This window comes from Pseudomonas sp. UMAB-08, from assembly GCF_900095225.1.
In the GTDB taxonomy this organism is placed as follows: domain Bacteria; phylum Pseudomonadota; class Gammaproteobacteria; order Pseudomonadales; family Pseudomonadaceae; genus Aquipseudomonas.
In genome coordinates, this window is record NZ_LT607418.1 from 369,913 (window position 1) to 427,102 (window position 57,190).

A 57,190-nucleotide genomic window follows, 5' to 3' on the forward strand; every position below is an offset into this window, starting at 1 on the left:
GCTTTTAGATTTGCTCGCCAATCAGAATTGTCCATGCCCCCATAATTAAATGCACCAGCCGGAAAATCAATTGCATCAACCCAGTCCATGCTTCTGAAAATTGTAATAGGCCCCAGTGTAAAAGGGCTATTACTTTCAAGACCTGTGCTTGCGCTAGGTAAGTGACATGTAAAGTCTTTGGCTATAGTGGATGCCAATTCCTTAACTGATGGCTTTGTTATGCCTTTTAAATAGGCTGGTAAAAAATACCTGATTGCACATGGGCTTGTGCCGGAGTCAATAAATTCTGCATACGCGGCCCCTATAACCTGCTTGGTTAAATCATGATGCTCCTTTATGTCTAGCCCTATACAGTCGGGCAAGCCAATTTTCAACAATGCTGACGAAACGAGCTTGATTTTCTTCTCGGTAGCTCCACTGATACTCAACTGCCATCCATTTTTTGTCGTAATGAAGCCGAATGATATCTCCACCTCACCCGTATGAGCCTTACTAAATGACACGAAAGCATCGTAAATTAATACTTCTAGTTTCATAGAATTTCCTTATATGTGTGGGGCAATAGCCAATTTCACGGGATTCAGCACGAAGATACAAGCTCAAATTCATGCTAGCGACTTGAGTTCCTGTCCTTCATGTCGGGTACCCAGGGTCTGGCTGAAAGGTTCCGGCTCTAGTGATAGGGAGAGCTTGCAGGTATTCTAGAGGCTTCGTACGCTTGAAGCCCATTATCGAGGTTGCCTGAAATGGAACGCTATCAGTCGTTGCAGGTAGGGCGCGCTGCCTACGAGGAGTTAATTCGGCTGTGGGCCCATGGGAGCTTCGAAAAAAATCGATTGAGCCAAATATTTTAAAACCACATCAACCTGCACAAACTTGTTGATCAAGCTTCATTGCACGGCCTCTAAGAGGCAGACGGTGAGAAAGCCTCGTGCTTGATCTTGAGGCTTTTCCATCTCCACTTAGCGACAGCTATTGACCGACTCTGTTGAAAAAGTCGGACGCGGTTCTTACGGCAGAAAAGTAAGCGCATGAGATTGAAATCTTGAATTGCAGCACAGGTATTTGGACACAGATTTCACGTAGCAACCGGCAAAACAGGCCGCTTCAGCGATCAGGTTTCTGGCAATTTGAGAAATCGACTTTTTCAACAGTATCGACCCATAGCGGACCTTGAGCAGATAGCAGCGTCGGGCAATGAAATAATTGCTTCGTCTGCTCCCCGAGCCCCGCCTGGTGGCCTGCCCTGCCGGTCCTTCATGGGATGCGCGCCTCTGCAGCTCACCCTGCCGACCGGACGAAGCTCCGAATTGCTCAACGCGTATCTAGTTCGTGAGCGTGGAGCTTTTCCGTAAGCGTATACGTGCTTATTCTCCTAAAAACGGTTGGTCTAGGCGACTCGATCAATTCGCCCTCAGCACCTCTCAATACCAGCACACCACGCTAAGGCGCTAAGGATGTGCCCGAGCAGATTAAGCTCTACCGCGCAGACATCGCCAAATTATTGATACGCTCGCGCGGGCGTAATTGCGGGCGTACTTGGGAGTCGGAGCGGCCTTTACCAGAGCATGAACAAGGGCTCCTCTCGTGGAGGGTCACAGGCACATTTGGCGTCTAAAAATGATAGCCTATTGCCAGGGCAACCGGTCATGAGGAAGCGGACATCCCTGCAAAAGGGACTTATCGCACGCCTTTAACATCCAGGCATAGGAAAGCACGATGTATATTTCGAGCATCACAATAAAAAATTACGGCCCCATCGAAAATATAAATATAAGTTTACCTTTTGAAGGTGAACGCCCTAAACCTTTAGTTTTAGTGGGACAGAACGGCACGGGGAAGAGTCTGATGTTAGCCAACATCGTAAATTCTTTAGTAAGTGGCAGGCAAATTGTATTTGATGATAATGAAGTTGAAGCAGGTCGAGTCTACAAATATCGAATGCCAAGCTATATCACGTCAGGGAAGAACTTCAGCTACTCATGCATTACTTTCCAGTCTGGTGCAAAGGTGGAAGAGCTACAACTAAGTGGTACCAAGGAGCAATTGAATGGTGTGCATGGTGAGCACCTCACAATACCTGCCTACCAGACAATGTAAGCTGATCAGACGTCAACTTACCTAACTACCTTAGACGGCTCTCCCGAAACAACTAACTCGTTATTCAAGCATCAATGCTGCCTCTTCTTTCCAGTTCATCGTTTCGAGGAGCCCGCCTGGTTAAACATCGAAAACGCCACCAAGCGCGCTAGTCACCTCAAATTAAAAGCCATACTTAGAACATCGAATAGACACTTAGTAGCAAATTCGCCGCTTGAAGAAAATAGAAATTGGTTGTTAGACTTGATATTGGATCGTCAGCTCTATGAAATAAATACGAAAAAGCTAAATCTACCATCTGGACTGCCTGGCCAACATGTAGAAATGGAACTTTTCTTAGGCTACCAAGGCCCAAGCGAAAATGTGTTCCAAGCGATCCAGCAGTTACTGAGAATAGTGCTTCGACAGGGAGACAACGTCAGAATTGGCGTTGGAAGGAGAAAAGACCGGCAGATATCTATCATGAAAGATGAACAGCTTTGGATACCCAACTTATTTCAGCTTTCAACGGGAGAAGTCCAGCTCCTTAATCTATTCCTTTCAATTTTACGAGACTATGACTTATCTGAATCAACATTTAATAACCTGTCCGAGCTCAAAGGCATAGTGATCATTGATGAAATCGACACCCATCTCCACACATCCCATCAAGTAAACGTCTTGCCAGATTTGATAGCGTCGTTTCCAAATGTGCAGTTTATTATCACGTCCCATTCCCCTCTATTTTTGATAGGCTTGGAAAAAAAGCTTGGCGCAGAGAAATTTTGCACCTTACAAATGCCTACCGCTGCACCGGTTTCTGTCGCGGAGTTCTCGGAATTCGGAGCTGCGTACGAGGCATTCGCTCAAACTGAACGACACAAAGATGAAATCCAAAAAACCATTAAAAACAATCAGAAGCCTATTGTTTTCGTGGAAGGGGATTATGATATACGCTACATCAAACGAGCAGCGGAGCTATTGGGTCAGACAGAGCTATTAAGCCTCTTCAGCCTTCAGGACGGCGGCGGTAGTGGGAGCCTAGATAAAATATGGCGCGGCTTCGATAATCCTACCAATACAGTCTTGCCTCAAAAGCTAATTCTTCTCTATGACTGCGACACGGGAAAGCCAAATTCATCGAAAGGCCAAATATTCAAGCGAGTGATTCCTAGCGTGGAACAAAACCCAATCGTGATAGGTATAGAGAATCTTTTCCCTAAAGCCACGATAACAGTGATCGAAGAAGTACACCCTCAATACATTGATCTACAAGAAGAAACTATCAAGCGCACTCGAAACATTTTCATTAAATCCGAATCTATCCGCAGCGTGAACAAGGATGAGAAGGGAAACATGTGTAACTGGCTATGCCAAAACGGTTCAGTCGAAGATTTTGAAAATTTTACAAAAATATTTGAAATCATAAGCGAAATAATTAACGGGGATGTGTGACATCCTCTTTATAGCCACGAGACGGCAGGTAACCTGCCGCAGGCCCTTTGTCTTGTGGCATCTATCCCCGAGCAGACTATTTCTCTTCATAAACTTAGACGTAGGAACTCTACGAAATCCCTCTAAAATTCAAAACGACCTCTCGGACGACGAACTTCAGTAGAGTTCTTAATACCTTTCGTGGTGGGCGGTAAGACCCATTCAAGGTCATGAGCAATTTCTGTCTTCAGGACCGATTAGCCTCCCCCAGAAACACATGTTTATGTGACAGCGAGCTTAAGTGCCTTCTCTGGGTGTGTATGCAATATCCAAGGACCGGGCGAATCTGAGAATGGCCTCGCACGCATCGAGATGAGTGACCGCTTTTGGCCGATTCTGTTGAAAAAGTAGCTCCCCTGTCTGGCCTGCGGCAAAATATCTGCATTGGCCAGCAGGGAAGCACGCAGCATGATGGGACAGTTATCGAGTGGGCAGGAGCGGTTGTTTTACTCGTTCAACCTTGAAGATCACATTCCAGCCACTCACCTTCTGCGCAGCATTGATCGGTGTCTCGATCTGAGCGACCTGCGCCATTACCTCGCCAATTTCTATAGCCCGATTGGGCGTCCGTCGATTGATCCCGAACTGATGATCCGTATGCTGATCGTCGGCTATTGCTACGGCATTCGCTCAGAGCGGCGGTTGTGCGAAGAGGCCCATTTGAACCTGGCGTATCGCTGGTTCTGCCGGTTGAGCCTTGAAGACGAAATCCCCAACCACTCGACCTTTTCCAAAAATCGACACGGCCGTTTTCGGGACAGTGATCTGTTTCGCTGGTTGTTCAATGAAGTGCTGCGTCGCTGCATGGACGCCGGTCTGGTCAAGGGCGAAGGCTTTGCCGTGGACGCCAGCATCATCAAAGCGGATGCGAGTCGGCAGCGCGGCGTACCGGGAGATGAACCGGTCAACTGGAGCGATCCATCCCTGAGCACCCGCGCCGTGCGTGAGTATCTTGAGGGACTCGATGAAGAGGCTCTGGCCGAAACGCTACCGAAGCGCCTGTCGCTGACGGATCCTCAGGCCCGCTGGACCGCTGCTCCAGGCGGCCCAGCTTTTTACGCTTACTCCACGAATTATCTGATCGATACCGAGCACGGCGTGATCATGGATGTGGAACCCACACCGGCTCATCGAACCGCAGAAGTCGAGAGCACCAAGACCATGATCGAACGGGTCGAAGCGCAGTTCGACATCAAGCCGGAGCGCCTCATTGGCGATACCGCTTACGGTACAGCTCCGATGCTGGCCTGGATGGTGGAGGAAAAAGACATCGAGCCGCATGTGCCGGTGTGGGACAAAACCGAGCGCAAGAACGACAGTTTTTCGAGCAACGATTTCCACTGGAATGAAGAGGCTGAGGAATACCGCTGCCCGGCCGGCAACCCATTGCGCAGCGAATGGCGAGCCTTCAAGAATGAGCGTTCACACGTCACCAAAGCCAACACCAACACCATCATCTTCCGATCCCGGCAGACCGACTGCGCTACGTGTCCGATGAAAGCCAAGTGCTGCCCGAACACTGCGTTCCGAAAGATCGCTCGCAGCGTCCATGAAGCCGCTCGCGGTGTGGCTCGGCGCATTGCAGCAACGCCGGCATATCAGCGCTCTCGCCACGAACGTAAAAAGGTCGAAATGTTGTTTGCCCACCTCAAGCGCATCCTGAAATTGGATCGCCTGCGGCTACGTGGCATGAGTGGCGCGACGGATGAATTCACGCTGGCCGCCGCGGTGCAGAACCTGCGACGGCTGGCCAAATTTTCATCTCAAGGGCCACCCGTCACGGGATAGGTGCGCCTGCACCAAGCAAAAAACCTCAAATTAACCCAATAACAGAGCAGCAAAGGTCACCGAAGGGCCGAAAAACCACTCAATGTGGTGAGTAGGTTCTCTAGTGGTGGTCGTGCCTGAGTTCAGGCGATCTGAAAATCCGACTTTTTCAACAGAATCGGCCGAGTTCAGCCCTTCGGGAGGTCAGCAGTCGACCCAAAACGGACGTTCGCTATAGCTCCATTGCTGCCTTCAGTCCGAGCTGATTCTGGTACATCCTTTCCAGCACATACGACAACGAATATTCATCCGACATGGGCGTCGGCTCCGTTCAACAAAGGCCATGCATAGCAGTGCTTTCAACAAGGTGAATTGCTAAAAGAGATGGCCCGAAGGGCGTACAAGTACGCAGAGCCGGGTTCGGGGACAGCGATGTCAATTCATAAAGGGGGGCGGCAGAGTAGTGACGGGGATGTGGAGTTGGCTGTAGCGAGGTGCGAGGGACCTCAATAAGAAAGCCGAAAAGGCGCAGTATCTAGGGGGAAAGGGCGACTCTTGGCAAGTCGCTACGGCTATCCTCTTAAGTCTAGGACTAATGCGAACGAGGTTGGACGTCGTAATCTCATCCCGTATTTTGGCTGTTAGTGGCTAGGTATCGTAGTACGACCTCATTTTTTTATCGGATTGCTGGCTTTATGATATCGTATGCGTTTTTAAAATGAGATAATGTAATGGTAAAGGAAAAATACTTTTATTTGGTTTGTGTGGTTGTAGTTGTATGCCTGGCTTTTGGGTTGGATTTGATTTCGTCTAACGTAGCGGTGGAAATTAGTAATAAAGTTATATTGAATGCTACGGGTGACAAGGTCACTTCTTTAGAGGCTACATTTCCTTTGTGGTACCAGGTAGTCGGTCTTTTAAAGAATTTTTTATACGGGTTAGGTGCCGCGATATTTATCACGGTTTTCATTGCTAATAGGCTGCAAAAAACATTGCACGAGGAAAAGCAGGAAGAACTTAACAAGCTGAATGATGCTATTAGCGTTAATGTGTTTGATAGTCTTTTCAAAGCAATTATTCCTGAAGAAATTTTTAAGATTATCAAGCGAGAGATTATTCAGAACAAAGTACTTAGAAAAGAGGCTAAATGGATTTATGATTTTACTCTGCGTGGCGATGTCATAATCTGCAGGCAGACAACTCGTTATGAGCTTCATAATTTAAGTAATGAAGAAGTGTCCAACCCGATAAAGTTGAATTTGGATGCGCTTGGAGGAAGCATTTACAATTTAATATCTGCTGAGTGTCATAGCCAGTTCGGCGAGGTGCTAGTAAAGTATTATCCTGACGACACTTCGAAAAACATTAATATTGACGTTGAACGTGATGGGAACAAGCTGACTGTTTCCTATTCGGTGAAAATTCCAGCAAAAAGCTATGCTGAGTATAATACCGTATTTGAGAAATCCTACAGAGGGGATATTACAGACGCGCAAGCTACCAAGGTTCCTGTGGTCGGCGCAGATATTATTGTAAACTTTCCTGAGGGGTACCATTTCGACATTAGCCCTTTAATGTCTACGGCTCCTCGATTGATCTCTGAGAGTTCAATTCAGAAAATATTTAGAGTCGAGGGTGGAGTGCTTCCTAATCAGGGATTTATATTTTACTTGGTTAAGAAAGAGATGGATATTGTTGTTGACGATCGTGAAGCAGTAGTTTCACTCGAAATGCCTGAGGTTTAATGAGCGTCTAGGACGTTTCAGGGATTGACTTGACACGTCCACATTCTCAAAGCGGAATGAATCCCCGAGTTTTCTAGAAACATCCGACCGACTGCTTTTGGCCGATTGTGTTGAAAAAGTCGACCCGGCCTGGCTACCCATGCATTGAGCGGTGAAAGCGCCATTTTTGCACGTTGCTACGTCAAATCTGAGCCCTGAACCTTCTGCGCAAAACACAGATTTCAATCTCAGACACGTACTTTTCTGCAGTGGAAACCGAAGCCGACTTTTTCAACACAATCGGCCGTTTTCAGCCTGTCGCGACCGACTGAAAACGACCGAGGTTGTGTAAAAACGTTTTAGCGCAGGGTTGAGGTACAAACCAGAACAAAAATCGCGTTCCTACGCAAATTTCAGGTCTGCTGATTAACCCAAGGACTGGCAGATTTTACGTAGCAACGCAGACTTTAAAACGGTGCTTGCGTTTTTACACAGCCTGGACCCATAGCAGTCGTACATGCCCCGTCTCCGCTGGGTGCCTGAGTGTCCTTCTAACCCAAACTAGTCAGGCATTTCGCCTACCTCTGTGGCTGTCGATGATAAATTTGATGCTCTGCTGGGATCGGTGCGAGCCTGCCCCCTTTTAGCTCACAAGCATTACGGGCGGCCAAGATTGCCCGGATGCGAGATCGGGGTGACGCGGTTCGCCCGTCGGCCTGCCATACTCCAAGCGCCATTCTTCAATTTGGCCGAGAAGCATGAAGGCAGACTTCCGTCGCTTCTCGTCCCCAACCGCCATTCTGAACAGCAGGACGCGCAGTTCATTTGAAGCGCGTGCATGCTGCGTGAAGACGTTGGAATTATGCCCATAGGGTCGTCGCTCGACGAAAGCACTTTCGAGTTGGTCCCAAATGCCATGCGGAACGCGTGAGGGCTTAGCGTCGTCGATCAGGTTCATATTTGCGGCAAGTGCTTCGGTTGTTCCGAGCCAACTCATTACCTTCGAGAGGACGTACCGATTGAGTTTCGGCAAATCGCGTTCGCACAAACTCCGCAGCCGCACCGCTACCTGGGGATTACGCTGGGCCAGATCTGCAAGCCGCGCAACCAGTGCCTCTTCATGGTGAGGACTGCGCGTCAGCACGATGCCGCGAATATCCGGATCGACAAATCCCAGAAGCAGCTCGCGCGCACGCGGCGTGTCGAGTACCGCAAAAGCATTGATGAAATTGTCCTCGCACTGCTCGAACGTCGATGAATCAGACGCGAGCTCATACAGAAGATCAACGACGACATCCGATCGGCTCTCGCCGAGAGCGGTGATAAGTTCTCGCAGCTCATAACCCCGGAATTTCCGCTTACCGAGCACATCTCGCATCTTGGCGATCCCGGCAGCTGGGTCGTCGACGAAAGGGCAAAGCGCAAGGACGCGGCGCAGAAGGTCTTTATCTGAATCCTGCATCCATTTCTCTGTACGCTCGACCATGGAATCGAGGAGGGCGAACGCGGTGGTAGCGGGTAAGACGACACCCGCCATCAACAGGCGCTCGGCGACGTCGAGACAGGTGTATTGGTCCCATTGGCCCGGTATAGCAATCACTTCGAGCACCTCTGACGCAGAACCGCGGCCGTCAATTGCGGCAAGCGCCTTTGCAAGATCTTTCAGCCCTGCAATGGGTTTTCCGTCTTGACTCTGCTCTCGCAGGCGCTTGATTTCGGTATCAAGTGCGGCGGCGAATCGTGTGCGCCGCTGGTCGTCGCCGGACGGCGCATTGCGACCTTCGCGTGCGGCCCACATCAAGTCGTAGCGGAACGTCCGGTCGAAGAAAGGCTTCGATTTTGGCACGAATTCGCGTGCCATCGCAGCGGCGGCTTCGGAGCGGTATTCCGGCTCGGCAAGCAGGTCAATGAGCACCTGCTCGGCACCGACCGCGTCGAGATGCATGATGGCGGTGATGTGCCATCCTGCGTAGCTCATAGTTGCACCATTGCCGAGAGAGCCGCTGTCGCCGCCTGCACTCACGGTCCGGCCGCGGCGTACACGCCCAATGTCGGCGCGAATGAGCCTCACCAGATCCGCCATGTCTTCGGGCTTGCCGGTTTGGGCAATCGACGAGGCCAGGTTGGCTTTCTCCTCACCGTTGAAATCGTCCTGGCGCAGGACGACATCAACGCTGTGTTTCAAGTAGGTGCAAAGGTGTGCCTTCAGGTCGTCGTCCGTGATGCGGAGCGGTTCCTCGTTCGATCTTGCGACCCTGCTCAGCAGGCCAGCGGCGACTTTGATGTCGAGCGGATCGACGCTTGTGACGGACGAGAGAATGCCTGCCGCGGCGATGTCGTCGGGGAGGTGGCGAAACACGGTTTCCAGTTGGCGCATTATCTGCCACTCGAGTTCGTGCCGCACGCTGGACTCTCCATCCACCTTGCGCCGCAGTTCGCGCAGTTTCGTAAACACGCGCGCCGCAAGGGCCGCATCTGCACCTGCGGCAATGATGGAAGTCATACCGCCGAAGCGCCCGTTCTTAAGGTCTTCGGATTCGAGGCGTTGCAGGTATTTCTCGACGAGGCTGTCGGGAATGACAGTTGCAAACGGCAACCAATTTTCGTGCTCGTAGAGGACGCCTTCGGCGATCTGGACGGCCACCCACTCACTCACCCAGGCGGGATCGGTTTTGCGCAGATGTTCGAGCGCCGGCTGGATGTAGTGCGGACCCAGATTGCGCATATCGCCGCCGGACAACGCCGCCAGTGCATCCTTGATGACGCCATCCATGTCTGTCTCGCCAAAATTGATCAATTCAAGCGCGGTTCGCAGGCGGGCGGGATGGTCCGTGGTGCTCGCGATGAATTTCCTCATCGCCACTATAGTTTTGGGCCTGAGAGCCGCGGGTATGCGATCGGCATTTTGGCGCGAGACGTCCTCGAATGTCTGCTCATCCATCGACTCGAGGATGCGCGTCAGCGCGTCGTCAGACGCGGTCCACATGAGGCCTGAGACCGCGGCCGTCTTCACCGCGACGCTTTTATCCTCGGTAGCGAAGGCGACGATCTCGTCGTCAGTACGATGATGTAGCAGCTCGGAGACGAAATCCGCGCGTACCTCGTCGCTCCAGCCGCGCAACTGTTTCTGCCAGTTCGCTCCTAACGAGGAGACATGGATGTCGGGCCAGAGCCGGTACGTACTGAGCCGCGTCTGTTGGTCTTGTTCAGATAGAAGCGGCACGATGAGGTCGCTGAAGTCGTCCGCGCCGGTAGCGAGCATGGCGGCGGTGGCATACTGCTTAAAGCTGCCGTCGCCGATCGTGTAGAGGGCGCGAAGACGCTCGCCGACGGATGAGCGAACTTCACTCCAGACGGCCGTGCCGCAAAGCTGCGCAAGCTCGGCGGCGAATACGGGGTCGACGGCGAGTGCCATCGCCACCAGCTGCCCGCCGACGCAAATTTTTTTCCTGTCAGCTTCGCTGTCGCCGGTCTGTTCTGCAAACGTCTCGGCGATCATGCGCAGGGGTTCGTCCCATCCCGGATCGTTCACGTAGTCGGCCATAAAGCAGCGGATCGCCTCTTGATCATCGCACCGCAGGTCGAGAAGCAGCGCAGTCACGTCGAGCGCAGCGTAGTACTCCTGAAGCTGCTGATGCTCGAATTGAAACGCCGTTTGTGGGTAGTCAACGCGCTCAAGGACGTGGTGTGCTGTGAGCATCGCGAGGATCGTCGGTGCTCCCACCGGATCGATCTGGCCACCGTGTGCAAGCTCTCGTACAACGGTAGCAACGACAGCGCGGGCATCAGCCTCGGGCAATGCCACCGCGCCGCGACGGGTCATCTCGGTTGCGATGGCCTTCAGGTAGTCCTTTTGCAGGCCGAAAATTGGTGCTGTCTGTAGCGCGTTTCTATGTTCGTCGCGTCGTTCTTGCAAACGGAGAACTTGGTCTAGAATTCCGATTTTCGTAGAGGGAATTTCGGCGCCAACTTCAAACAGCGAAGCGACTTCCGAGAGGATGAATGGCGTGCGGGTCAGCTCGTCGAGCGACGGGTCGGCATCGATGCGGTCGCGAAGCTCGGCGTCTTTCGCGCCAAGGCGGGCTGCTAGATAAGCGCCGCGCTGCGTAGGCTGCAGGCGCAGCAACCGCAACCGTATAGCGCCGGGCAGTGGCGGTGTTAAATGGTACGTGCGGGTTGCGACAATGATGCCCGCGCTTGGAAAATCCCGTTCGAGTTCCCGGAGTGCGTGGTTCGCCTGCGAGGAATTCGAATCTGCAATTTCGTTCCAGCCGTTCAACAAAAACAGGAAAGGTTCCGTTTGCTGCACGCGCGCGAGGTCGGCGGCCGTGAGACCTTCTGCCTGGAACGCAGGCATGCCAGCAATGTATTCGAGAATTCCCTGGTGCGAGGACGTCCACGCTGGAAGTTCCACGATAAGCGGGGTGCCGGCAGTACGTACGCGCTGCGCGAGCTGGATTAGTGTCGTGGTTTTTCCGCGGCCGGCTGGCCCTTCGACGACAATACGGCTGCTTTGCAATAGCGCCAGGTCGATTTGCTCCAGCGACATCACGTCGGCAGAATCCGCGCCGTTCGGGTCAAGCCGCACTGCTGTCAAATCGATGAGCGGATGCCCTTTTGTCTTAGCTGCCCAGGTCCGTGTGACAGCATTGGCTGCGCGCCTTGCTCTTTCAATGAGCTCAGCGAGCAGCGGTTCAACATTGGTTTCAAGGTGGAGGAAGCTCGCACGGAGCGAGGCGTTCTCCGGCATCATCATCTGCGTGATGATCTCCTCGCGCTCTATGATGTGAAGTTCGACGCCGTGGTCTTTCTGAACTGCCTCTTCCCACCGCTTTCGGTCGGCGTTGCCAACTTTGGCGGACGTCACGAAGAGGAGCTTGCCGAGGTCATGGAAGTTCTTCTTGGCGGTTTCAGCGTCGTCAGAAATCTTCTTCAGTGTTGGCGTGATCGAGGCGGCGAGCCCCTTGCCAATGCTATCCGGCGTCAGACTTGCAGGCGCGTAGGCATCAAGGCCGAAATCCTTCTTCCGCTGGCGGGCGATGAGTTCAGGCCAGCGTTTCTTGCCCAGCACAATTGCCAGCCCCTGAAAACGCATCCCCTCCTCTTGGGAGGCGAACTCATCGAGTGCCCTTTCGATGTCGGTTCTCAGGATAGCCATTCGTAGACCGCGCTGCGTACTGAAGGAATATGGGGGAATATGCCACGGCTTACTCGGCCATTCTACGTGTCCGGCATGCCTCTACCATCCCCAGTGAGCTTTCTGCAGACTGTGAAGCCTACTCATGGGACCGACCGCTTCTGGCTGTGGATTCAACCGATCGATGCGACAGATTAGCAAAATCGGTCAGTAGACTTGTTCCTCAGATACCGTTTGACGACCGCGCTGTTCAAACACGACTACCACACCTGGATAATATTTTTCGCTCAGCGAATAGTGCTGATTGCCCAACTGCGGAAAGACGAAGGCGAAGTCGGTACGTTTCATGGATATTCCCAAAAAACTAGGCTGATCGGCAACCAGGCCTTGATCGCCTGCTCAACCTTTATCGCACACACTGTTGCCTCGCCAGCTTCTTTGATCACAACTTCGTTCATTGGAATAGAGGGAACGATAAAGGTGCCAGCGAATCGACGATCCGCCTCTCAGTTACTCCAGTCCCCAGAGTCCTCCCAGGCCTTTCGCATTGCACGATCAGAAAAGGTGTACCCATCGGAACGAGCTCCGATCGACTGCACCGTCTGCTTCGCCTCAATCGCAAAGCTCGTGTCCGGGGACTGCACATAGAGATCACAACGACCGTTGCGCAGCGAGCCACTATCGACACCTGGCTCAAGGGTGCGATGACGTTTCATTGTCGAAAACTCTTCCAAGACATGCCAATTTTTGAGGGTCCATGCCGCACCAGCCAATACACTCAGGGATGCCCGTTCGTTGTACCATCAAGGGTTATCACGCTCATTAGCAGAGGTGTAACGTACGACTGCTTTGACCCACGCGCTAAGGAGGATTTCGAGCTCCTCATCACCTCCCCCAAACCTCTATTCCTTTAATGGTTTTCGCTTTGCTCACCGCCTTGCCCCCAGAAGAAAAGGCACAAACAAAACGGCAATCGCACAATCACAAGCAGCGGGGATTAAGCGAAAGTACGCGACCTAGTGAATCCGTTATCAGTGCTGACATTGACTCATTTGGCGGCTCTGCGTGGCCAACCGAAAACTGGCGTCGGAGAAACTGGAGATCAACAAAGCCGTGCATCACGCCGACTTGTAGGTCTATTGGTTCGCTGAAAATGATTTTTTAGCGTTGTATAATTTATTTCTATTTGAAGGTAGCCATATGACCACCTTCAGCCGAATGAGTGTCCCGGCGGGCCTCTGCCAAGGATGCCAGATGAAATCTCAAATCAGAAAACTTTCAACTATGGCCGACCGTTCGATGCAAGAATCTAACTTCACTACACATAGCGACCCCCAGTCTAATAGAAATTTCCTGACACTTAGACATGTCGGAAGTGCTTTTTTATTGTTAATTGGAGCAGGCTTTACCTTCCTTCAAATTCACGATTCCGGTTATAACAAGGGGAAAAGTGAAACTCAAACTCTAGTCGAAACATACAAAGTACGACAGGAAGATGCTGAGAAAGCGACAAAGGTCGCGCAACAAGAAATCACCTCATTAAAACTCGAACTGCAACGTGCCGTAGAGAAATTCGCCCCAAGAGAAAAATCAGTTCCAGACGTAGCTTTTATTGAGAAAAAGTTAGCTGAACACTCCAAGCAAGGCATAAGCCTTTCCCTTGAGACGGGTCAGACGAAATCTCCTTTTGATGATGGCCTCTACATTTCTCTAGAGAGCATAACTTATATTGGGTCGCCACCCACTCATGTTGCGACCTTAACATTGGGGCATTCAGGCAAGCAGAACCTTCGCATTGAGAATGCAGCTGTGGGTTCGGTTACGAATTACGAGGGCTATGAAATTAGAATCATGACCACGAGCACTTTTTCCATTGGTGTGCAGGTCGAGAAAAAGTAAACTTTAGTCGAATGTCTGACGTAGATACTTTTCGAGTTCATGTGCCGCTTTGACCGATCTCGGCACCCTCTTCAATGCTGGAATCATTACGTCCCAACGGAATGAGCAGGCATTGGAAACGAATGCGGCCCTCCACGAAGGGCATATTGGGTCGGTTGTTGCCCTTCGTGACGGACAGCAATCGGCCGATTCTGTTGAAAAAGTCGGATTTTCAGCTCGCCTGAACTCAGGCACGACCACCACCGGAGAACCTACTCACCACATTGAGTGGTTTCTCGGCCCTTCGTTGACCTTTGCTGCTCTGTTATTGGGTTAATTTGAGGTTTTTTGCTTCGTGCAGGCGCACCTATCCCGTAGCAGGTGGCCCTTGAGATGTAAGTTTGGCCAGACACCGGAGGTTCAAGCACATCGAGCCACCGACCATTTTCCCATGGCGTTAAGTTAACCAATGTCTGCAATGGGTTGTGGATTCAACCGGCTACGCTGTCTGAACCAAAACCCGAACGAGGTATTTATGGACCTGTATGTAGCAATTTCAATTGATGAAAGCAGTTATGCGGGCGACCTGTCAAAATTGGACTTGCCTGCGCTGTTGGCTAAAGCACTCACCGAAAAGCTGGCTGGCGAAATTGATATTCCGTCTGCCGGAGTGCTCAAGGTGCAGGCGGTGACGGCGGTCTACAACAACTGGCCGCCAAAGCCAGGCTCACAGCAGAGTCAAATTCCCCAGGGCGGCTTTCAGACGTCCGTGCGCAGCTGACTGCGCTCACCTCCTACACCATGGTTGCGCTCAAACGAGCACGACCATACGCCAATTGTGCTGGAGTATTTCGGACATTGCGCCCCAACCCCGTGTGTTTACGGGGTTTCACCTTATATTTCGAACGCATGCATAAACGCATGATTGGCATTGAATGGCATCGTTTGGCGTACGGTTTGCCCCATTTTCGCCCCCCCCCAATCTCCGCTTCCGCTAGCTCAAGCTCAAGCTCAAGCCAGGCAGGCCTAACGATGGCCAAATAAATACAATCTATAGGTAGCGTTCGGGCAAGGCAGCCATCCAGATATTCCTATTAAGTCAAAGGTTGATTCAAACACCACTCACTGCCAAAGCTTATTCGCATCAAATTCCAACTTCGCGGCTTTGAGCTCTCGGACCAATTTTGTTTGCCAGCCTTCTCCCGAGTCCATATCGGTATAGATAACACCGTATAGGTCTGAAGGAATTTCCACATGCCCTTTTCGAAGTAGACAAACACGCCCTCTGCCGAGCTTTCCGGCAAAGAATCCGAGCTCAAAAATTACATTTTGTCGAGCCCTAGCATCCGGAGTGTCCGACTTCGCAGATCCACCCAGATCGTCAGGAGTTAACAATACGACTGCAAAGCCTACATCGGCCGCCGAAGCCTCAAACTTCTCGATGATAGTTCGGCCCTGATCCGGTTGCTCTTTGAGAATTATGGCCTCTAAGCCAAGCTTTTCTAGAAAACGAGCCAGGCCTTGCAGGGCTGCATCATCGTGACCATGCACCACGAAAACACGACGCGATAATGCTGAGGTGTCGGTACTAGCTAAAGACTCAGGTTCCGTGGCTTCCTGAAGGTATGCAAGGTCTTCCGTCAATGCGCCTTTTGCGGCTCTCATCAGTGCGATTGATCGAGTAATGTTCGCCTTGGTGGGGCCTTGGTAGTCAACTTGGCGAGAGTAACCATCCATCGCTATTGTCATTGCCACGTACTGCAGTTTTGTAGCCGCAGCATAGCGTTGGTAAGCGGACGTATTTTCGCCAAAGGCACGTTCTAAGGTGGCGGCGATAGAAGTCGATAGTGCAGCCAGCTCAGGGGTTGAGCGGATCACTATTTTGATATCGAAATTTTCCAGCTCGCTGATTCTGTCATCGATGCGTTTGATGGCCCACTCGATCTCACGAGCAGAAAGCTCCAGCTTGGGTGCAACAGTGGCGGGCGGTTTCGCTCGGGCCATGGGGGTCGTCCTTATATGCTTGGAGGGACATTATCACTGATAGAAAAGCGGACGCATAAGTTGTGCATTTGATTCTGGTTAGCGCCAGTTAGGATGTAACTCATTCGCCCGCTTCGGGTCCAGGCTGTGTGAAAACGCATGCACAGTTTTGAAGTCTGCTTTGCTACGTAAAATCTGCCAGCGTTTGGTTAGTCAGCAGACCTGAAATTTGCGTAGGAACACGACTTTCGTTCTGATTCTGACTGCCAAACGTGCTCTAAAACGTTTTCACACAGCCTAGGCCGAACGCGGTCATCGGCGTGACTTGCACTGAATTTCACGCGCGCCCGTGGACCGCCCCAACCCATTAAAAGCGGCATTTCCGTATCACGGCCAAGGCGGATTGCGGCCTACGGCGGCCCTAATTTTGCCCTAAAACTTTCCCGCCCCTATTCGCCCAGGCTAGTCATCTTCATCCTCTAGAGCTTCCTTTGATTTTCGTTGACGTGCTATGGCAACGCGCGCGCCCTTGAGTAGTTCGTCGTACAGCTCAAATGCGGGCTCGGCGCGGCTGAGTGATGCGAGCATCTTTACGCAGTGCTGCTCTTGCCGGACATCCTCCAGAAACGGCTCACCGGGTACTCCTCCTCGCATACCAGAGTGTACTGAGGCCTCGATTGATGAGCGAATATCAGCTAGCGCGTCTTCGCCAATGAGTTCTGCCGCGTTGAGGATGTCCCGGATGAACTTTGGATGATCATAAATGAGGGTTGGCTGGCTATCGAGCAGTACTCTGGCTACGAGCCTGGCATGAGTTTGCGAACCCGACGACATCCACGCAAGGAGTAGGTCAAGCAGTAGTTCGTCGTAGTCGCCGCAGAGGCCGGAAATTGCCTCGCCAAAACGCTGCACCCCCCGAGTATCTGCCGGTTCGTTGAGCGCCCAGTCAAGAAGCTCTCTTATCAGACGTGGCCCAGCCTCAAGACTCATGAGTCTAAGGCTGTTTTCGTTACGCTCTTTGCTCAGGGGCTCATAAGACCAGTCGTTTCGACGCGTCGCCTCGATGAGACGCGCTTTAACCAGCGCGACGACAGCGGCGGGGTCTTCTTTGATTGACGATGCGAGGAAGGCCTGGACCCAGTAGTCATCAAGCTTCTTCAATACTTCAAGCTTCTCCAAGAGCTCGCTTCGTCTGCCGACGACATCACACTTCGGAATGGTTTTTCCGCCAGCGATCCACATGAACATGTCGTGAGTTGCCGCAGCGTTAACTTCGAAATCTGCCAAGCAAATGAGTTCGACTGCCAGAGCTGGGCTTCTATCAGCTACCTGGCGCGTAAGGTTCGACGCGACGAACAGCACACTCGAGTCCTTAGACTCAAAGATGCGCCTGAATAGGGTAACTTCTTGGGGAGTGTAGGGGCGTGATGGTTCAAATCTCGCGTATGCCTCAGCGAGTTGGGCCAATACCTCGGCGGAACCCTCTGAGCGAGTGACGTAGTCCATTACCAAACCCGAGTTTCCGGTCTCAACAGCCACGCTCAGAGCTTTGCCTACATACGGGGCGAGTTGACCGACTTGGCACTCGTTGTTTCTACGGAGCAATTCGATAGCAAGACCTGGCACGAAACTGAGCAGATGATTTACGAGCAGGAAGGGAGAGCCATATCCCCCGGGAACTACGTTCACAATGTCTTGCAAACAGTCGTGCAACTCATCGAATAAGCTCCCTGCATCAGGAAACTCAGCCACTAACTCAGTCGTCAGGAGTTCACGGTCGCTCTCATGCCCCTCGCGTTCAAGCGACTCGCTGAGTTTCCATGTTTCCGTTCCCCAGCCGTCGATAAGCGCCCGGACGAATCGGGTCCTCAAGTCTCGGTGCAACAAAGCCATGATGGCGCGAGCCTCGTCAGATGTCTCCGGCCAGCCGCGAAACGCATGCCAGGAAATGGACTGTGCTAGTCGAACCAGTACTACGGGCGATACGTGTACTTCTTGCAACACGACCTGAAGCTCCCGCAAGAGGTTCTGGTGTTCTCGTTTCCATTCTTGATCGGACGTGTCGCCATGCATTGGGCCACGCAAGGCTTGAGCCATCGTCTGTGCTGCGAGAAACGCTTTTCGGGGCGGCCCTTCCCGCAGGTACTTGAGCAGTGCTCCGGTTACCTCATCCCTAACGATTTTTGCCGCTTTCAAGGAAAGCTGGTACCGGGTGATAGTGAAGGTCGAGCGTGAATAACTCGTCGCCTCAATCTCAGTGCCCAGTGCTCCCTCAAGGATGGTGAAGGGCGTGTAAACCGAGTTGAGCGAGGCAGGCCTTTCCAGAAGCGCGAATGCGAAGCGAATAACCTCGCGCACGTATTCGACCGGCTTGTTCAACTGAAACGTAGCCAGTTCCTTGAGGATGCGAATGCCATGGCCTGGCTGCTGATTTAGCGCGCGGGCATCGCTGCGGCCTGCGGTCCATAGGAGGTGACATGCTTCTTGGACGTGGTCGTACGTATATGCTGCATTGCGCACCATGTTGCACACAGCCGAGCTGTCTCCATGCTTTTCGGCGATGAGCCGCTTCGCGAAGTCCAGCGCAAACCTGGGCTGGTAGTAGGCAACGGCCTCCACTGCTTCTACGTGCGGATTGTTGTACCTGCCGCCCCAATACAGCTTGGGGCTGAGACTGGTCAAAAGCGCGCTGTCGTCTGTTTTTCCTTCGCGTAGGCGCCAGTCCAATCGTCCGAGATTGACGAATAGATGCTTCAGCTGGTCTGCACCCGCGAGGTCGAAGACTTCTGTAACGAGCTCGTTAGCTCTGCCATCCGCATTGAGAAAGTTCGAACGAATGATTTCATCCGCCAGCAGGTCTGGAGCAAGCCTCGAACGAACCCCGCGTTTGAATAGAACTCCAGCTTCTCCTAACAAACGCATCAACCGACTGGCATCTGGCGCCTCAATCTTTTCGACCTTATACAAGATGTTGAGCAGACCCGGATCGTCCGGAATGATGGGTTGAAGTAGCGCGATGACCCGTAGGACGGCCCTCAGCTTCGCAACATCCTGCCCCGAGACTAGGGTGACAGCAATGACGTCCTGAAGGCGCGACAACACATAGGTTTGAAACTCCCCCGAATTGCCCAGTAGCGTCAACGGCACATCATCGCGTGCGACCAACTGCGCCGCCAAGACAGTGACCAGCGGCGTCGTGTACGTTGCGCGGGCAATTTCGGCAGCGGCTGCCAGAGGGCGATTGCACTCGGCGAGAACCGATTCAGCCAGAGCTTGCGCTTCATCTCGCGTCTGCTGATGCATATCGACAAATTGGACCAGCGACCCCAACAGGCTTACGTCAGCCGCTTGAAGACGCAGCGCTTCCTTTCCGTAGGGACGAAGCGATAGAAGCAACCGCGTTCTATTGTCCGGCACTGCCGCGTGTCGAAGGAGGATGCCGAGGTCTTCACGCTCGTGAGCATCATCGACAACAAGCAGCGTCACACCGCCGAGGCTGTCGCGCAGTTTGTCCAGGTGGTGAGCCTTGACGTCTTCGGTCGGCGACACAAATCGAATTTGCAGGATGGTGCTATCCGCTAGTTGCTGAGTGACTTCGCGAAGAACACGACTCTTTCCGAACCCAGGCGCCCCGACGAGGCAGGTTAGGAGTACCGACTCGTCTCGGACGTAGTCCACAACCTGTGAAACCTCTGCGTCGCGACCAACAAGAGCCCAGGAATGGTTGAAGAAGCGGTCAGGTACTAGGAACGGTTTGAAGAAGGCCTCTAGAGTCTGAATGGGTCCGGGCTCATCAACTCCTAGTAGGTCTAGGCGCTGACCGCTGAAGTAGCGATCGACCAGGTCCAGGCGGTCGGACATCGCGAGATCATGAAGCTTTCGGGTGATGTCCTCTCGGTCCCACAACTCCCAGTCAGTATGCACAGCTAATGCATCGCGTGCCCTTGGGCTCGCGACGCTGGACAGCAAGAGTACCTTTAGGTCCGCGATGAAAGTCTGCTCAGCCACCGCGGTATGGACCTTTTGGGCGCCAAATTCATTGACACGCTTGCACTGAAACGAGTGGGTCCCGAATGAACCGGTGGCGACGATGTCGATGCCATGTTGCTTATGGCCTGTGCCCCCATAACGATGAACTTTGCCTCCACTAGGCCGGTACAGGCGGTCCAAAAGGGCAGCACAGAAGCTTTCGAATGTATCTGGGTACAGCGCAGAAAGGGGCAGCGCGCGGTCATGAGAGGTGGCCGTTTCAATGCGAAGGTCTGCTGGCGCCGCTTTATATCCGGCGACCACAAGGAGTTCGTTTTCCTTGGCTCCAACCAGCTTCTCCAACGAGGGAATGTCATTAGAACGTGGGCGGGCAACCCCTTTCTCCCATCGACTCACCGACTGCTGGGTTTTTCCGAGAGCTGTCGCCAGATCTTGCTGCTTTGGGAATCCCGCCGCAACGCGGAGTCGAACCAACAGTTCGCCAAATGCTGCATAGGGTACCGACTTGGGGGTTGCTTTCATTTTTTTGTACCAGTTCATGCACACATAAAAAAGTGTACCACAAATAGATGTTTGCACCACGCCACCAAAAACCTTCACACAGTCCTCAGCTCGTCGCCTCAGCCTCGCCTCATGAGCGCCTCTCAACTACTGTACATTCATCCAGCATCCGTACAGAGAATCCTATACATGAATTTCGACCAGGCTAAAGCGCTGAGACTTCAGCAGTGGCGCTCGACCCTCGACGACCACGACTTTCGAATGCAGAACCCCGAGGCCCACCGACAGACCCTTCACTTAATGAGCGCTACCCTTCTCACCGAGGGCTTGATCGATGAGCTACAGCAGTACGACATGAACGAAATGGCGAATGCCGCTTACTGGCATGCAGTGGAAGAACTTCATACCTCGCCGGACCGCTACTGCGGCGCTTCTGCATACGACGTTTTGCAGCGCGGCAATGGCAAGCTAATCGGCCGTATTGGACAGTCAATTTTCTATTTCGCAAGCACGCTTGCCGATAGCGCACGATCCTCATACGACGGGAAGATTTACCGCGATGCAGCTGGGGCGAACCTTGTTTTCAACCCATCCGGAGTTACCGCGAGAATTGCCGGGCTTATATTGACGCTGCCTGATGGGCAGCAATACGACCTTGTCGAAACCGGGCGAACACTCGAGGGGATGACCCGCGAGCCGATAGAAGATCCGGACATCTACCGCGCGCTGGTGGACGCCGCCCAAATTGCCCACGAGCGCAGTGATATACGTGCTTTCGAAAGAGTGCGGCCGCGTCTCCACCTGGCCAGGTTCCGCACCTGCCCCGCTTGCCTTGATCGTTTTGACCTCTCTGAAGACTGCCCGACCTGCGCTGGCCGAGGGTTTGTAACGAAGCCGACGACCACTGGTCTACCCTGAATACATAGCCGGAGGGTGTAATCATGTGCGGACGCCTTTCCCAGTACCGGGGCATTCACGACTTCGTCGCGGCGCTCAGCATTCCCAACGCACTGATCAACTATGCCGGCGACCAGCCTTTCGAGCGCTATAACGCCGCGCCGACCACTCAGCTCGCCCTCTTTCACCGAGATGGAGAATTCCTGCGCGCTGACATGGTTCGTTGGGGCTGGCGCCCGCACTGGGCCAAAGACCGCGCCGCGCCGATCAATGCTCGCGTTGAGAAGGTCGCCCATGGCCCATTCTTCAAAGCGATCTGGCCGCACCGGGCAATCATCGCGATCGACAATTGGTTTGAGTGGGTTTACGAAGGCGGGCCGAAGAAGCAGCCCTACCTGATCCGCCATCATGACCAGTCGCCGATCCTCTGTGCTGCGATCGGTCAGTATCCCATCGGCGAACATGAGCCCGGCGAGCATGACGGCTTCGTGATCATCACCGCCGACAGCGCCGGGGGCATGGTGGACATCCATGACCGGCGGCCAGTAACGTTATCGCCGGAACTGGCCCGGGAATGGCTGGACCCAGCCACACCCAAGGAGTGCGCCGAGCAGATGGTGCTACTCCAGGGTGAGCCGACAGAGGCGTTCGAATGGTTCAAAGTCGACCGAGCCGTGGGCAATGTGCGAAATCATGGACCGGAATTGATCAAACCGATCACCGACTCGCTTGCTTGAGGTATACCCAGCATGCCACCGGAGCAATCAGTTTTGACCGCCGTCTCTGGCTGATCGGCTGACTTCCCCAAGCATGATTCAGAGGAGTTTCAAATTTTCCTACCTCTGTAGTTTTCAAGCTCACTTCCTAAGCCAGGTTTTCAACTTACCTTTTCACGGTGGTTTTTAAGCTCACTTCCTAAGCTAGGTTTTCAACTTACCTTTTCACGGTAGTTTTTAAGCTCACCTCCTAAGCTAGGTTTTCAACTTACGTTTTTACGGTAGTTTTTAATCTCACTTCCCAAGCTAGGTTTTTAACTTTCGTTTCCACGCTGCCTTTCAAACTCACTTCCCAAGTTAGGATTTAAACTTTCGCCTCTATCTGGCCTTTAAAATTTGTCGAGAAGCGGATTCCATTAGCACATCACGCCCCCCTCACAGCTAGCTAGAAACGCTACAACCCTTATATTACGCGGCTCACACACACAACCAAGAGAACAAAAAAACAGAACAAACTGGGGACACTCAAAATTATTAATTTTTTCCGCCCCCCATCTTATTGACGTCCTCATTCATCAAGCAGTATCGTTTCTTACAGCAACACACACCCAACGAGCGCACCACCGCATTTATCGCGGCGCTGCCCCCGCGCGAGAAAAAATCATGAGTATCTTGATGCTGCTAACGGCGACAGTTGAGTTTCTAATCAAACTCACAGAATTCCTGCACCTATGGGGTATCGGCTGCCCTGGCTTTATACCTTGTTGATTAAAACAGTCCGCCGAACGCATCCGGCAGCCAATTCATAATCACCAGCTCGCCACTGACCTCGGCTTTCCCTTGGCGTTGATTGGTATTGCTATAGCGGATATCCAAGGTCTCGAAATGAAAACCCTCAAACACCCGCCGTATGTCCGGGTGATCGTTGATGCTGACCATCACCTTACCTTTGCAACGCCGCATGAAGTCGGCCATCCGCTCGTAGTTTTCGAACGGAAAATCGACGCCATAGCCGGCGGTCTGCCAGTAAGGTGGGTCCATGTAGTGGAAGGTGTGGGCACGGTCATAGCGTTCAGCGCATTCAAGCCAGGGAAGATTTTCGACGTAGGTGCCGGACAGGCGCTGCCAAGCGGCCGCGAGGCTATCCTCGATCCGCACCAGGTTGATGGCCGGACCAGTAGTCGCGGTGCGCCGAATCTGCCCGGTGACCGTGCCGCCGATGGGATGGTGCTGCAGGTAGAAGGATCGGGCGGCGCGCTAGATGTCGATGAGGGTTTCGGGGCCGGTCATCTTCTTACATGCGCCACATCGCGCGAATCAGTGCCCAAGCTATCGCTAGCTCACACGAAGCTAGCAAGATCCAGAATATCCGCGGGAGTAAATGTGGGAGTATCTTTTCGGCATGAAAAAGCCCAACCTTTTCAGATCGGGCTAAGTCATTGAAAGATATGGTCGGGACGGAGTGATTCGAACACTCGACCCCTAGCACCCCATGCTAGTGCGCTACCGGACTGCGCTACGCCCCGACTAGGCGTGAATCTGTTATCGCAACCTGCGAAAAACGATTAGAAATATACCCTAAGCGTTTGAATTATGGAAGTATCTGGACAGCCGATTCACTTGCGCAATACCACCAATACATCTTCCAGTTCTGAAATCATCTGGTGGATCATTTGCTTGTATTGCGTGGTGTCGTCCTTCGCCTCATCACTGGACATGCGCAAACGCGCACCGCCGATGGTGAAACCCTGCTCATAGAGCAAGGCGCGGATCTGTCGGATCATCAGCACATCCTGTCGCTGATAATACCGGCGGTTTCCGCGGCGCTTGACCGGGTTGAGTTGAGGAAACTCCTGCTCCCAATAACGCAGAACGTGCGGTTTTACCGCGCAGAGCTCGCTGACTTCACCGATGGTGAAGTAGCGTTTGCCTGGAATGGGCGGTAGCTCGTCGTTATGACTTGGTTCCAGCATAAGCCTCAACTCGGGCCTTCAACTTCTGCCCTGGACGAAAGGTGACCACACGGCGAGCCGTAATCGGGATTTCTTCTCCCGTCTTTGGATTTCTACCAGGCCGCTGGCGTTTATCGCGCAGATCGAAATTGCCGAAACCGGACAATTTGACCTGCTCGTTATCTTCCAGAGCGTGCCTGATTTCCTCAAAGAAAAGCTCTACCAGTTCCTTGGCTTCTCGTTTATTCAGGCCCAGCTCTTCATACAGACGTTCGGCCATCTCAGCTTTCGTCAGAGCCCCCATACGCTACTTCCTTAACGTGGCGTTTAACCTTTCCTCGAGCGAGGTGAGGATTTTATGCGTCGTCGCATTTACCTCATCGTCATTAAGAGTGCGCGATGGATGCTGCCAGGTCAAGCCAACTGCAAGGCTTTTTCTATGCGGATCAATGCCTTTACCCTGATACACGTCAAATAGCCTGAGGTCTGTGAGCCATTCGCCTGCGTTTTCACGAATAACATCCAGCACCGCCGCTGCCGACACATCAAGATCAGCCACTAAAGCGAGGTCCCTACGAACTTCCGGGAAGCGCGAAAGCTCCTGGAATTTCGGCAAACGACCTTGAGCCACTTCCGCCAGCACCAGTTCAAAAACGAAAACCGGACGGTCCAGACCCAAGGTTTTCACCAGTTCTGGATGGAGTGCACCCACATACCCAACTTCCCGACCATCACGCTCAATGCGAGCGGTCTGACCCGGGTGCAGCGCGGGGTGATGCCCCGGCGTGAAGCTGAACGCCTCCAGCGCACCAGCGAAACCGAGCACTGCTTCGACGTCGGCTTTGACATCAAAGAAATCAATCGCATCACGGCCTTGCGCCCAACCTTCAGGTAGACGGCTGCCACAAATGACACCAGCAAGCATTGGCTCCTGCTTCAAACCTTCCAATTGACCGACAAACCGCAGGCCGCTTTCAAACATGCGCACACGATCTTGCTGGCGATTGAGGTTGTACTGCAGGGCCTTGACGAGACCTGGCCACAACGAAGAACGCATGGCGGCCATGTCGACCGAAATCGGGTTGGCCAATAGCAGAGGCTCTACGCCTGGATTGAACAGCTCGAACCATTTTGGATCAATAAAGCTGTAGGTGATCGCTTCCTGATAACCACGGGCAACCAACAAGCGACGCAGCGCAGGCAGATCACCCTGCGCTTCCGCCTTGGCTTGAGGCGCCAGGCGTGCCTGCGGATAACGAACCGGCAGGCGGTTGTAGCCATACAGTCGCGCCAACTCTTCGATCAAGTCGACTTCCAGACTGATATCGAAGCGATGGCTTGGCACTTCTACTCGCCACTGTCCAGCGACTTCAGAGGAAACCTTCAGATCCAGGCCGGTGAGCAGGCGCTCAACCTCAGCCGAATCCATTTCCATGCCCAGCATTTGTCTGATGCGTTCAGCGCGAAGAATGACCGGAGCAACCGAAGGCAGATTCTGTTCGCTGACAGCTTCTACGATCGGACCCGCTTCGCCGCCAGTTATCTCTAGCAACAAGCCTGTCGCCCGCTCCATGGCTTCGCGTGCAAGCTGCCAGTCCACACCGCGCTCGTAGCGGTGCGAAGCATCTGTGTGCAAGCCATAAGAGCGCGCCTTGCCAGCGACCATAATGGTGTCGAAGAACGCGCTTTCCAGAAAAATATCGCGAGTCTTGGCGCTGACGCCACTGTGTTCGCCCCCCATGACGCCGGCAATGGCCAAAGCACGCTGATGATCCGCGATCACCAGGGTGTCAGCACGCAGGCTGACTTCCTGACCATCGAGCAGAACAAGCTTCTCGCCATCTTCTGCCATACGGACGCGTATGCCGCCGTTGATTTCGGCCAGATCGAATGCGTGCAACGGCTGACCCAGTTCGAGCATCACATAGTTGGTGATATCGACTGCGGCATCGATGCTGCGCACATCGGAACGACGCAGACGCTCCACCATCCACAGCGGCGTCGGGCGGGACAGGTCGACGTTGCGCACCACGCGGCCCAGATAACGTGGGCAAGCGGCAGGCGCCAGCACCTCGACAGGACGCACTTCGTCGTGCACGACCGGTACTACAGCCACCTGAGGACGTTTGACTTCAATGGCGTACAACGCGCCGACTTCCCGTGCCAGACCGGCTACCGACAGGCAATCGCCGCGATTAGGCGTCAGATCGACTTCAATGCTCGCATCGTCCAACTCAAGGTAAACACGAATATCCTGACCCACTGGCGCATCGGCAGGCAGCTCCATCAAGCCATCGTTGCCCTCGCCCGCTTGCAGCTCGGCAGCAGAGCACAGCATGCCGTTCGACTCAACGCCACGCAGCTTGGCTTTCTTGATCTTGAAATCGCCGGGCAGTTGAGCCCCAATCATGGCAAACGGAATCTTCAAACCAGGACGCACGTTGGGCGCGCCACACACGACCTGGAAGGTCTCTGCGCCATTGCTGACCTGACACACACGCAGCTTGTCGGCGTCTGGATGCTGTTCGGTGCTCAGCACCTCGCCTACCACCACGCCAGTGAATTCACCGGCGGCCAACGTAACGCTGTCGACCTCAAGACCGGCCATCGACAGACGAGCGACCAGCTCGTCGCGGGAAACTGGCGGGCTTACCCAGCCAAGCAGCCATTGTTCACTGAATTTCATCCTGCTCTCCAAATAGATTCGTTACGGGCGTGCGACCTAGCGAAATTGCGCGAGGAACCGCAAGTCGTTGTCGAAGAACAGACGCAAATCATTGACGCCGTAACGCAGCATGGCCAAACGTTCAACGCCCATACCGAAAGCGAACCCCTGGAATTCTTCAGGGTCTATGCCGGACATACGCAGTACGTTCGGATGGACCATCCCGCAACCCAGGACTTCCAGCCAGCCAGTTTGCTTGCACACACGGCAGCCTTTGCCGCTGCACATGACGCACTGGATATCGACCTCAGCCGATGGCTCGGTGAACGGGAAAAAGGACGGACGGAAACGCACCGCCAGTTCTTTTTCGAAGAACACGCGCAAGAACTCTTCGATCGTGCCCTTGAGATCAGCGAAGTTGATATCGCGATCAATCAACAGGCCTTCGACCTGGTGGAACATCGGCGAATGGGTGATATCCGAATCACAGCGATAAACCCGGCCCGGGCAAACGATGCGAATAGGCGGTTGTTGCGTTTCCATGGTCCGCACTTGCACCGGAGAGGTGTGGGTGCGCAGCAGCATGTTCGCGTTGAAATAGAAGGTGTCATGCATCGCCCGCGCCGGATGGTGGCCAGGGATGTTGAGCGCTTCGAAATTGTGGTGATCGTCTTCGACTTCAGGGCCTTCGGCGATGCCGTAGCCAATATGAGTGAAGAATTGCTCGATCCGCTCCAGCGTTCGGGTAATCGGATGCAGCCCACCCGAGGTCTGACCACGTCCCGGCAGGGTCACGTCAATGCATTCCGCCGCGAGCCTGGCGGTCAGTTCCGCCTGCTCCAACGACGCTTTACGCGCATTGAGAACCTCTGTGACACGCTCCTTGGCGACGTTGATGAGCGCGCCGACTTGCGGACGCTCTTCAGCAGGCAAATTACCCAGGGTCTTCATCACCTGAGTCAACTCACCCTTTTTACCAAGGAAGTGAACCCGGATTTGCTCCAGGGCATTGATATCTTCAGCGTGTTGCACGGCCTCAAGTGCTTGAGAGACCAGCGCATCCAGGTTTTCCATTTACAGACTCCAGATACGAAATAGGGGAAGAGCTTAAAAGGCTCTTCCCCTATTTATGACGTTTAACACCGAACCCGGAAACCGGGCTCGGTGATTGTCGGGGACTTAGGCCAAAGTGGCTTTAGCTTTCTCGACAATCGCAGCAAACGCCGCTTTTTCGTTCACTGCCAGATCAGCCAGAACCTTACGGTCGATCTCAATGGACGCTTTTTTCAGACCGGCGATGAAACGGCTGTAGGACAGACCGTTAATACGAGCACCAGCGTTGATACGAGCGATCCACAAAGCGCGGAACTGACGTTTTTTCTGACGACGGTCACGGTAGGCGTACTGGCCTGCCTTGATTACCGCTTGCTTGGCTACACGGAATACGCGTGAACGCGCGCCGTAGTAACCTTTAGCCAGTTTCAGAATTTTTTTGTGACGTTTACGGGCGACTACGCCACGCTTTACACGAGCCATGATCTATTTCCTCTATTCTTGACCAAAATTAGCAAAGGCGCAGCATGCGCTTCACTTTTGCCACGTCAGACGGATGCAGCAAGCTGCTACCGCGCAATTGACGCTTACGCTTAGTGGACATTTTGGTCAGAATGTGGCTTTTGAAAGCATGCTTGTGCTTGATGCCATTAGCGGTTTTCAAAAACCGCTTAGCTGCACCACTCTTCGTCTTCATCTTTGGCATGTTCGGTACTCCGCATTCAGTTGATAAACATAACCGCAAGGCCTGCCGTGCCCTGGTGGTTACTTCTTCTTTTTCGGGGCGATGACCATGATCAGTTGGCGTCCTTCCATCTTAGGATGCTGTTCGACCGAACCGTATTCAAGCAAGTCACCTTCAACCCGCTTCAACAGTTCCATCCCCAGCTCCTGGTGGGCCATCTCACGACCACGGAATCTTAACGATACCTTGGCCCTGTCCCCATCACTCAGGAAACGTACCAGGTTGCGCAGTTTTACCTGGTAATCCCCTTCCTCCGTCCCTGGACGAAACTTGATTTCTTTAACCTGAATCTGCTTCTGGTTTTTCTTCGCCGCGGCAACCTGCTTCTTCTTCTCGAAGATCGATTTGCCGTAGTCCATCAGCTTGCAAACAGGGGGTACTGCATCGGCGGAAATTTCCACCAAATCCAGTTTGGCCTCTTCAGCCTTAAGAAGCGCGTCTTCAATTGACACAATCCCAAGCTGCTCACCCTCAGCCCCAATTAACCGAACCTCGCGTGCCGAGATATTCTCGTTGATCGGGGCCTTCGGTGCAGCTCGTTTATCTTGTCTCATTTCACGCTTAATAATAATTACTCCGAATCATGGCGACCACGCCGGGAAACCGCTTGAGCGAGAAATTCAGCGAATTGTGCGACCGGCATCGAGCCTAGGTCAGCACCTTCACGTGTCCGCACAGCGACAGTTTGCATCTCGACTTCCCGATCTCCAATCACCAAGAGATAAGGAACCTTGAGCAAAGTATGCTCGCGGATTTTAAAGCCGATCTTTTCATTTCTCAAGTCAGACTTGGCACGAAACCCGCTTTGAGCGAGAGTTTTTTCCACTTCAAGGGCAAAATCTGCCTGTTTATCAGTGATATTGAGGATCACTGCCTGAGTGGGCGCCAACCAGGCCGGGAAAGCGCCTTCGTAATGCTCGATCAAAATACCGATGAAACGCTCGAAGGAACCGAGTATCGCACGGTGCAACATGACCGGGTGCTTGCGACTGTTATCTTCCGAGACATACTCGGCGCCCAAACGGATCGGCAAGTTGAAATCGAGTTGCAATGTACCGCATTGCCATACCCGACCCAGACAATCTTTTAGCGAAAATTCAATCTTGGGGCCATAAAAGGCACCCTCGCCCGGCTGCAGATCATACGGCAAACCAGCGCTGTCGAGTGCGGCCGCCAATGCGCTTTCGGCGCGATCCCACAATTCGTCGGAACCTACACGCTTCTCGGGACGCGTCGACAGCTTGAGCTCAATGTCCTTGAAGCCAAAGTCTGCGTACACGTCCAGCGTCAATTTGATGAACGCGGCGGACTCAGCCTGCATCTGCTCTTCAGTACAGAAGATGTGAGCATCATCCTGAGTGAAAGCACGCACACGCATAATACCGTGCAATGCACCTGATGGTTCATTGCGGTGACAGGCACCGAACTCCGCCAGACGCATCGGCAACTCGCGATAGCTTTTCAAACCCTGATTGAACACCTGTACGTGACACGGGCAGTTCATCGGCTTGATGGCGTAGTCGCGGTTCTCGGACTCGGTGGTGAACATGTTATCGGCATAGTTAGCCCAGTGACCGGATTTTTCCCACAGGGAGCGATCGACCACTTGTGGAGTTTTGATCTCCAGATAACCGTTCTCGTGCTGAACCTTGCGCATGTACTGCTCAAGAACCTGATACAGGGTCCAGCCGTTCGGATGCCAGAATACCATACCCGGCGCTTCTTCCTGGGTGTGGAACAACCCCAGGCGCTTGCCAAGCTTGCGATGATCGCGCTTTTCAGCTTCTTCGATCCGCTGGACATAGGCAGCCAGTTGCTTCTTGTCTGCCCAGGCAGTGCCATAGATTCGCTGCAACTGCTCGTTCTTGGCATCACCGCGCCAGTAGGCGCCAGACAGCTTGGTCAGCTTGAACGATTTCAGGAACCGCGTATTCGGCACGTGCGGACCGCGGCACATGTCGACGTATTCTTCGTGATAATACAGGCCCATGGTCTGCTGATCGGGCATGTCTTCGACGAGACGTAGCTTGTAGTCTTCATGACGAGCAGTGAACACTTCGATCACTTCGGCGCGCGGAGTGACTTTCTTGATGACGTCGTAATCTTTTTCGATCAGCTGCTGCATGCGCTGCTCAATCGCCGACAAATCGTCTAGCGTGAACGGACGCTCGTAAGCGATATCGTAATAAAAGCCTTCGTCGATCACCGGCCCGATGACCATTTTGGCTGTCGGGAACAACTGCTTGACGGCATGACCGACCAAGTGAGCGCAAGAGTGGCGAATGATCTCCAGCCCCTCTTGATCCTTGGGCGTGATGATCTGCAGGCTGACGTCGCCGTCGATGAGATCGCTGGCATCGACCAACTGGCCATTGACCTTGCCGGCCACGGTGGCTTTAGCCAGGCCTGCGCCAATGGATAGTGCGACATCGGCTACGGAAACCGGATGATCGAATGAACGCTGACTGCCGTCGGGAAGAGTAATGGTGGGCATGGCGCCTCCTCTCCTAGTGGTGACCCCTACCAAAGGTCACGTGGGTTGGGATGAGCCAGTACAAGATCCGGTGGTATGCCTGCCTCACAGTGGCAGGAGCCCTAGGGCCAACCGTTTAACCGAACCAGAGTGACTGGAGTGAAAATAAAATAGCTATAGGTGCGACCCGTCGAGAAACACTTGATACGTCGCGGATGTTCAGGCGCCGCATGCTATCACACATGTTTGACAACAGCACTTCAACTTGAACCAAATCGGTTGCCGCGAACAAATGAAATGACCCAGTGAACTTGAGGCGACCAACGCCCCTCAAATATTGAGTGGATGTTGTGACACAGCCCCCTCACTACAAGGAGCATTCAACCATGCGTCTTTATCGCTTACTCACTCTCGCGGCCCCTATCGCCATGCTGTTGCCCCTGGCCGCCCAAGCAGCCTGGCCACCTGGCGCACGCGATCAGTACATGAACGAGTGCATCGCCACCGCCACTCAAAGTGTCGATAAGGCCACGGCCCAGACGCACTGCACCTGCGGCGCGAACGTCATCGAGAAAAAATTCAGTACAGCAGAGACGAAGGAACTAAACAGCCAGACTGCAGAAGGCGGTGCGTTACGTGCGCGATTGCTGAAAGAAATCGATGCGTCCTGCACAACCAAAAAATAAACGTGATGGCCTGGCAAAAATGGAAATCCCCAGTCAATTTCAGCCATTTTCCGACAGTCCAAACAGCAAAAATGGATTTTTTTTACGGGTGGCTGAAATTGGCTGCAAGCAAGATAAATCAAGGCTTCCGGGCGCATTATCCTGTGGCTGGAGCGCATTGCTTTTGTAAACAGTCTTGCGAAAGACTTCTACATCCAAACATTTCGACTATGATAGCTCGGTGTGCCCAGTTGGCCTGAGCAGCACAGTACTACTGAAAAAATTATGTTCTTGGAGATACACCATGTCTAATCGCCAAACCGGCACCGTAAAATGGTTCAACGATGAAAAAGGCTTCGGCTTTATCACTCCTAATGGTGGCGGTGACGACCTGTTCGTACACTTTAAAGCTATCGAAAGCGACGGTTTCAAAAGCCTGAAAGAAGGCCAAGCCGTTTCCTTCGTAGCTGAGAAAGGCCAGAAGGGCATGCAAGCTGCTCAGGTTCGCGCGGAGTAATTTCCCCGGACTAAAAAAACCCCGTCCATGTGGCGGGGTTTTTTATGGGCGAGACAAAGGTCTCGTGCTATCAGCCGCAGTTGACGCGAGTGATGATCGAGCGGTCATCTGCGTTCAGATTCAAGCGATCCGACCTGTATTCCAGCGTCACCATGTCACTGGGCTTAAGCACGCGGGCATTCTGTGCGCCCGATTTGACGCGAGCCTGCTCCAGCAGTTCTGCGGAGGCCTGCTGACCAATGGCAAACTCCGCTGCAGCTGCATTGCATCGACCAGACCCTGCTTCAGCCGCCGAAACCACAGGCGTCTTGGGCTCGGACATACTGCTGCACCCAGACAGCACGAGCGCAGCGAGAACAGAACCCAATGATGCGAACTTCCAAGGCATATACGGCCTCCTCACTAAATAAACATTAACCAGAACATGTGCGACAACGGTTGCGATGTGTTTGTTGCAACGGTTACTCGTTGCCCCGCTCCGACACTGGATCAGTGGAAGTCTGCCCCAGCCGACCGACAGGCGCGCAGCCCAATCATGTCAAAACATTTTCAGTACACGTCTACATAATCAAAACGCGGGTTAGCCCAGTTGTCTTTGAGTGCATTGAATATCTGCATGACCCAGACGCTATCACTGGCCGCCACCGGACCGACGCACCCGGCACCCGCCGACCAGGTCTCCAATCGAAACAGCAGCCCTTCAATGGCAGTGCCACCCACGTGGGCAGATGAAATCCAGGCGATGCCCGCTTTGCTCACACGCAGCTGGTTGTGGACATCGTCGTTGGCTGCAGCGATAAGTTGGCGCACAGCATCAAGGGTAAAGCTAACGGGGTTGTTTAGATCAATTTGCACGTCGGCGTCCTCGGAAATTTGGCGACAAGTTTGGCATGAGCGTCGGCTCATGCCTAAGTCGCAGTGCCAAATGATGTCCGAAATGGTTTACTTACCCGCCTCATTGCAACCGCTCAACGATGGGCGATACACGTGCAATGGCTTTTTCGGACAATACGGGACACAAATGGCAATCGTATCAATCGACGCTGACATCAAGGCCAAATGGCCCCAAGGGCAATGTTCTTACAGCCCGGGCAGCCCGGAAGAACTGGCAATCATCGCGATAGACTTACTGTTCAAGGCATTGGGCACCGCAGGCGCCCAGGCATTCGTCAGCCAGGTCTTCGAAAAATACCCGCACGACCATTCCGCTGCCAAATAGCAGCGAATGAAGACGTGGGGTGACCTGAGAAGGACTTACGTCAAGCGCCCCAAACGTGCAGTCAGCAGGTCGAAGAACCCTTGGGCGTCGCCATTTTCGACCCAGAACACGTTCTTGCCCTGCTTGAGCGTGTCGTACCAATCGGCAAGGGTCTGACCGAAGGTAATGCCTTCGCGACTATCGATGACCACATTGACCTGCTTCCCGGTAAATAGCTCGGGCTTGAGCAGGTAAGCGATCACACTGGCGTCATGTACCGGCCCACCGGGCAAGCCGTAATGCGCCATGTCCGCTTTGACATACTCATTGAGAATGCTGCAAACCAGCTTGCCCGCTTGATTGTTCAAACTCGCGATCTGCTTGAGCCTTTGTTCGCTGGTGAGGATTTTATGGGTCACGTCCAGCGGGATATAGGTCAGTTTGACGCCGCTGGCAAGCACGACTTGCGCGGCATGAGGGTCGGCATAGATATTGAACTCGGCCACCGGGCTCATATTGCCGCCATTGAAATGCGCGCCCCCCATGACCACTACTTCTTTAATACCTTGCGTGATTTCCGGCGCCTGCATCAGGGCCAACGCCAGATTGGTCTGTGGCCCAAGCAGTGCGAGAGTGATGCTGTGCGGGGCTGCCTTGCTCAAGGTTTCGATCAGGTAATCCACCGCATTGCCCTTGGCTATGCCCACCTTCGGCTCATGCACAGCAACACCCGGCAACCCCTCCTTGCCGTGCATGTTCTCGGCATAAATCGGTGTGCGCACTAGCGGTTTTGACGCCCCAGCGTATACCGGCACCTCTTCGCGCCCAGCCCATTCACGTGCAAGCCGGGCGTTGCGCGAGGTTTTATCAAGGCGCACGTTGCCAGCCACCGTTGTGATTGCCAGTACGTTCAGCTCATCAGGCGACGCGAGGGCCAGCAGTAACGCCACCACATCGTCGGCCCCCGGATCGGTGTCAATGATCAGGTCATGCTTTTCGACAGTCTGAACGACAGCGGCACTTGGTAAAGACACAAACATCACGCTCCGTAGTAAGTGCAGGTAATGGCATAGCCGTGCATGGGAGACTTCCTGTTCCGAAAGTGATGCGCTTAGAACGTCACGCCAGCGACCAAAGCAATGTTGGTGTAAGGCTGACATTCGCCTGTACGCACGATAGCCCGGGCCTTGCGACTCAGGTTCTTCAGTTCGTCATGGCTGACAAGGCGTTGCTGACCCAACTCGCCTTGCAAACTCAAACCTTCAATGACCACCAATGCCGGTGGCTGTTTGAGCAGCATTTCCTCGGCCAGCACATGGCTCTCGACCTGCATTTCCGTCAACACGACGCGCAGCACGCTGACAAGGTCCGGGGTTCCTTGTGTGAGTGCAAGATCAATAAGCTCGACACCGGGCGGCACCGGCATTCCGGCGTCGACGATCATGACAATGTCGCCATGGCCGAGGGAGGCAATCAACCGCGACAGAGCGATGTTTAGCAAAGGTGTTTTTTTCATGACTGATGGAAGCCCTGCACGTCATTAAGAGTAGGAATAGAGGGCTGAGCACCGGCACGAGTGACCGATAACGCGCCTGCAATCTGACCAAACCGAATCGCTTCGACCTCACTTTTCCCTTGCGCCAATGCTGCGGCAAACCCACCCACAAAGGTGTCGCCAGCAGCGGTGGTATCCACCGCTTGAACCTTGGGTGCAGGAAAATGCTCGACGCGCTGAGCGTTGGCGAACAGTGAGCCTTGGGCGCCCAGCGTAATGATGACTTTTGCCGCGCCAGCTGCCAGCAGACGGGTCGCGGCAGCTTCCGCCGATGCCAGCGAATCGACAGGTAAACCGCTCAACGCAGCCGCCTCGCTTTCGTTGGGAATCAGATAGTCGATCAGCGAATACCAGTCAGCAGGCAACGGTGCGCTGGCCGGCGCTGGGTTAAGAATGACGATTTTGCCCAACTCGCGGCCGCGTTTGAGGGCATAAGCAACCGTGTCCATCGGCACTTCAAGTTGACAAATGATCACATCGGCTTCAGCCAGCTTCGCATCAAACGCTGCAACGGCATCCGGCGTGAGCCGACCATTGCCCCCGGCCACGATGACAATGGCGTTCTGACTGCTGGCATCTACCACGATCAGCGCAACACCACTGGAAACACCGGCCACCGACGTCACGGCCTGACAATCGATGCGCTCGGCCAACAGGCCTGCACGCAGTTGCTCGCCATAAGCGTCATCGCCAACGCAACCTATCATGGCGACACTGGCCCCCAGACGCGCAGCGGCTACGGCTTGATTGGCGCCCTTGCCTCCCGGCACGATCGCGAATGAGTCGCCCGCTAACGTTTCCCCGGCGCGAGGCAGGCGCTCGGCACGGGTGACCAGGTCCATATTCAAGCTGCCCACTACCACTACTTTTGCTTGCATGCGTCAGCACTCTTTAATCTGTTTCAGCGGAAAGCGTTGAAGATATTGGTTGGGGGCGCCGTGGACTCGCGTAGGACAATGCCGGGCTTCACGATCCGATGCTCGACAGCCGTCGCAGCGGGCGCAGCGATGCGCCGCAACAATACCTCGGCGGCCATTTCACCCAATTTCAGGATCGACTGCCCAACAGTGGTCAGCGCTGGATACACGTAGCGACTCATCTGAATATCGTCGAACCCAATGACCGACAAATCACTGGGGACGCGGATGTTGCGCTCGGCGGCGGCGCGCAAAACGCCAATGCCAATCATGTCGTTACCGGCGAATATCGCGGTCGGCGGATTTTGCGCCAGGAGTTCCACGGCAGCCTGATAGCCAGCGGGACTGGTGAAGTCGCTTTCCACCACCCACTCGTTCGGTACGGGCACCTGTGCTTCATGCATGGCGCGGCGATAACCCGCCAGGCGCATCTGGGCGACGCTCGTTTCCGCTGGCCCGCAAATACAGGCAATATGACGATGACCGAGCTCAAGCAAGTGGCAGGTCGCCAGATACGCACCCAGTTCATGATCAATACGCACCAGATCGGCAACGATGCCTTCCAGATCTCGGTCAACAATCACCATCGGCGTACGCACGGCGGCTAACCCGGCCGCCAATCCGGCGTCGCCGCCCACTGACGAGACAATCAGACCATCGACACGTTTTTCCAGGAGCACGCGCAAGTAGCTGCGTTGTTTTTCCGGGTTATCGTCGGAGTTGCACAAGATCACGCAAAACCCATTGCGCTCGCAGTAGTCCTCGATGCCCCGCGCCAACTCGGCAAAGTACGGGTTGATCCCGTTAGGAATCAGCAGGCCGATGGTCGACGTCGCCTTGGCTTTAAGGGATCGAGCCACGGCACTTGGCACATAGTCGAGTTGAATGATCGCCGCCTCGACCTTCCGGCGGACTTCGTCACTGACCGGTCGCGATTTGTTCAGTACATGGGATACCGTCGTGTAGGAAATGCCTGCCAACGCGGCTACATCTTTGATCGTGGACATATCAAGCCTTCCGACGTGCGCGATTGCTGCGATAGGTATCAAGCACCACTGCGACAACGATTACCGTGCCCGTGATGATGCGTTTGGTCGGTTCGGTCGCCCCGATCTGCGCTAATCCGGCAGCAAGTACCGAGATAATCAGGACACCGAAGAACGTACTGATCACAGAACCGCGCCCGCCCATCAGGCTGGTGCCCCCAATGACGACGGCCGCGATCACCTGCAATTCCAGACCGGAGCCCGCGTTAGGGTCTGCAGCTTCCAGGCGCGAAATCTGAAACAGCGCTGCGACCCCGGCCAACAGCCCCATCAGTGAGAACACCAGAACTTTATAGGGTTTTGGATTGATGCCGGCCAAACGAACTGCTTCTTCATTGGTGCCAATACCGATCAGGTAACGGCCGAACACGGTACGGGTCAGCACGGCCTGGGCGATGAAGATGATCAGCAGCGCAATGATGAAGGACGGAGAGATCCCGAAAGCGACCGGGTTCGATAGCCACGCGAACGCGTCACCGATATAAGCGGTTCGCGACCCCGTCATCTGGTAGGCCACACCACGGGCCATTTCCAGCACCCCGAGGGAAACGATAAACGATGGAATGCGCCAAGCCACTGTGATCGAACCGGTGATGGTGCCCGCGACAGCCGCGCAGGCCATGCCCAGCAAGGCTGCTGGCACGACGCCCCAGCCCCAGCCGAGGATCGCCACACTGACTGCAGACGCTGCAAGTGCCAGAACAGAACCCACCGACAAGTCGATGCCGCCGATGATCAGGACGAAGGTCATGCCCACCGCCAGCACCATCAAGTCCGGAATCTGATTGGCGAGGGTGCTGAAGGTCTCATAAGACAGGAAGTGATCACTGAGCACGGAAAACAACGCAATCATTGCGAACAACGCACCGGCCAGTCCCAGGTAGGTGCCGAGGCCGAAATAATGACTGCTGCGCTTGCCCGACGAAGGCAACATTTGGGGTGTGGCTGAGGTTTTCATCAATTGTTCCTGGGCGCGGCGTCGGTGAGCCGCGCATCACGTTTTTGGTAGCCGGCAAACGCGGCGGCAAGCAATTCATCCTGGGTCCAGGTGTCGCGTTCGAAGGTATCGATCAAACGCCCGGCCGATAGCACCCCGATGCGATCGCAGATCAGCATCAATTCACGCAGATCACTCGACACGACGACCAGCGCCCTGCCCTTGCGCGTCAACTCTCCCAGCAACGAATAGATATCGAATTTGGCGCCAACATCAATGCCTCGGGTCGGCTCATCGAACAGCATCACTGTGCAGTCACGTTCAAGCCAGCGGCCGATGACGACTTTTTGCTGATTGCCACCGGACAGCTCGGAGACACATTGCGCCGGGCTGGCGCTGCGAATGCGCATGGCATCGACCTGCCGCTGGGCCAGGCGCAGTTCATCATGACGATTGACCACACCGCCTTTGGAAATTGCCGGCATATTGCCCAGCGCGATATTGGCGCTGATCGATTGGGTCAGTAGCAGACCTTCGCCCTTGCGGTCCTCGGTAATCAGCGCAATACCCTGCTTGACGGCATCGACTGGCGAACGGATGGTCACTGGTTGCAGGGGACTGCCAATCTCGATACCGCCCGTGTCGGCGACGTCAGCACCATAGATCAGGCGCAGAAGCTCGGTGCGCCCGGCGCCGATCAATCCGGAAATACCGAAAATCTCGCCGCTACGCACCTCGAAAGAGACATCGCGCACCTTGTCTGCGCGACCCAGGCCTTTTACCGCCAGGGCAACGTCGCCTATCTGACGTGGACCGAGGTCGATCTGCTCACCCAGTTCACGCCCGACCATCAGCGTGACCAGTTGCTCGCTGTTGTAGTCAGCCATCGGTTCGATACACACCAACCGACCGTCACGCAGCACAGCAATGCGCTGTGCAACCCGGGCCAGCTCTTCCAGCCGATGGGAGATATAGATGATCGACACCCCGCGGGCTTGCAGGCGAGTGATCTGCTCGAACAGCATCTCGACTTCTCGAGACGTCAACATAGCGGTGGGTTCGTCGAGAATCAGGACATGGCAGTCACCGATCAGGTTGCGAGCAATCTCAATCATCTGCTGATGCCCGATCCCCAGCTCGCTGACCAGCGTGTCCGGGTCAATAGCATCCAGCCCGACCTGAGCCATGGCCTGAATAGCATCAGCGCGCAGTTGCTTGCGATTGATCCAGCCTGCGCGACTCGGCAAGTTGTCCAGGAACAGATTTTCCGCCACGGACAACGTGGGCAGCAGATTCAACTCCTGCATGACCATGCGAATACCCAGCTTTTCCGCCTGGGTTCGACTGCCGGGTTCGTAAGCCTGCCCCTGAAATTGCATCTGCCCGGTCGTGGGCGAGAGCAGCCCGCCGATAATCTTCGACAGGGTACTTTTGCCGGCGCCATTTTCGCCCGTCAGGGCCAGGACCTCCCCGCGCAAAAGCGTCAGGTCGATGTCGCTGAGAACCGGTTGGGCGTAGGTTTTACCGATGCCGCTGACAGATAGAACAGCCGCCTGAGCAGACGCAGACATAACACTCTCCAGGCGCCCGCCACGATGAGCGAACGCTGCATGCGGGAAACTACTGCTTGGTGATCAGTTCAACTGGCGTTTCGATCACGCCATTGGCGGCGCCCTCGACAGTCTCACCCTTGAGCATTTTCAACGCAGTCTGGATGCCGAACACCGCCTGTCTGGCCGCGAACTGATCGGCAGTGGCCAATATGCGGCCGTCCTGCAGCATGGGCTTGATGGCGTTGATGTTGTCGTAACCCACCACTTTTACCTTACCCGCTTTACCTTCCGCACGAACCGCCGAGACCGCGCCCAGCGCCATGCTGTCGTTACCGGCCAGCAACGCTTTGAGGTTCGGGTACTCGTTGAGCATGGCCGAGGCTACGGCGTTGCCTTTATCGATTTCCCAGTTACCCGATTGCGTAGAGACAATACTCATCTGCGCGGCCTCCATGGCCTCTTTGAAACCCGCCGTGCGTTGCTGGGCATTAGTGGTGGTCGAAACGCCTTCGATGATGCCGACCTGATCACCTGCAGCCAACTGCCTGGCGAGGTAATCACCCACCAAGCGTGCGCCTTTGCGATTGTCCGGGCCTACGAACGGCACGCTGATGCCTTTGCTTTTCAGCACATCGGCGTCCAGCTGGTTATCAATGTTAACCACGATAATACCGGCATCCCTGGCCCTCTTGATCACCGTCACCAGCGCCTTGGAGTCCGCGGGAGCAATGACCAGCGCATTGACTTTCTGAACGATCATCTGGTCGACGATAGCGATCTGGGCGCTGGTGTCCGACTCATTCTTGATGCCATTGGAGATGAGATCAAAATCAGCCGAATGCGCTTTCTGGTAGGCCTTGGCGCCGTCTTCCATGGTCAGGAAGAACTCATTGGCCAACGACTTCATCACCAGTGCGACTTTGGGCTTTTCCGTGGTTTGAGCATGCGCAGCAGAAAGCGGCAGGATGGCAGAGGCCGCGGTGAGCATGGCGACAGCGAGAAGACGTGCAGCGAATGGCAGCTTCATGAGTTCACTCCGATCTTATGATTATTTTTGCATTGATTGCGTGCGCGCAAACGTTTGCTTTGCCGGACTATGAGAACGGCAGCTATTTTTGTCAACCGTCACGGCGCGCCGCCATACGAGATAACAAAGTCACGGGGCGCCGTTCCTCTGTTCTGTTTTCGGATAGCCGAACAGCAAAGCTTCCAATGTTCGGAAAGCCGAATACCGGCACACTCACATAAAATAATAAATCGTTATAAATCAGTGTATTAAATCAATAAACACGGATCAATTCTGTTGGTACAGATCATGCTCTTGTCTAGTGCGTCCTGGGTCAGGCGTGCCTGCCACAGGTCCGCAAGGCTCATGAATCAAGCACTGTCATAACAAGAGAAATAAAAATTGAAAACTATATTCCATAGCTTCGTACCCAGCGCCCTTGCCCTGATGCTGCTGTTGCCGACAGGCGTTTCAGCCAAAGAAGCAGAGCAACAACAAAAGCTCGCTAACGTCGTCATTCTTGCCACTGGCGGTACCATCGCTGGCGCTGGCGCGAGCGCTGCCAACAGCGCGACTTACCAGGCGGCCAAGGTCGGTATTGATAAATTGATTGCGGGGGTGCCGGAGCTGAGTGCACTGGCCAATGTGCGCGGCGAACAAGTCATGCAAATCGCCTCGGAAAGCATCACCAACGAAAACCTGCTGCAACTGGGTAAACGTGTCGCCGAACTGGCCGACAGCAACGATGTGGACGGCATCGTGATCACCCACGGCACCGACACCCTGGAAGAAACGGCCTACTTCCTCAATCTGGTAGAGAAAACCGACAAGCCCATCGTTGTCGTAGGCTCCATGCGTCCAGGCACAGCGATGTCTGCTGATGGCATGTTGAACCTGTACAACGCGGTTGCCGTTGCGAGCAGCAAAGAGGCACGTGGCAAGGGTGTTCTAGTGACCATGAACGACGAGATTCAGTCGGGCCGCGACGTCAGCAAAATGATCAATATCAAGACCGAAGCCTTTAAAAGCGCATGGGGCCCGTTAGGCATGGTGGTCGAAGGCAAGTCCTACTGGTTCCGCTTGCCCGCCAAGCGTCACACCATGGATTCGGAATTCGACATCAAGCAAATCAGCACGCTGCCTAAAGTCGATATTGCCTACTCCTATGGAAATGTCTCGGACACTGCTTACAAGGCACTGGCCCAGGCCGGCGCAAAAGCGATCATCCACGCAGGCACTGGCAACGGTTCGGTATCGTCCAACGTTGTGCCGACCTTGCAGGCCTTGCGTAAAGACGGCATTCAAATCATCCGCTCATCCCACGTTAACGCTGGCGGTTTCGTACTGCGCAATGCGGAACAACCTGATGACAAATACGATTGGGTCGTCGCCCACGACCTGAACCCTCAAAAAGCCCGCATTCTTGCAATGGTCGCGCTGACCAAGACCAACGACAGCAAAGAGCTGCAACGGATTTTCTGGGAGTATTGATCATTCCTGCACCTGCCCGCTCGCGCTGCACCGCGCAGAGCGGGCAGGTGCAACTCCATCTTGCTGCCAGACCTTAGCGCTTTGTTCCTACACCCCAGGACAGAGACTCGACAAACAGTTGCGAAAATTCTTACGCTGAAATACTGTATGCACGTACAGCTAACCAAGGATTTCCTCCGTGGCACAGAATTCTGCAGCAACACCTTCAGCCCCCAGCTCCTACGAACGACTCGGCATCCGGGTCCAGAAAGTGATCAACTCTCCGACCGCGCAAAAAGCCCGGGCAGCACTGATATACCGATTGACCGACGAGGTAGAAGACGATTGGAATCAGTTACTTGAAGAAATAGCCGAGAACGACAACGTCACCCTCGCCTACCGCGATGACGGTGGCGTGCAGATATTCTGGACCGTGCCGAAGGAAGATTGACGGCATGATTGTTCGAATAATCGCCCTGCTGACCCTGAGTTTCTGCATCACCGCCCATGCCGACGCGCCTCGCACCTTCAGTGAAGCAAAAAAGATCGCCTGGGGCCTGTACGCACCGCAGTCGACAGAGTTCTATTGCGGCTGCAAATACAGTGGTAACCGGGTCAATCTCGCCGCTTGCGGTTATGTTCCGCGCAAAAATGCCAACCGCGCCAAGCGGATCGAATGGGAGCACATTGTGCCTGCCTGGCAAATCGGCCATTTACGTCAATGTTGGCAAAATGGTGGCCGGAAGAACTGCACAAAAAACGACCCTGTTTACCAACGCGCCGAAGCTGATCTGCATAATCTGGTGCCCAGTATTGGCGAGGTGAACGGTGACCGAAACAACTTCAGCTTTGGCTGGCTTCCGGTTCAGACAGGGCAGTACGGTTCTTGCCTGACGCAGGTGGACTTCAAAGCAAAGAAAGTGATGCCACGTCCGTCAGTTCGCGGAATGATCGCCAGAACGTATTTTTATATGAGTAAGCAATACCGCCTTCCCTTGTCCAAACAGGATCGCCAACTCTATGAGGCCTGGAACAAGACTTATCCTGTCGATACGTGGGAAATTCAGCGCAATCAACGCGTGGCGTGTGTGATGGGTCGAGGCAACGCCTTCGTTGGCCCCGTTAACCTGAAAGCCTGCACATAACAGCAAAAAAGCCCGGCACTTGAAAAAGTGTCGGGCTTTTTATCGCGGCTGGACCAGATTTTATGGCGCCTCAGCCGCATCCTCTTCCGCCTGAATGCGCAGAGAACGCTGGATCATCAACTCCGACGCGTAATCAGCGGCCAGTTCGGCAGCATCAAGCGGCTCGATGGCACCGCGACTGATCAACCCGGTCAAGGCGGAGGCTGCAAACATATCCCAAATGTCTTGTTCATCATCAAGCAGTGACATGCGTACTTCCTCATTTGAATGTAGACGGCACTGTAACACCTGATGCCTCACTTCACCGTCTGACTTCCCCCTCAGAAACACCAAAAACCGTAAGCCACTCAACCGTTTCAGCTGTGCGCAGGCGGAGTGCCACTGATCGGATAGGCATTCTAATTAATACAAAATAGTGCAAAACGGTGTAATTATTTTTGCGGGGATTACCCCGACTAAAGTACGACAATCCTGAGCCTGATATTGGGCAATACACTTCACCACGTAATGGCATCCGCGCCGTAGCCGCTTGAAATTGTTTGCATGCCTGCATCGACGTAGAAATGAAAAGTAGTGCGTTACGCCTTCTGCGTTGATGCCCTACAGGTACAAGGGAGCGTACATATTTTCTGAGACGTGATACGTCTAAGGAGCGGAGGGGCGATATGGATCAGTTGAAAGCGTTCGAGATTAATTATCATTTCAAAGGGCAGTGTCGGCATTTTTTTCATGAGGCCCAGCACCTGTGCGAGAGCGATGCATTGCACTTCGCTACGCTGCATGCTGGGGTAGGAAGCGTCAACGACAATGTAGCGGCAGGCCCCGTCCGGCTGGCACTCCGGCAGGCTGAAGGTTTTGGTGTTACCGACGTTCAATGGCGGCGAGCCACGTAGCCGTGGTGTCCTCCCTGCACGATGCGTGCTCTGATCATCCATGAGCCGGCCAGAACTGCATCGCATCAGGGGAACAGGAAGCAGACTACAGGCACTGTCAAACCGACAATTGTGACTTTATTGGTCTGCCCATGTGCATGGAACCGCGGAACGATCAGACAGGCGCATATTCACCGGTGCCCTCAGGCCAGGGCGTCAGCAGCTCAAAACCAGTCTCAGTGACAGCAACCATATGCTCCCATTGAGCAGAGAGGGATTGATCGCGGGTCAGTACGGTCCAGCCATCGGGCAGCACCCTGGTCCCAGGCTTGCCGACATTGATCATCGGCTCGATGGTAAACACCATGCCCGGTTTGAGTTTGAGCCCTTGCCGTGAGCTACCGTAATGCAGCACCTGCGGTTCTTCGTGGTAGTTACGACCAATGCCATGTCCGCAGTATTCGCGTACGACGCTGAAGCCCTCGCGGTGCGCTACCGTCTGAATGGCATGACCGATATCGCCCAAGGTCGCTCCGGGTCGGACCGCGTGAATCCCGGCGAGCGTTGCCTCGTAAGTGGTGTGTACCAAGCGCTTCGCGGTCGGGCTGACGTCTCCCACGAAATACATCCGGCTGGTATCACCAAACCAACCATCCTTGATCACAGCCACGTCAATATTGACGATATCCCCATCCTTGAGAATATCCGACGCCGATGGGATTCCGTGGCAGACCACAGTGTTCGGCGAAATACAGGTGGATTTGGTAAAGCCGTGATAGCCGATGTTCGCTGGAATAACCTTCAGCTCATCGACGATATACGCGTGACAAATCTTATCCAGCGCTTCAGTGCTGACCCCAGCTTTGACATGACTGCCAATCATGGCGAGCACATCCGCAGCCAACCTTCCGGCAACCCGAAGCTTGACCAGATCATCTTCAGTCTTAATGCTGATACCCGCACCCATTACATCACCTCCCGCAAATTATCCATCGACGGCGAGAGACCGAACGGGGTTACCGACAGAACAGTGCCACCGGCATTTTCGGCACGAATGAGTAATTGGCAGATGTCGCTGTAATTGAGTGCCGGATGCAGTTCAGCCATCATGCCGATCTTCATCCAATGTTCAGCTTGAGCATTGATAGAGCGGCTCAGCGCTGCGCTGGCGGTCCGCGCATTGGCATGCATGTGTTCCGAAATTTTTACCAGGCCCACAGGATCACCTCAGAAATATAATATATGAATCATATACGCTTCATATATCAACGATCAAGAGCGAGGGGCAGGTAGAGAACGCGTTGCAGAAGAAACGGGATGTAGCAGCACAGCAAGACACTGCTATTCAGTCAGGCATTCCGATAAAGACAGCGCCAATTGGCTGATCGCATCCTGGTCCAGGTCGGTCAGTGCACGGTAGTGGATGATCACATTCCTTTCCGCATCACTGAGACTGTCGATGCGCAACGGCGTTCGGCAGCCGGATAGGAGATAGAGCACATCGACGCCCTTGACACCCAGCGCCGCCAAATAGCCCGAGCGGGGGGTACGCTCGCCACTTTCATACTTGCCTTGCGCATTGGCCTCTACGCCGCCAATGGCAGCAAATTCCTGCTGAGAAAGCCCTAGGGTCTTTCGCTCTTCCTTCAACCTCGAACCAAGATGATTCATTTGGGTTTGCCTAAAGAGAAATGTCACTCGTAACGATACGCTCACTTTACCTGCGACGTTGGATAATCAGGCAGGCGCGGCTTGCCGCTACCTGACAGTCGGCCGCCTTCCTCCATCAGAATAGGGCGATAAGCCCCCCTCGACCCTAAATCGCTGGACGCTTTGGTAGCGGCGCGCGATCAGCACATGACCAAGTCGCGTTCAGAGGTGTCAATCATTGGCGCATCGTTGACATCGATATGGCGCTGCTGCTCAAGCCATGTACGTGCCTTTTCAACACTGAAGGACTGATTTTTCGCTTTAATCTCGGCGAAAAACGTCCCACTCACCCGATAGTGGCCGCAGTCGGGACAGCGCAATTCAACCCAATCACTCATGGTCTGGAGGCGCTCGGCGCCCGCGTTACAAATCAAGCAATTCATACCGAACTTCCTTTAATTCACGACGTAACAACTGTAGTTGGCAAATGCCACCAAAGGATCACCGGGGTCGTGACAAACATTGTAGCTCCCCCGCGTCAGTGATTGATCCACAGATCAGCGCTTGAAACGAGACGCTCGAGTCATATCCCTTCTTCGTTGGGTTTCGTGGGTCGCGGCGAAATGATTTCGAGCGTAGCCAGATTCACCAGTGTGAAATAACCGCTGCCATCAAAACGCCAACCACCCGTATCAATGTGGAAAACGTTGCCCAGCAGCTCGGGTTGGCTCAAAGGGGAATGACCGACAAACAGGGCGCGCACGTCGGGTATTCCACTGGAATCTCTGAGACGAAGGCGCTCACGCGACCATTGGCAGTATTCCTCGAGACGCCCCGAATCCGGCAGATGCCCCAAAAGCGCGCCACGAAGCAATGCCCAGGTAGGTGTCGGACAGTCAGCATGCACCATGCCAATCAGTCCTGACGGGGTATCGACCTCGATAGCGATGGGCATCTGCTTAAAATATACGGCGAACTTCTGCTGCTCGCTGGGGGCAAGCCTGAGAAACCAGGCGCCCCCGCTTGCCCTATACATCGGATAATCAAGATCGTTGTGCTGTACATGCTTGATAGCCAACGCTTCATGATTGCCCTGCACCGCAAAAAACCAGGGCTGGGCCAGCCACTCGAGAACCCGTTCACTTTCAGGGCCACGATCAACCACGTCTCCTACGCTAAACAAGCGATCGACCTCCGGAGCGAAGCCAACCCCCTCTAACGCAGCTTGCAGGCGAGTGAAATGCCCATGGATATCACCCACGACGAAGTCACGGCCCTGCGTGTTTCTTTCAAAGTGTTTGAACCTGCTCACGCCGCGCCCTCCCCTTCGTCGATCAAAATGCCCGCTTCGCCAGGCAATTCTTCAACGCTCAGAATGACCGCTCAGGGCTTAAGCGGAAACTCTTCGTCCTGTTCTGACAAGCTTTTCCCGTCATCTGGATGCTTCCAGTCTTGGGGAGGAGGATTTTCGTCCTCCCCCGGGAGGTCATTGTCCTGATCAGGCATTCCCGATCCGGAGTCAGGAGAATGAGCACCGCCTTGTGTTTTTGGATCAGTATTCATATGCACCTCGCTATGGAACGAACCCTCTGTCGTCGCCTCGCTAAAAGACACTGACCTATTGCGTCCCGATTCTTTAGCAGAATAAAGCGCTGAATCAGCGCGTTCAATAAACTGCTCGATATTCCCGGCGACGCTTGGAAAACAGGTATAGCACCCGAGGCTTATGGTGAGGTTACCCAATGGGTTACGTTGATGAATAATATGTTCACTCACAACCCCCAGCCTGATTTTTTCCGCGATGACAAATGCGCCCTTCTCATCCGTGTCAGGCAGAAGCACCGCGATTTCCTCGCCCCCATAGCGCACCGCAAGATCGGCCTCCCGCTGCAAAGACTCACGAACAACACGTGCCACTGCGGCGATGCAGTGGTCGCCTGCAACGTGACCATAGGCATCATTGAAGCTTTTAAAATAATCGATATCTAACATGATCAGGCTTATCGGGAGGGTCGTCCGTGCGCCTCGCTTAAACTCAATGTTCAAGGTTTCCTCAAAAAGCCTGCGGTTCGCAAGCCCCGTCAGGCCGTCGTGCGTTGCCATGACCTGCAAATCGGCTTTCGCGCTGCGCAAGTCGGTTTCGACACGCTGACCGTTTCGCAACTGTTGTATGAATAACACCCCGAACAGGCAATTGATGATGAGCACGGCCCCAATGATCGCGGCAGATTTGTACACATTGTTTTGCCATTCATTAAGAATGGAATCTCTAGAGATGGCGGCTACCACTATCAACGGATAGGTTTTCAGCTGTTGGTATCCGCAGAGCCTTACGGTCTGATCAACCACTGACGTTATCATTGCAGTGCCGGAACTGGACCGGGGCAGATAGTTTTTAAGTATCTCCCCTTGCGCGACAGACGTACCGATCAACGCGTCGTTGAATGGGCGTCTGGCCAAGAGCGTCCCATCGGTTAGCGCGATAAACATCGCACCGTTTTTGTTGATATCGAAACCTTCAAAGAACTTATCGAAATAAGACATCCTGATGGCTGCCAACACAACACCGTTGAAATGCCCCTCTCGGTCATTCACCCGACGGGAGATAGGCACAACCCACTCGCCCGTCGCTCGACTACGGATCGCATGCCCGATCCGCGGGCCCAGATTGTCATTATTTTGATGGTAGATGAAATAGTCTCGATCAGAACTGTTCATCTCCGCTGGAATGTCAGTAAATGAAGTAACTATCCATTGACCGTTCTTATCAAAAAAGAACAGCCCATGCAGTTGTTCAATCGCTTTCACTCGATCGACAAAAACCTCATGTAAGCGGTCTACCTGACCGGGGCCATAACCATCGGCTTGCAGCCACCCTACCAATCCGGCCAGTACAATATCGGCTTCGTCAAACGTGTCCTCCGCCTCTTGCGCCATTGAGCGCGCAAGGTTTGAAGACGCTATCTCAGCCAGCTCCAGCTCGTGGGCCTTGGACTGCTGCAGTTGAAGCAAAGACAAACCGATGATGGACGAACAGACCACGATGATGAATATCACCGCACATTTCAGCATCGGTATGCGTTTTAACTCTTCAGCGGGCGAGGCGATCACAGCATTTATAAGTGGAGGCACTGACTAATCCTGATAATGCGGTGTTGTCGCTTAATGAAGCGTGAGCCTGTAACAGTGGAACCAGCCCGCCTGATTCCGCGTCAATTATAGGCTTATATGGCTGTAGGCTGCACGATGCGAAAAATTTTTGAGACCTCAGTGCCGTGAGTCAGCCGAAAAGAAAATTATGACGCGACACCTTTCGATGATTCGCGCAATCTATCGCATAACCGCGAACGCATCGCGGCCCAATTTTTCATCTGGACGTCAAATGATCCCCAACGCAGAACTCTACAATCCATCCACCGAATATGCCGACAAGCTGGTCACACGCATCGGACAGACGCCTGCATGGATCGCAAAGCGCATCGGCGTCACCGACAGGCGCATACGCTACATCCTTGATGGCTCACGAACCGTCAAAGGGGTAACCAGCCCTATTCAGATGACCTATACAGAGCAGTTTGCCCTTGAGTGCCTTGTGGCCGAGGCCAAAGCCAAAAACAAATAGTCCCATTGCGCGGGCCGCTCCGGAGTTGGAGCCTGCCTGTCTCACTTACGAGTGCCCATCGTTTTTGGGCTCGACATTCCGGACAGTCAACGCCTATTGATCGACCCCAGCCTATCGCCGGGGTCTGCGTTCCAACCCGGCAATTGACTGCAGACCTCGACGACTTGGCCGGAGGTTCAAATCGGATGTCGCTTGCGCTGGTTTATGCAAAAGCGAGTGAAATTTGAATTTGCCAGGCTTGCCCTCTGCTGGAGAAGCTTGAGTTTTGCCTGTTTGCATGGCGTATCCATTGGGGATTCTTGCTGCAGGAACAGCTCACAGTCTTTGTCTGCGTCCCTGGCGATTTTAATCAGCCTCTTCGCTTCAATCGGATCTTCAGGTTCGTACATTGTTCTCCCCTACTTAAACAGCGCAACCCCCTCTGCAGCCCTACTCGTGAACCTTGATAGTTGCGTTCTCACAGACATATATAAACTCTTTTGCACTGTATTGAGCTCTTTTGTACATTTGGTAATGATTGTCTGGAGCTCTGCGCGTTACAGAAATAAAGTCGCGCCAAAGTTGTTGAACAAACAGAGGTCGACAGTAGGCGCGCAGACTGCACACCGAGGAAGGGTCATGCTGATTCTTGAGAGGCACAAAAGGTGAATTCGGTCATGTCAGCGAAGCAGGTGAGTCCACTATTAATCAGACTTACGCCTACCCGGTTTGCAGCCGCCATAGGCCTTTGCGGCATTCAGGAACGGACAGCAAAGCGGGCTCGAGCTACTGGAACAGCTTACCGGCGATAATCCTGGTCTCCACCATCGCGATCACGCCCGCGATCATGGTCATATCCCCGATCATCGCCACGATCATTACTGCGTCCGTGGTCATGGCCGCGGTCATGATCCCGACCACGTCCTCCTCCATCCTCCCAGTACGGCCAGCAGCCTCCTAGCAGAAGGGAGCCCGAAATCACCAAGATAAATATAGCTGTTCGTTTCATTTTATCGTCCGATAAAGCAAGGACAGAACCCCTGCGAAGAGTTGTCGCTGCCAGTGATGTTTAGTCAATGGAGTGATCAACGAGTAATACGACCATTAAGTAGATCAATGATTCACTGCGTGGCGCGGTCAGCCTGAAGGCTGCGCCCACCGCTTGCATCCTGCGTCAAACAAGCTATGCATGTAACACTGAGGTTTGCGCTAACCTCCTATGAATGTTTGCTTCGGCTTCAAAAGGAGGTCACATGAACGGCATTGGTTTGCGACTAAAAGAAGAACGAAAAAGACTCGGTCTTTCCCAAGCGGGCCTGGGCGCCGCTGGCGGAATCGAAGCCAATGCGCAAGGTGCGTACGAAAGAGGCAAGCGTTTCCCGAACGCGACCTATCTCTCCCTGATAGCAGCCGCTGGCGTAGACATATTGTTCGTGGTGACCGGCGTCAGGAAAGCCCGATCGATCGACAGCATAACTGCGCTGGAAGCCAAGGTTCTGGAAGAGTTGGACGGTTTACCCGTGGACGTCCAGAACGACATCAAGCATTTGATCACCACTCTTTTTGACTCCGATGAACAAGAGAAGAAAGAGAATAAAGGCAACACCGAGTCATCCTGACCCATTCTGTTTACATCACCACCTGACCTGCCTGCTCAGTCCTCTTTCTCTTTGGGGCCACCCGCGTCAGGCTTTCATTTTTGATCGCTTCAGACCTTTTGAGAGAGGCAGTCGTCTATCAATTGCACCAAGGACTCCAGTGGCATGGGTTTCCCGAGGAAGTAACCTTGAGCTTCATCACACGCAAACGTCTTCAACTGCTCCAGCTGCGCAGCCGTTTCAACCCCTTCAGCAGTAATGGTCAGCGATAATGCCCTTCCAAGGCCGACGATCGCGTTGACGATGGATTGCCCCTCAGTCGAGTCGGTTAGATCCTCTATGAAGCTTTTGTCGATTTTCAAGCCATCGAAAGGAAAACTGCGTAAATAGCTCAACGACGAATAGCCGGTACCGAAATCGTCCATTGATAAGCGCACGCCCAGCGCTTTCAGGTCAGTCATTATTTTCAACGCGCTGTGTGCATCTTCAATCATCACTCGCTCGGTGACTTCCAACTCCAACCGACTGCTAGGCAATCCGGTAGCAGCGAGGACCAGAGTGATGCGTTCGACCAGGTTTTTAGTTCGAAACTCAACGGGGGAAATATTGACCGAGACCGTCAACGGCATCTGCCACATCACCGCATCCTTGCAGGCCTGAAGTAAAACCCAATCACTCATGGGAATGATGAGCCCGGTTTCTTCAGCCAACGCGATGAATTGATCGGGCATTTGAACGCCCAAGACAGGGTGTTCCCATCGCACCAATGCTTCAACGCCAGCCAACTGCGGGCCTTCAATCCGGTATCGCGGTTGATAATGCAAACGTAACTCGTCGTTCTTCAGCGCCAGCCGAAAACTTTTTTCCATTTCGCGACGCTTTACCAGCCGTTCATCCATTTCACTGGCATAGAACTTCCAGGTGTTACGGCCACCATTTTTTGCCTGGTACAGTGCGATATCAGCAAACCGCAATAACTCTTCGGCCTGTACAGCGTCGTGGGGAGCGATGGCAATGCCGATGCTGACGCCAATGTAAACGTCCTGCTCATTCACGACAAAAGGGATCTCGACGCTCTCGATCAGACGCCCACAAAGGCTCTCAATTTCTTGTGCGGAGCTTGTGCCCGTTACGATAATGATGAATTCATCACCGCCTTGTCGGGCGACCAGGTCTTCCTCTCTAAGGCATTTACGCAGCCTTTCCGATACCTCATTGAGGACCTGATCGCCAGCGATATGCCCAAAGGTGTCGTTGACCGGCTTGAACCTGTCGAGATCGAGACTCAGCATGACCAAGGGATTGCTGCTTGACGGCAGGGCTTTTAGTTTCCCGGCCAGGAACTCTTGCATCTGGACTCTGTTTGGCAACCCCGTCAACGCATCGTGCTGGGAGAGATGATGGATGCGGGCCTGCGCCTCGATTTCATGGGTAATGTCAGATGCAGTGCCACGATACCCAACCGTTTCAGAGCGCTGCACGATCGGTTTTACACTGATACAACACGTTCGCCTTCGGCCTTGCGCCGAGTGATAGCAGCAGCGCAACTCCCGCCGGGTTCCAGCCTGATCAGCTCGACGCAACCATTCAGCCAGTGGCTGCATTTCCCCTATCATTAGTTCTTCAAGGCTTCTACCCAACCATGACGCAACGTCGTACCCGGTAATCACTTGGAAACGCTCGGACAGGTAGCTGATACGCAGGTCTGAATCAACCTCCCATACCCAATCCGAAGCGGCCTCCGCCACGTTTCTAAAACGCTCTTCACTCATTTTAAGAGCGGCGCTGCTTTCGTTGATCATTAAGATATGCTCATCGGTCAGCCGCGCGCTGGTCATCGCCCTGCGTATAACCAGCCTGGCGATGAATCCGAGGATGATAATGACCACGACAAGCAATGGCAGCAGCAGTTTGAACAGTTGCTCGCCCGGAAGGTCAGGATCCCACTGAAGTATCGATGGGCGATCATCGGCTGAGACTAGACGCAGGGTCGACGGTGACGAATCGTCAATGTTCTCGTCGGCAGTCCGTAGCTTATGGACTGCGTAACTTTCGCCCAAGTGCTCAAGTTTCGGCGGCGTCAGCACATCAACAAAAACCAGAACAGATGACGTTCCAGGAATGGCGGCTATTTTTGGATCGCTTCCCGTCGTCAATGTCGCAGCAACGACCAACGCGGGACGCCCTCCTACCTGACGGGATTCGATGGCAATACCGCTGTCATCGGCCAACTTGCGCGCACGCTCGATCAGTGCTCCGACATCCCCGCCTAGCCAGTTGTTTAGCTCAACCTTTTCAAGCTGACCGTTAATGACCGCGTACGGAGTTTCGTTGTTGCCGTTGACAACAAACACCCCCTCGATCTGAAAGTCATCGTAAAGAGAAGGCCCCAGATTGCGGCTGACATACGCCCATTCAGGGTCGACTTTGACATGGAGATGCTCATAAGCGTCTCCCCAAAAAGCATTATCCTTGAGGCTGGACTTCAGCCCTGCTTCGCGCATCTGCCACGCCTTATCCACCAAAAAACGACTTTGCGTTTCAGCACGATCATTAAGGCGCAAGGCAATGAACACCAACACCAGTAACGCCACAATCAGAGCCGTTCCCAATAGCACCGCCATCGCCAGCAACGTCTGCTTTGCCGAGGAGGCATGATTACTGGTTGACGCACGCTGCGATTTAAAATGAGTTGCAGCCGTCATACAAAAAACCTTTCTTGGGAGCAAATCCTATGCTGAAAACCCGCCGGGCAGACCTTGGTCATATCGGCAAAATAGCCAGAAATATGACGCTCTTATCGAGTAAGTAAACACTACACACCCAAAAAGATAGCATCTTGCCATGATCAGAACGTACTCCCATCCAAAAAGTTTCACAGCCATCGGAGCTACACAGATAAAAAATCAAGCCTGATGCAGTTGAACCGTCAATAGAACATCACATAGTTGCGGACTACTGGGAGGCACCCTCTGGGTAGGGGTCACTGAGTTCAAGCCGGTAGCACATGCCCCCGTGCGCAATAAGCTTTCATTACCTCAACGGCTATGCAGGACCCTGGCCGCGAGAAGGGACTCGTCGATAACCTGCTGGACGCTTTCAGTGCGTCTTAGTGGTTCCCACTTATCGTCGGTGGCTACATCAAGCTTGGCTTGCAGCGCCAACGCGTACGGGTCAAATCCGAGTTCAAACGCCGCACCGAATACCGCCACAAGCGTTTGCGCGTAGACACTGTCTGATCTGTTAGTCATGTGAACTCCGTTAGTAGCCTACAGAACCGGCCCTGAGAAAATACATGCATTCGAATACACCATCACTCATTAAAGTATCCCTTTGAGTGACCAGCAAACGAAAGCGCTGCAATTAAAACGTTGGAGTACCGCCGTTCTCTTCCACTCACTCATCCTTCCCTCACACCCGAACACCGCACGCCATCACTGCCGGGTATTCACTTACAATACTTAAAGCCGGTGTCGCCAGACGAGAACCCTCCATGCCCAATAATCAGCGCCCCACCCTTTGCATTTACCACGGTCACTGCGCCGACGGCTTCGGCGCTGCTTGGGTTGTGCGCAAAGCCTTGGGCGCCGATATCGAGTTTCATGCTGGCATTTACGGCAAACCGGTGCCGGACGTTGCGGGCAAACATGTCGTCATCGTGGATTTTTCGTACCCTGCCGAGGTATTGATGGCGATGGGCGAAGCGGCGGCGTCTGTTTTGATCCTGGACCACCATAAGACGGCACAGGGCGACCTCAAGTCCCTGCCGTTCGCTGGCGATACCTATGGACAGTTCCAAACGGATTGCCGGAGCAAATGCATCCGCTCGGGCGCCCCCCACATAGGCGCGCTGTTTGATATGAACCGCTCGGGCGCCGGCATTGCCTGGGACTTCTTCTTTCCAGAAACACCTCGCCCCGCGCTAATCAACCATATTGAGGACCGGGACTTGTGGCTGTTCAAGCTGGACGGTACCCGCGAGATACAGGCCAGCGTCTTCAGTTACCCCTATGACTTCGACGTCTGGGACACGCTGATCGAGTCTGATCTAACCCTGCTTCGATCAGACGGCATCGCGATCGAGCGCAAGCTGCAAAAGGATGTTGCGGAATTGGTCGGCGTGACCAAACGCCGGATGGTAATCGGCGGCCATGACGTGCCAGTGGCAAACCTGCCGTACACGCTGACCAGCGATGCCGGGCACCTGATGTGCGCGGGCGAGCCCTTCGCCGCCTGCTACTGGGACACACCGGACGGTCGATTCTTCAGCTTGCGCAGCTCCGACGCGGGCGAGGATGTCTCGGCAATCGCTCAACAATACGGCGGTGGCGGCCACCGTAACGCCGCCGGTTTCAGCGTTCCGTTCGGCCATACGCTCGCACGTTGATCAACACGTGCAACAGCGTGAGTGCTCAACGGCAGCACGGTGATGCACGAGGGAGATCGCCGCCTCCTGGACGCTTAGTGCCGCAGGAATATAGTTCAGCATCTGGAAGCACGTTCAGATTGTGTAATTCTTGAAAAGCTCCTCTTTGATAATCAGCAACGCGTCATCGTAGTAGCGTTCACCGCGGGCCTCACTCAGCGGTATGGACCTGACGCTTCCCTCACCATCGCGCGGCGTGTGCTCGCAGGTGATGAAGAACTCCGCTGTTTCTGCCTTGAACTCCAGGTAATAAAACAGCTCCCGCCCCTCTCGATCCCAGTAACCAATTTCTCTTCGCATCAGTTTCCACCGCAGGAGTGTGAAGTCTCCCCATTCTACCGGGCACGGCCACTGCGCCAAAACTGGCTCATACCTATAGATGTTTAATGATCAAGTGGGTTATTCGTCTTCACTGGCACTCCGTTTGATGCCTAGCGCTACAGCCGCTACATGAGCCTTGCCGCGTAGTCCTTGTTTAGCACCGCTTAGAACCTGATAGGTGGAAGCGAGGTCGAGGTGGCGAGCTTCAGCGAAATCTTTGACTGAAATCCCTTGGCTGATAATCCAACGCTTTGCCTCCTCTCGTGTGCGTAGGGGATTCATGAGACTGTCCTGTGGCATGCATGCGCGGAATCTATCCCATCTGGAATCAGCGGCCCAACGGTCGTTTGGTGCTATTTAAGCAATACTTTCGTCTAAGTTCAGAGCTTAGCAGGCAGTGGATGGCCTTGGGCCTGACGGGCTAAGCGTGTTCGCGGAATGTAGAGATCTGAGATTCAGGGATCAAACCTGACGCCTCGGGCGATAAATCAATGTTTGAGCGCGGAACGCTCCCGACTTGGCACTCCCTCGCTCTCGCCTGCCTACCTGACGAAGGCTGTAGACATATAACCAAAGTGATCATCCGAGTAAAAATTTATACCTTTATCGTAGATCGCGACCGGTTTCCGCCAGGTATTAAGCAACATGGCCGGGAAGCAATAGTGGCATACTGATATCGCTGTGAATTCGTATGAATACAAAAACCGAATGGAGTCACTCATATGCCAACACTGGCATCCAGACTGAGATCGGAACGGAAAAGGTTAGGGTTAACACAATCCCAGCTTGCAGACCTTGGCGGTGTTGAGGCTAATGCTCAGGCGCATTATGAAAAGGGGTTCCGAATTCCTAGAGCCGACTATCTGGCTGCCTTGGCAGGGTATGGCCTTGACCTCCTGTACGTCGTCACTGGGAATAAGACCCCCATTGAAACTGTTGCCCTTTCAGAAATGGAATACACGGGGTTAATGGCTTTTAGAATGCTGGGCGAAAAAGAACAGAATGCAATTATAGTCATCATGCTCGCGTTAACACCTCCCCCCTATCTCGCTAACTAACGTTGTGGGTTATACCCTTCTGTACCTCTTGGGCTCCTGCTGCAGTTTGGCTCTAAACTTCGATACATGATCAGCGAGCCGCTTATTAGTGTCAGCAGCGATACGTAGATGTGGGTGCGGATTTGGCATTTTGATTTTGAGGTGGGAGGGTTTGCAAACGTTGTGCAAATCGCAAACAATAAAAAAGGGCCAACCTTTCGGTTGACCCGTCTAGACCGCCAGCAGGAGCGGATTTTGTTTGGTAGGCGCGACTGGACTCGAACCAGCGCGCCCCACCATGTCAAGGTGGCTTCTATTCACGTATAACCTATTGAATATAAAAGAAAGCATCTACTTGATCAACTGGCCAAAAAGCCCCAATACACGCTATAAGAATCAATAGCTTAGCGTTGCGTTTTCATACAGTAGTAGCCCCTCACTGGTATTCTGCCGACCGAACACACCCCCTATTTTTTATAGGCACTCGGAAAAGGTTATTGTAAGCGCATGACCCAGCTCCAAAGCGTCGGAAACATGATGCCCACGCCCGATATGCTATACGGAACATCTGAATCCGTGTCGCCAACGCATAAAGCCATCCATGAGCCCCATCGCTGACCTT

56 protein-coding genes, 1 tRNA gene and 1 pseudogene (1 of these 58 cut by a window edge) are annotated in these 57,190 nt (G+C 53.8%); 21 read left to right on the top strand and 37 right to left on the bottom strand.

The features are described 5' to 3' along the window. On the bottom strand, positions 1–536 hold the 5' portion of the coding sequence (locus K0F75_RS11530) for a hypothetical protein (protein WP_219061972.1). 826 nt of this gene lie to the left of the window's left edge; only the first 536 of its 1,362 coding nucleotides appear in the window; it begins with the start codon at positions 534–536; its stop codon lies beyond the left edge, outside the window. 1,183 nt (positions 537–1,719) lie between these two features. Here K0F75_RS11530 and K0F75_RS11535 point away from each other — a divergent pair. The 4 genes from K0F75_RS11535 (at position 1,720) to K0F75_RS11550 (ending at position 7,085) form a co-directional block, all read left to right on the top strand. Beyond that, positions 1,720–2,100 carry a hypothetical protein gene (locus tag K0F75_RS11535; protein WP_219061973.1) on the top strand — a complete coding sequence of 127 codons (381 nt, stop codon included), beginning with the start codon at positions 1,720–1,722 and terminating at the stop codon, positions 2,098–2,100. Between the two features lie 249 nt (positions 2,101–2,349). Continuing rightward, positions 2,350–3,534: an AAA family ATPase gene (locus tag K0F75_RS11540; protein ID WP_219061974.1), complete on the top strand. Its 1,185-nt coding sequence runs from the start codon at positions 2,350–2,352 to the stop codon at positions 3,532–3,534. 447 nt (positions 3,535–3,981) lie between these two features. After that, the gene (locus K0F75_RS11545) at positions 3,982–5,361 is read left to right on the top strand and encodes an IS1182 family transposase (RefSeq protein ID WP_219061975.1); all 1,380 of its coding nucleotides are present in this window, start codon (positions 3,982–3,984) and stop codon (positions 5,359–5,361) included. Positions 5,362–6,071: 710 nt separating this feature from the next. Further along, positions 6,072–7,085, top strand: coding sequence for a hypothetical protein (locus K0F75_RS11550; RefSeq protein ID WP_219061976.1), 1,014 nt, complete (start codon positions 6,072–6,074; stop codon positions 7,083–7,085). A 622-nt stretch (positions 7,086–7,707) separates the two neighbouring features. Here the strand turns inward: K0F75_RS11550 and K0F75_RS11555 are convergent. Both K0F75_RS11555 and K0F75_RS25745 read right to left on the bottom strand, forming a co-directional pair. Continuing rightward, positions 7,708–12,222: an NACHT domain-containing NTPase gene (locus K0F75_RS11555; protein WP_219061977.1), complete on the bottom strand. Its 4,515-nt coding sequence runs from the start codon at positions 12,220–12,222 to the stop codon at positions 7,708–7,710. Between the two features lie 186 nt (positions 12,223–12,408). Beyond that, positions 12,409–12,549, bottom strand: coding sequence for a hypothetical protein (locus K0F75_RS25745; RefSeq protein WP_257604329.1), 141 nt, complete (start codon positions 12,547–12,549; stop codon positions 12,409–12,411). Positions 12,550–13,455: 906 nt separating this feature from the next. Here K0F75_RS25745 and K0F75_RS11565 point away from each other — a divergent pair. The 3 genes from K0F75_RS11565 (at position 13,456) to K0F75_RS11575 (ending at position 14,860) form a co-directional block, all read left to right on the top strand. Beyond that, positions 13,456–14,100: a hypothetical protein gene (locus tag K0F75_RS11565; protein ID WP_219061978.1), complete on the top strand. Its 645-nt coding sequence runs from the start codon at positions 13,456–13,458 to the stop codon at positions 14,098–14,100. Positions 14,101–14,149: 49 nt separating this feature from the next. Then, on the top strand, positions 14,150–14,416 hold the full coding sequence (locus tag K0F75_RS11570) for a hypothetical protein (RefSeq protein WP_219061979.1): 267 nt from the start codon (positions 14,150–14,152) through the stop codon (positions 14,414–14,416). A 198-nt stretch (positions 14,417–14,614) separates the two neighbouring features. After that, the gene (locus tag K0F75_RS11575; RefSeq protein ID WP_219061980.1) at positions 14,615–14,860 is read left to right on the top strand and encodes a hypothetical protein; all 246 of its coding nucleotides are present in this window, start codon (positions 14,615–14,617) and stop codon (positions 14,858–14,860) included. Positions 14,861–15,201: 341 nt separating this feature from the next. Here K0F75_RS11575 and K0F75_RS11580 read toward each other — a convergent pair whose 3' ends face one another. Then, positions 15,202–16,083 (bottom strand): TIR domain-containing protein, encoded by an 882-nt coding sequence (locus K0F75_RS11580; protein WP_008071353.1) that lies wholly within the window; start codon positions 16,081–16,083, stop codon positions 15,202–15,204. A 441-nt stretch (positions 16,084–16,524) separates the two neighbouring features. Beyond that, positions 16,525–20,652, bottom strand: coding sequence for a helix-turn-helix domain-containing protein (locus K0F75_RS11585; protein ID WP_219061981.1), 4,128 nt, complete (start codon positions 20,650–20,652; stop codon positions 16,525–16,527). 90 nt (positions 20,653–20,742) lie between these two features. On the opposite strand from K0F75_RS11585, the gene K0F75_RS11590 reads away from it, so the two are divergent. Further along, on the top strand, positions 20,743–21,471 hold the full coding sequence (locus tag K0F75_RS11590) for a hypothetical protein (protein ID WP_219061982.1): 729 nt from the start codon (positions 20,743–20,745) through the stop codon (positions 21,469–21,471). Between the two features lie 23 nt (positions 21,472–21,494). After that, positions 21,495–22,187, top strand: a complete 693-nt coding sequence (locus K0F75_RS11595; RefSeq protein ID WP_219061983.1) for an SOS response-associated peptidase — start codon at positions 21,495–21,497, stop codon at positions 22,185–22,187. A gap of 747 nt (positions 22,188–22,934) precedes the next feature. Here the strand turns inward: K0F75_RS11595 and K0F75_RS11600 are convergent. The 10 genes and pseudogenes from K0F75_RS11600 to thrS all read right to left on the bottom strand — a co-directional run. Further along, positions 22,935–23,462: pseudogene (locus K0F75_RS11600) on the bottom strand (DNA adenine methylase); the annotation flags it as partial. A 153-nt stretch (positions 23,463–23,615) separates the two neighbouring features. After that, positions 23,616–23,692, bottom strand: a tRNA-Pro gene (locus tag K0F75_RS11605). Between the two features lie 90 nt (positions 23,693–23,782). Next, positions 23,783–24,139, bottom strand: coding sequence for a MerR family transcriptional regulator (locus K0F75_RS11610; protein ID WP_219061984.1), 357 nt, complete (start codon positions 24,137–24,139; stop codon positions 23,783–23,785). Beyond that, positions 24,120–24,422: an integration host factor subunit alpha gene (gene ihfA / locus K0F75_RS11615; protein ID WP_002553164.1), complete on the bottom strand. Its 303-nt coding sequence runs from the start codon at positions 24,420–24,422 to the stop codon at positions 24,120–24,122. Before ihfA ends, K0F75_RS11610 begins: the two co-directional genes overlap by 20 nt. 3 nt (positions 24,423–24,425) lie before the next feature. Then, the gene (gene pheT / locus K0F75_RS11620) at positions 24,426–26,804 is read right to left on the bottom strand and encodes a phenylalanine--tRNA ligase subunit beta (RefSeq protein WP_219061985.1); all 2,379 of its coding nucleotides are present in this window, start codon (positions 26,802–26,804) and stop codon (positions 24,426–24,428) included. Positions 26,805–26,840: 36 nt separating this feature from the next. Beyond that, positions 26,841–27,857, bottom strand: a complete 1,017-nt coding sequence (pheS, locus tag K0F75_RS11625) for a phenylalanine--tRNA ligase subunit alpha (RefSeq protein ID WP_219061986.1) — start codon at positions 27,855–27,857, stop codon at positions 26,841–26,843. 105 nt (positions 27,858–27,962) lie between these two features. Continuing rightward, positions 27,963–28,319, bottom strand: coding sequence for a 50S ribosomal protein L20 (rplT, locus tag K0F75_RS11630; RefSeq protein WP_047275143.1), 357 nt, complete (start codon positions 28,317–28,319; stop codon positions 27,963–27,965). A 28-nt stretch (positions 28,320–28,347) separates the two neighbouring features. Beyond that, positions 28,348–28,542: a 50S ribosomal protein L35 gene (gene rpmI, locus K0F75_RS11635; protein WP_003442181.1), complete on the bottom strand. Its 195-nt coding sequence runs from the start codon at positions 28,540–28,542 to the stop codon at positions 28,348–28,350. Between the two features lie 59 nt (positions 28,543–28,601). Continuing rightward, on the bottom strand, positions 28,602–29,153 hold the full coding sequence (gene infC, locus K0F75_RS11640) for a translation initiation factor IF-3 (protein WP_172668659.1): 552 nt from the start codon (positions 29,151–29,153) through the stop codon (positions 28,602–28,604). Then, a complete protein-coding gene (gene thrS / locus K0F75_RS11645; protein WP_219061987.1) occupies positions 29,153–31,075 on the bottom strand; it encodes a threonine--tRNA ligase in 1,923 nt (640 codons plus the stop codon). Before thrS ends, infC begins: the two co-directional genes overlap by 1 nt. Positions 31,076–31,440: 365 nt before the next feature. Between thrS and K0F75_RS11650 the strand changes: the two genes are divergently transcribed. The 3 genes from K0F75_RS11650 to K0F75_RS11660 all read left to right on the top strand — a co-directional run bounded on the left by K0F75_RS11650 (position 31,441) and on the right by K0F75_RS11660 (position 32,236). Continuing rightward, on the top strand, positions 31,441–31,740 hold the full coding sequence (locus K0F75_RS11650) for a hypothetical protein (RefSeq protein WP_219061988.1): 300 nt from the start codon (positions 31,441–31,443) through the stop codon (positions 31,738–31,740). Beyond that, positions 31,715–31,909, top strand: a complete 195-nt coding sequence (locus K0F75_RS11655; protein WP_219061989.1) for a hypothetical protein — start codon at positions 31,715–31,717, stop codon at positions 31,907–31,909. The genes K0F75_RS11650 and K0F75_RS11655 overlap by 26 nt, the downstream gene beginning before the upstream one ends. 114 nt (positions 31,910–32,023) lie before the next feature. Beyond that, the gene (locus tag K0F75_RS11660; protein WP_219061990.1) at positions 32,024–32,236 is read left to right on the top strand and encodes a cold-shock protein; all 213 of its coding nucleotides are present in this window, start codon (positions 32,024–32,026) and stop codon (positions 32,234–32,236) included. Between the two features lie 70 nt (positions 32,237–32,306). On the opposite strand, the gene K0F75_RS11665 is transcribed toward K0F75_RS11660, so the two are convergent. Next, complete coding sequence (locus tag K0F75_RS11665; RefSeq protein WP_219061991.1) at positions 32,307–32,624, bottom strand: I78 family peptidase inhibitor; 318 nt, start codon at positions 32,622–32,624, stop codon at positions 32,307–32,309. A 161-nt stretch (positions 32,625–32,785) separates the two neighbouring features. Further along, positions 32,786–33,091, bottom strand: coding sequence for a hypothetical protein (locus tag K0F75_RS11670; protein WP_219061992.1), 306 nt, complete (start codon positions 33,089–33,091; stop codon positions 32,786–32,788). A gap of 166 nt (positions 33,092–33,257) precedes the next feature. Here K0F75_RS11670 and K0F75_RS11675 point away from each other — a divergent pair, with 166 nt between their 5' ends. After that, the gene (locus K0F75_RS11675) at positions 33,258–33,455 is read left to right on the top strand and encodes a hypothetical protein (protein ID WP_219061993.1); all 198 of its coding nucleotides are present in this window, start codon (positions 33,258–33,260) and stop codon (positions 33,453–33,455) included. A 35-nt stretch (positions 33,456–33,490) separates the two neighbouring features. Here the strand turns inward: K0F75_RS11675 and K0F75_RS11680 are convergent, their stop codons facing one another. The 7 genes from K0F75_RS11680 to K0F75_RS11710 all read right to left on the bottom strand — a co-directional run bounded on the left by K0F75_RS11680 (position 33,491) and on the right by K0F75_RS11710 (position 40,469). Next, the gene (locus tag K0F75_RS11680; RefSeq protein ID WP_219061994.1) at positions 33,491–34,474 is read right to left on the bottom strand and encodes a nucleoside hydrolase; all 984 of its coding nucleotides are present in this window, start codon (positions 34,472–34,474) and stop codon (positions 33,491–33,493) included. A 71-nt stretch (positions 34,475–34,545) separates the two neighbouring features. Then, positions 34,546–34,950 carry a D-ribose pyranase gene (gene rbsD / locus K0F75_RS11685; RefSeq protein WP_219061995.1) on the bottom strand — a complete coding sequence of 135 codons (405 nt, stop codon included), beginning with the start codon at positions 34,948–34,950 and terminating at the stop codon, positions 34,546–34,548. Then, positions 34,947–35,867 carry a ribokinase gene (gene rbsK, locus K0F75_RS11690; protein ID WP_219061996.1) on the bottom strand — a complete coding sequence of 307 codons (921 nt, stop codon included), beginning with the start codon at positions 35,865–35,867 and terminating at the stop codon, positions 34,947–34,949. Before rbsK ends, rbsD begins: the two co-directional genes overlap by 4 nt. Positions 35,868–35,890: 23 nt before the next feature. Then, the gene (locus K0F75_RS11695; protein WP_219061997.1) at positions 35,891–36,913 is read right to left on the bottom strand and encodes a LacI family DNA-binding transcriptional regulator; all 1,023 of its coding nucleotides are present in this window, start codon (positions 36,911–36,913) and stop codon (positions 35,891–35,893) included. 1 nt (position 36,914) lies between these two features. Further along, positions 36,915–37,910 (bottom strand): ABC transporter permease, encoded by a 996-nt coding sequence (locus tag K0F75_RS11700; protein ID WP_219061998.1) that lies wholly within the window; start codon positions 37,908–37,910, stop codon positions 36,915–36,917. Beyond that, a complete protein-coding gene (locus tag K0F75_RS11705; protein WP_219061999.1) occupies positions 37,910–39,460 on the bottom strand; it encodes a sugar ABC transporter ATP-binding protein in 1,551 nt (516 codons plus the stop codon). The genes K0F75_RS11700 and K0F75_RS11705 overlap by 1 nt, the downstream gene beginning before the upstream one ends. Positions 39,461–39,509: 49 nt before the next feature. Continuing rightward, positions 39,510–40,469 (bottom strand): sugar ABC transporter substrate-binding protein, encoded by a 960-nt coding sequence (locus tag K0F75_RS11710; RefSeq protein ID WP_219062000.1) that lies wholly within the window; start codon positions 40,467–40,469, stop codon positions 39,510–39,512. Positions 40,470–40,895: 426 nt separating this feature from the next. Between K0F75_RS11710 and K0F75_RS11715 the strand changes: the two genes are divergently transcribed. From K0F75_RS11715 to K0F75_RS11725, 3 genes are all read left to right on the top strand, one after another. Then, entirely contained in the window at positions 40,896–41,939 is a 1,044-nt protein-coding gene (locus K0F75_RS11715) for an asparaginase (RefSeq protein ID WP_374028637.1), read from the top strand. 178 nt (positions 41,940–42,117) lie between these two features. Beyond that, the gene (locus K0F75_RS11720) at positions 42,118–42,369 is read left to right on the top strand and encodes a DUF1654 domain-containing protein (protein WP_219062002.1); all 252 of its coding nucleotides are present in this window, start codon (positions 42,118–42,120) and stop codon (positions 42,367–42,369) included. A gap of 4 nt (positions 42,370–42,373) precedes the next feature. Next, on the top strand, positions 42,374–43,063 hold the full coding sequence (locus K0F75_RS11725; protein ID WP_219062003.1) for an endonuclease: 690 nt from the start codon (positions 42,374–42,376) through the stop codon (positions 43,061–43,063). Positions 43,064–43,123: 60 nt separating this feature from the next. On the opposite strand, the gene K0F75_RS11730 is transcribed toward K0F75_RS11725, so the two are convergent. Then, positions 43,124–43,312 carry a hypothetical protein gene (locus K0F75_RS11730; protein WP_219062004.1) on the bottom strand — a complete coding sequence of 63 codons (189 nt, stop codon included), beginning with the start codon at positions 43,310–43,312 and terminating at the stop codon, positions 43,124–43,126. 416 nt (positions 43,313–43,728) lie between these two features. Here K0F75_RS11730 and K0F75_RS11735 point away from each other — a divergent pair, with 416 nt between their 5' ends. Further along, complete coding sequence (locus K0F75_RS11735) at positions 43,729–43,956, top strand: DUF6555 family protein (RefSeq protein WP_219062005.1); 228 nt, start codon at positions 43,729–43,731, stop codon at positions 43,954–43,956. A 154-nt stretch (positions 43,957–44,110) separates the two neighbouring features. Here the strand turns inward: K0F75_RS11735 and map are convergent, their stop codons facing one another. The 6 genes from map to K0F75_RS11765 all read right to left on the bottom strand — a co-directional run bounded on the left by map (position 44,111) and on the right by K0F75_RS11765 (position 48,717). Next, the gene (gene map, locus K0F75_RS11740) at positions 44,111–44,902 is read right to left on the bottom strand and encodes a type I methionyl aminopeptidase (RefSeq protein ID WP_219062006.1); all 792 of its coding nucleotides are present in this window, start codon (positions 44,900–44,902) and stop codon (positions 44,111–44,113) included. Further along, positions 44,902–45,153 carry a ParD-like family protein gene (locus K0F75_RS11745; RefSeq protein WP_219062007.1) on the bottom strand — a complete coding sequence of 84 codons (252 nt, stop codon included), beginning with the start codon at positions 45,151–45,153 and terminating at the stop codon, positions 44,902–44,904. Before K0F75_RS11745 ends, map begins: the two co-directional genes overlap by 1 nt. Positions 45,154–45,276: 123 nt before the next feature. After that, positions 45,277–45,606, bottom strand: coding sequence for a helix-turn-helix domain-containing protein (locus K0F75_RS11750; protein ID WP_219062008.1), 330 nt, complete (start codon positions 45,604–45,606; stop codon positions 45,277–45,279). Between the two features lie 179 nt (positions 45,607–45,785). Then, a complete protein-coding gene (locus K0F75_RS11755) occupies positions 45,786–46,028 on the bottom strand; it encodes a hypothetical protein (RefSeq protein ID WP_219062009.1) in 243 nt (80 codons plus the stop codon). Positions 46,029–46,168: 140 nt separating this feature from the next. Beyond that, a complete protein-coding gene (locus tag K0F75_RS11760; RefSeq protein WP_219062010.1) occupies positions 46,169–46,897 on the bottom strand; it encodes a metallophosphoesterase in 729 nt (242 codons plus the stop codon). 71 nt (positions 46,898–46,968) lie between these two features. Beyond that, entirely contained in the window at positions 46,969–48,717 is a 1,749-nt protein-coding gene (locus K0F75_RS11765; protein WP_374028633.1) for a diguanylate cyclase, read from the bottom strand. Between the two features lie 250 nt (positions 48,718–48,967). Here K0F75_RS11765 and K0F75_RS11770 point away from each other — a divergent pair, with 250 nt between their 5' ends. Further along, on the top strand, positions 48,968–49,207 hold the full coding sequence (locus K0F75_RS11770) for a hypothetical protein (protein ID WP_219062011.1): 240 nt from the start codon (positions 48,968–48,970) through the stop codon (positions 49,205–49,207). Between the two features lie 176 nt (positions 49,208–49,383). On the opposite strand, the gene K0F75_RS11775 is transcribed toward K0F75_RS11770, so the two are convergent. Next, positions 49,384–49,596: a hypothetical protein gene (locus K0F75_RS11775; protein ID WP_219062012.1), complete on the bottom strand. Its 213-nt coding sequence runs from the start codon at positions 49,594–49,596 to the stop codon at positions 49,384–49,386. 376 nt (positions 49,597–49,972) lie between these two features. Next, complete coding sequence (locus K0F75_RS25750) at positions 49,973–50,107, bottom strand: hypothetical protein (RefSeq protein ID WP_257604333.1); 135 nt, start codon at positions 50,105–50,107, stop codon at positions 49,973–49,975. Positions 50,108–50,439: 332 nt separating this feature from the next. On the opposite strand from K0F75_RS25750, the gene K0F75_RS11780 reads away from it, so the two are divergent. Then, positions 50,440–50,805, top strand: a complete 366-nt coding sequence (locus tag K0F75_RS11780; RefSeq protein WP_219062013.1) for a helix-turn-helix domain-containing protein — start codon at positions 50,440–50,442, stop codon at positions 50,803–50,805. An 89-nt stretch (positions 50,806–50,894) separates the two neighbouring features. Here K0F75_RS11780 and K0F75_RS11785 read toward each other — a convergent pair whose 3' ends face one another. After that, complete coding sequence (locus K0F75_RS11785) at positions 50,895–53,489, bottom strand: EAL domain-containing protein (protein WP_219062014.1); 2,595 nt, start codon at positions 53,487–53,489, stop codon at positions 50,895–50,897. Between the two features lie 333 nt (positions 53,490–53,822). After that, positions 53,823–54,035 carry a hypothetical protein gene (locus K0F75_RS11790; RefSeq protein WP_219062015.1) on the bottom strand — a complete coding sequence of 71 codons (213 nt, stop codon included), beginning with the start codon at positions 54,033–54,035 and terminating at the stop codon, positions 53,823–53,825. A 242-nt stretch (positions 54,036–54,277) separates the two neighbouring features. On the opposite strand from K0F75_RS11790, the gene K0F75_RS11795 reads away from it, so the two are divergent. Then, positions 54,278–55,171 (top strand): phosphohydrolase, encoded by an 894-nt coding sequence (locus K0F75_RS11795; protein ID WP_219062016.1) that lies wholly within the window; start codon positions 54,278–54,280, stop codon positions 55,169–55,171. A 114-nt stretch (positions 55,172–55,285) separates the two neighbouring features. On the opposite strand, the gene K0F75_RS11800 is transcribed toward K0F75_RS11795, so the two are convergent. Beyond that, a complete protein-coding gene (locus K0F75_RS11800) occupies positions 55,286–55,510 on the bottom strand; it encodes a hypothetical protein (protein WP_219062017.1) in 225 nt (74 codons plus the stop codon). A gap of 99 nt (positions 55,511–55,609) precedes the next feature. Further along, complete coding sequence (locus K0F75_RS11805) at positions 55,610–55,813, bottom strand: DNA-binding protein (RefSeq protein WP_219062018.1); 204 nt, start codon at positions 55,811–55,813, stop codon at positions 55,610–55,612. 440 nt (positions 55,814–56,253) lie between these two features. Here K0F75_RS11805 and K0F75_RS11810 point away from each other — a divergent pair, with 440 nt between their 5' ends. Further along, complete coding sequence (locus K0F75_RS11810; protein WP_219062019.1) at positions 56,254–56,589, top strand: helix-turn-helix domain-containing protein; 336 nt, start codon at positions 56,254–56,256, stop codon at positions 56,587–56,589. The last annotated feature ends 601 nt before the right edge of the window (positions 56,590–57,190 follow it).

What these genes read in the sequence shown, in the direction of transcription:
- K0F75_RS11590 (WP_219061982.1), top strand. Translation starts at nt 20,743, where the DNA reads ATGAATTTCGACCAGGCTAAAGCGCTGAGACTTCAGCAGTGGCGCTCG.
- K0F75_RS11725 (WP_219062003.1), top strand. Translation starts at nt 42,374, where the DNA reads ATGATTGTTCGAATAATCGCCCTGCTGACCCTGAGTTTCTGCATCACC.
- rpmI (WP_003442181.1), bottom strand. Translation starts at nt 28,542, where the DNA reads ATGCCAAAGATGAAGACGAAGAGTGGTGCAGCTAAGCGGTTTTTGAAA.
- K0F75_RS11805 (WP_219062018.1), bottom strand. Translation starts at nt 55,813, where the DNA reads ATGAATCCCCTACGCACACGAGAGGAGGCAAAGCGTTGGATTATCAGC.
- K0F75_RS11665 (WP_219061991.1), bottom strand. Translation starts at nt 32,624, where the DNA reads ATGCCTTGGAAGTTCGCATCATTGGGTTCTGTTCTCGCTGCGCTCGTG.
- K0F75_RS25745 (WP_257604329.1), bottom strand. Translation starts at nt 12,549, where the DNA reads ATGAAACGTACCGACTTCGCCTTCGTCTTTCCGCAGTTGGGCAATCAG.
- K0F75_RS11680 (WP_219061994.1), bottom strand. Translation starts at nt 34,474, where the DNA reads ATGTTTGTGTCTTTACCAAGTGCCGCTGTCGTTCAGACTGTCGAAAAG.
- K0F75_RS11790 (WP_219062015.1), bottom strand. Translation starts at nt 54,035, where the DNA reads ATGACTAACAGATCAGACAGTGTCTACGCGCAAACGCTTGTGGCGGTA.
- K0F75_RS11550 (WP_219061976.1), top strand. Translation starts at nt 6,072, where the DNA reads ATGGTAAAGGAAAAATACTTTTATTTGGTTTGTGTGGTTGTAGTTGTA.
- K0F75_RS11705 (WP_219061999.1), bottom strand. Translation starts at nt 39,460, where the DNA reads ATGTCTGCGTCTGCTCAGGCGGCTGTTCTATCTGTCAGCGGCATCGGT.
- ihfA (WP_002553164.1), bottom strand. Translation starts at nt 24,422, where the DNA reads ATGGGGGCTCTGACGAAAGCTGAGATGGCCGAACGTCTGTATGAAGAG.
- pheT (WP_219061985.1), bottom strand. Translation starts at nt 26,804, where the DNA reads ATGAAATTCAGTGAACAATGGCTGCTTGGCTGGGTAAGCCCGCCAGTT.
- K0F75_RS11735 (WP_219062005.1), top strand. Translation starts at nt 43,729, where the DNA reads ATGGATCAGTTGAAAGCGTTCGAGATTAATTATCATTTCAAAGGGCAG.
- K0F75_RS11715 (WP_374028637.1), top strand. Translation starts at nt 40,896, where the DNA reads ATGCTGCTGTTGCCGACAGGCGTTTCAGCCAAAGAAGCAGAGCAACAA.
- K0F75_RS11775 (WP_219062012.1), bottom strand. Translation starts at nt 49,596, where the DNA reads ATGTACGAACCTGAAGATCCGATTGAAGCGAAGAGGCTGATTAAAATC.
- K0F75_RS11650 (WP_219061988.1), top strand. Translation starts at nt 31,441, where the DNA reads ATGCGTCTTTATCGCTTACTCACTCTCGCGGCCCCTATCGCCATGCTG.
- K0F75_RS11780 (WP_219062013.1), top strand. Translation starts at nt 50,440, where the DNA reads ATGAACGGCATTGGTTTGCGACTAAAAGAAGAACGAAAAAGACTCGGT.
- K0F75_RS11800 (WP_219062017.1), bottom strand. Translation starts at nt 55,510, where the DNA reads ATGCGAAGAGAAATTGGTTACTGGGATCGAGAGGGGCGGGAGCTGTTT.
- K0F75_RS11755 (WP_219062009.1), bottom strand. Translation starts at nt 46,028, where the DNA reads ATGAATTGCTTGATTTGTAACGCGGGCGCCGAGCGCCTCCAGACCATG.
- K0F75_RS11695 (WP_219061997.1), bottom strand. Translation starts at nt 36,913, where the DNA reads ATGTCCACGATCAAAGATGTAGCCGCGTTGGCAGGCATTTCCTACACG.
- K0F75_RS11810 (WP_219062019.1), top strand. Translation starts at nt 56,254, where the DNA reads ATGCCAACACTGGCATCCAGACTGAGATCGGAACGGAAAAGGTTAGGG.
- rplT (WP_047275143.1), bottom strand. Translation starts at nt 28,319, where the DNA reads ATGGCTCGTGTAAAGCGTGGCGTAGTCGCCCGTAAACGTCACAAAAAA.
- K0F75_RS11660 (WP_219061990.1), top strand. Translation starts at nt 32,024, where the DNA reads ATGTCTAATCGCCAAACCGGCACCGTAAAATGGTTCAACGATGAAAAA.
- K0F75_RS11710 (WP_219062000.1), bottom strand. Translation starts at nt 40,469, where the DNA reads ATGAAGCTGCCATTCGCTGCACGTCTTCTCGCTGTCGCCATGCTCACC.
- K0F75_RS11795 (WP_219062016.1), top strand. Translation starts at nt 54,278, where the DNA reads ATGCCCAATAATCAGCGCCCCACCCTTTGCATTTACCACGGTCACTGC.
- K0F75_RS11595 (WP_219061983.1), top strand. Translation starts at nt 21,495, where the DNA reads ATGTGCGGACGCCTTTCCCAGTACCGGGGCATTCACGACTTCGTCGCG.
- K0F75_RS11610 (WP_219061984.1), bottom strand. Translation starts at nt 24,139, where the DNA reads ATGCTGGAACCAAGTCATAACGACGAGCTACCGCCCATTCCAGGCAAA.
- K0F75_RS11565 (WP_219061978.1), top strand. Translation starts at nt 13,456, where the DNA reads ATGAAATCTCAAATCAGAAAACTTTCAACTATGGCCGACCGTTCGATG.
- K0F75_RS11700 (WP_219061998.1), bottom strand. Translation starts at nt 37,910, where the DNA reads ATGAAAACCTCAGCCACACCCCAAATGTTGCCTTCGTCGGGCAAGCGC.
- K0F75_RS11535 (WP_219061973.1), top strand. Translation starts at nt 1,720, where the DNA reads ATGTATATTTCGAGCATCACAATAAAAAATTACGGCCCCATCGAAAAT.
- rbsK (WP_219061996.1), bottom strand. Translation starts at nt 35,867, where the DNA reads ATGCAAGCAAAAGTAGTGGTAGTGGGCAGCTTGAATATGGACCTGGTC.
- rbsD (WP_219061995.1), bottom strand. Translation starts at nt 34,950, where the DNA reads ATGAAAAAAACACCTTTGCTAAACATCGCTCTGTCGCGGTTGATTGCC.
- K0F75_RS11785 (WP_219062014.1), bottom strand. Translation starts at nt 53,489, where the DNA reads ATGACGGCTGCAACTCATTTTAAATCGCAGCGTGCGTCAACCAGTAAT.
- K0F75_RS11580 (WP_008071353.1), bottom strand. Translation starts at nt 16,083, where the DNA reads ATGGCCCGAGCGAAACCGCCCGCCACTGTTGCACCCAAGCTGGAGCTT.
- K0F75_RS11545 (WP_219061975.1), top strand. Translation starts at nt 3,982, where the DNA reads ATGATGGGACAGTTATCGAGTGGGCAGGAGCGGTTGTTTTACTCGTTC.
- K0F75_RS11770 (WP_219062011.1), top strand. Translation starts at nt 48,968, where the DNA reads ATGATCCCCAACGCAGAACTCTACAATCCATCCACCGAATATGCCGAC.
- K0F75_RS11750 (WP_219062008.1), bottom strand. Translation starts at nt 45,606, where the DNA reads ATGAATCATCTTGGTTCGAGGTTGAAGGAAGAGCGAAAGACCCTAGGG.
- K0F75_RS11655 (WP_219061989.1), top strand. Translation starts at nt 31,715, where the DNA reads ATGCGTCCTGCACAACCAAAAAATAAACGTGATGGCCTGGCAAAAATG.
- K0F75_RS11675 (WP_219061993.1), top strand. Translation starts at nt 33,258, where the DNA reads ATGGCAATCGTATCAATCGACGCTGACATCAAGGCCAAATGGCCCCAA.
- K0F75_RS11555 (WP_219061977.1), bottom strand. Translation starts at nt 12,222, where the DNA reads ATGGCTATCCTGAGAACCGACATCGAAAGGGCACTCGATGAGTTCGCC.
- pheS (WP_219061986.1), bottom strand. Translation starts at nt 27,857, where the DNA reads ATGGAAAACCTGGATGCGCTGGTCTCTCAAGCACTTGAGGCCGTGCAA.
- map (WP_219062006.1), bottom strand. Translation starts at nt 44,902, where the DNA reads ATGGGTGCGGGTATCAGCATTAAGACTGAAGATGATCTGGTCAAGCTT.
- K0F75_RS11575 (WP_219061980.1), top strand. Translation starts at nt 14,615, where the DNA reads ATGGACCTGTATGTAGCAATTTCAATTGATGAAAGCAGTTATGCGGGC.
- K0F75_RS11730 (WP_219062004.1), bottom strand. Translation starts at nt 43,312, where the DNA reads ATGTCACTGCTTGATGATGAACAAGACATTTGGGATATGTTTGCAGCC.
- thrS (WP_219061987.1), bottom strand. Translation starts at nt 31,075, where the DNA reads ATGCCCACCATTACTCTTCCCGACGGCAGTCAGCGTTCATTCGATCAT.